This window comes from Streptomyces sp. NPDC047081 (assembly GCF_040643775.1).
In the GTDB taxonomy this organism is placed as follows: Bacteria; Actinomycetota; Actinomycetes; order Streptomycetales; family Streptomycetaceae; genus Streptomyces.
The window spans coordinates 1-55505 of sequence record NZ_JBEYUY010000039.1 but is presented as its reverse complement, the minus strand read 5'-3'; the positions used below and the strand labels follow the sequence as shown (position 1 = coordinate 55505).

57 protein-coding genes and 1 pseudogene are annotated in these 55505 nt (G+C 71.3%); 32 read left to right on the top strand and 26 right to left on the bottom strand.

The window, feature by feature from the left end; genetic code table 11:
- Window positions 1-50: 50 nt before the first annotated feature.
- Window positions 51-854: an enoyl-CoA hydratase/isomerase family protein gene (locus tag ABZ848_RS43990; protein ID WP_360841234.1), complete on the top strand. Its 804-nt coding sequence runs from the start codon at window positions 51-53 to the stop codon at window positions 852-854.
- 4 nt (window positions 855-858) lie between these two features.
- On the opposite strand, the gene ABZ848_RS43985 is transcribed toward ABZ848_RS43990, so the two are convergent.
- Window positions 859-1569, bottom strand: coding sequence for a nucleopolyhedrovirus P10 family protein (locus tag ABZ848_RS43985; RefSeq protein WP_360841232.1), 711 nt, complete (start codon window positions 1567-1569; stop codon window positions 859-861).
- A gap of 88 nt (window positions 1570-1657) precedes the next feature.
- On the opposite strand from ABZ848_RS43985, the gene ABZ848_RS43980 reads away from it, so the two are divergent.
- The 5 genes from ABZ848_RS43980 to amaP are packed head-to-tail and all read left to right on the top strand — an operon-like array spanning window position 1658 to window position 4019.
- Window positions 1658-2155, top strand: a complete 498-nt coding sequence (locus ABZ848_RS43980; RefSeq protein ID WP_360841230.1) for an Asp23/Gls24 family envelope stress response protein — start codon at window positions 1658-1660, stop codon at window positions 2153-2155.
- Window positions 2156-2192: 37 nt separating this feature from the next.
- Window positions 2193-2378: a hypothetical protein gene (locus tag ABZ848_RS43975; protein WP_360841229.1), complete on the top strand. Its 186-nt coding sequence runs from the start codon at window positions 2193-2195 to the stop codon at window positions 2376-2378.
- A complete protein-coding gene (locus ABZ848_RS43970) occupies window positions 2375-2758 on the top strand; it encodes an Asp23/Gls24 family envelope stress response protein (RefSeq protein ID WP_360841227.1) in 384 nt (127 codons plus the stop codon). Before ABZ848_RS43975 ends, ABZ848_RS43970 begins: the two co-directional genes overlap by 4 nt.
- Complete coding sequence (locus ABZ848_RS43965) at window positions 2755-3435, top strand: DUF6286 domain-containing protein (RefSeq protein ID WP_360841226.1); 681 nt, start codon at window positions 2755-2757, stop codon at window positions 3433-3435. The genes ABZ848_RS43970 and ABZ848_RS43965 overlap by 4 nt, the downstream gene beginning before the upstream one ends.
- 5 nt (window positions 3436-3440) lie before the next feature.
- Window positions 3441-4019, top strand: a complete 579-nt coding sequence (gene amaP / locus ABZ848_RS43960; protein WP_360841224.1) for an alkaline shock response membrane anchor protein AmaP — start codon at window positions 3441-3443, stop codon at window positions 4017-4019.
- A 3-nt stretch (window positions 4020-4022) separates the two neighbouring features.
- On the opposite strand, the gene ABZ848_RS43955 is transcribed toward amaP, so the two are convergent.
- From ABZ848_RS43955 to ABZ848_RS43935, 5 genes are all read right to left on the bottom strand, one after another.
- Complete coding sequence (locus ABZ848_RS43955) at window positions 4023-4778, bottom strand: SDR family oxidoreductase (protein ID WP_360841222.1); 756 nt, start codon at window positions 4776-4778, stop codon at window positions 4023-4025.
- A gap of 5 nt (window positions 4779-4783) precedes the next feature.
- The gene (locus ABZ848_RS43950) at window positions 4784-6571 is read right to left on the bottom strand and encodes a glycoside hydrolase family 15 protein (protein WP_360841274.1); all 1788 of its coding nucleotides are present in this window, start codon (window positions 6569-6571) and stop codon (window positions 4784-4786) included.
- A gap of 88 nt (window positions 6572-6659) precedes the next feature.
- Window positions 6660-7457: an SURF1 family protein gene (locus ABZ848_RS43945; protein ID WP_360841220.1), complete on the bottom strand. Its 798-nt coding sequence runs from the start codon at window positions 7455-7457 to the stop codon at window positions 6660-6662.
- A 60-nt stretch (window positions 7458-7517) separates the two neighbouring features.
- Window positions 7518-7751 carry a hypothetical protein gene (locus ABZ848_RS43940; RefSeq protein ID WP_242774322.1) on the bottom strand — a complete coding sequence of 78 codons (234 nt, stop codon included), beginning with the start codon at window positions 7749-7751 and terminating at the stop codon, window positions 7518-7520.
- Between the two features lie 80 nt (window positions 7752-7831).
- On the bottom strand, window positions 7832-8812 hold the full coding sequence (locus tag ABZ848_RS43935) for a DEDDh family exonuclease (RefSeq protein ID WP_360841218.1): 981 nt from the start codon (window positions 8810-8812) through the stop codon (window positions 7832-7834).
- A gap of 153 nt (window positions 8813-8965) precedes the next feature.
- On the opposite strand from ABZ848_RS43935, the gene ABZ848_RS43930 reads away from it, so the two are divergent.
- From ABZ848_RS43930 to ABZ848_RS43905, 6 genes are all read left to right on the top strand, one after another.
- Window positions 8966-9763, top strand: a complete 798-nt coding sequence (locus tag ABZ848_RS43930; protein ID WP_360841216.1) for an acetoacetate decarboxylase family protein — start codon at window positions 8966-8968, stop codon at window positions 9761-9763.
- Window positions 9763-10647 (top strand): SDR family NAD(P)-dependent oxidoreductase, encoded by an 885-nt coding sequence (locus ABZ848_RS43925; protein ID WP_360841215.1) that lies wholly within the window; start codon window positions 9763-9765, stop codon window positions 10645-10647. The genes ABZ848_RS43930 and ABZ848_RS43925 overlap by 1 nt, the downstream gene beginning before the upstream one ends.
- 29 nt (window positions 10648-10676) lie before the next feature.
- Complete coding sequence (locus ABZ848_RS43920; protein ID WP_360841272.1) at window positions 10677-11981, top strand: amidohydrolase family protein; 1305 nt, start codon at window positions 10677-10679, stop codon at window positions 11979-11981.
- Complete coding sequence (locus ABZ848_RS43915) at window positions 11978-13210, top strand: amidohydrolase family protein (RefSeq protein WP_360841213.1); 1233 nt, start codon at window positions 11978-11980, stop codon at window positions 13208-13210. Before ABZ848_RS43920 ends, ABZ848_RS43915 begins: the two co-directional genes overlap by 4 nt.
- A gap of 84 nt (window positions 13211-13294) precedes the next feature.
- Window positions 13295-14008 (top strand): VIT family protein, encoded by a 714-nt coding sequence (locus ABZ848_RS43910; protein ID WP_360841212.1) that lies wholly within the window; start codon window positions 13295-13297, stop codon window positions 14006-14008.
- Window positions 14009-14121: 113 nt separating this feature from the next.
- Entirely contained in the window at window positions 14122-15168 is a 1047-nt protein-coding gene (locus tag ABZ848_RS43905) for a zinc-dependent alcohol dehydrogenase family protein (RefSeq protein ID WP_360841210.1), read from the top strand.
- Between the two features lie 37 nt (window positions 15169-15205).
- Here ABZ848_RS43905 and ABZ848_RS43900 read toward each other — a convergent pair whose 3' ends face one another.
- From ABZ848_RS43900 to ABZ848_RS43885, 4 genes are all read right to left on the bottom strand, one after another.
- Window positions 15206-16216: a CopD family protein gene (locus ABZ848_RS43900; protein ID WP_360841208.1), complete on the bottom strand. Its 1011-nt coding sequence runs from the start codon at window positions 16214-16216 to the stop codon at window positions 15206-15208.
- Between the two features lie 100 nt (window positions 16217-16316).
- On the bottom strand, window positions 16317-17681 hold the full coding sequence (locus ABZ848_RS43895) for a CoA transferase (protein WP_360841207.1): 1365 nt from the start codon (window positions 17679-17681) through the stop codon (window positions 16317-16319).
- A gap of 60 nt (window positions 17682-17741) precedes the next feature.
- Window positions 17742-19271: a S8 family serine peptidase gene (locus ABZ848_RS43890; protein ID WP_360841205.1), complete on the bottom strand. Its 1530-nt coding sequence runs from the start codon at window positions 19269-19271 to the stop codon at window positions 17742-17744.
- A gap of 14 nt (window positions 19272-19285) precedes the next feature.
- Window positions 19286-20815, bottom strand: a complete 1530-nt coding sequence (locus tag ABZ848_RS43885; protein WP_360841203.1) for a S8 family serine peptidase — start codon at window positions 20813-20815, stop codon at window positions 19286-19288.
- A gap of 254 nt (window positions 20816-21069) precedes the next feature.
- Here ABZ848_RS43885 and ABZ848_RS43880 point away from each other — a divergent pair, with 254 nt between their 5' ends.
- The 3 genes from ABZ848_RS43880 to moaA all read left to right on the top strand — a co-directional run bounded on the left by ABZ848_RS43880 (window position 21070) and on the right by moaA (window position 24200).
- On the top strand, window positions 21070-21426 hold the full coding sequence (locus ABZ848_RS43880) for a DUF485 domain-containing protein (protein ID WP_360841201.1): 357 nt from the start codon (window positions 21070-21072) through the stop codon (window positions 21424-21426).
- Complete coding sequence (locus ABZ848_RS43875; protein WP_360841200.1) at window positions 21423-23042, top strand: cation acetate symporter; 1620 nt, start codon at window positions 21423-21425, stop codon at window positions 23040-23042. The genes ABZ848_RS43880 and ABZ848_RS43875 overlap by 4 nt, the downstream gene beginning before the upstream one ends.
- Window positions 23043-23210: 168 nt before the next feature.
- Window positions 23211-24200, top strand: coding sequence for a GTP 3',8-cyclase MoaA (moaA, locus tag ABZ848_RS43870; RefSeq protein WP_360841198.1), 990 nt, complete (start codon window positions 23211-23213; stop codon window positions 24198-24200).
- Here moaA and ABZ848_RS43865 read toward each other — a convergent pair.
- Together ABZ848_RS43865 and ABZ848_RS43860 are read right to left on the bottom strand one after the other, a co-directional pair.
- Entirely contained in the window at window positions 24197-24436 is a 240-nt protein-coding gene (locus tag ABZ848_RS43865) for a hypothetical protein (RefSeq protein WP_360841197.1), read from the bottom strand. The genes moaA and ABZ848_RS43865 overlap by 4 nt on opposite strands.
- Before the next feature lie 214 nt (window positions 24437-24650).
- Window positions 24651-25049, bottom strand: coding sequence for a DUF3099 domain-containing protein (locus tag ABZ848_RS43860; protein ID WP_360841195.1), 399 nt, complete (start codon window positions 25047-25049; stop codon window positions 24651-24653).
- A gap of 245 nt (window positions 25050-25294) precedes the next feature.
- Between ABZ848_RS43860 and ABZ848_RS43855 the strand changes: the two genes are divergently transcribed.
- A complete protein-coding gene (locus ABZ848_RS43855; RefSeq protein WP_242774288.1) occupies window positions 25295-25573 on the top strand; it encodes a GlsB/YeaQ/YmgE family stress response membrane protein in 279 nt (92 codons plus the stop codon).
- Between the two features lie 51 nt (window positions 25574-25624).
- On the opposite strand, the gene tyrS is transcribed toward ABZ848_RS43855, so the two are convergent.
- Genes tyrS through ABZ848_RS43840 form a run of 3 tightly spaced genes read right to left on the bottom strand, consistent with a single transcriptional unit; the run spans window position 25625 to window position 29865 of the window.
- Window positions 25625-26893, bottom strand: coding sequence for a tyrosine--tRNA ligase (gene tyrS / locus ABZ848_RS43850; protein WP_360841193.1), 1269 nt, complete (start codon window positions 26891-26893; stop codon window positions 25625-25627).
- 57 nt (window positions 26894-26950) lie between these two features.
- On the bottom strand, window positions 26951-28345 hold the full coding sequence (locus tag ABZ848_RS43845; RefSeq protein WP_360841190.1) for a metallopeptidase TldD-related protein: 1395 nt from the start codon (window positions 28343-28345) through the stop codon (window positions 26951-26953).
- Entirely contained in the window at window positions 28342-29865 is a 1524-nt protein-coding gene (locus tag ABZ848_RS43840) for a TldD/PmbA family protein (protein ID WP_360841189.1), read from the bottom strand. Before ABZ848_RS43840 ends, ABZ848_RS43845 begins: the two co-directional genes overlap by 4 nt.
- Before the next feature lie 255 nt (window positions 29866-30120).
- Between ABZ848_RS43840 and fabG the strand changes: the two genes are divergently transcribed.
- From fabG to ABZ848_RS43825, 3 genes are all read left to right on the top strand, one after another.
- Window positions 30121-30825: a 3-oxoacyl-[acyl-carrier-protein] reductase gene (gene fabG, locus ABZ848_RS43835; RefSeq protein WP_360841187.1), complete on the top strand. Its 705-nt coding sequence runs from the start codon at window positions 30121-30123 to the stop codon at window positions 30823-30825.
- 5 nt (window positions 30826-30830) lie between these two features.
- Complete coding sequence (fabI, locus tag ABZ848_RS43830; protein WP_360841185.1) at window positions 30831-31598, top strand: enoyl-ACP reductase FabI; 768 nt, start codon at window positions 30831-30833, stop codon at window positions 31596-31598.
- Between the two features lie 153 nt (window positions 31599-31751).
- Entirely contained in the window at window positions 31752-32093 is a 342-nt protein-coding gene (locus ABZ848_RS43825) for a hypothetical protein (RefSeq protein WP_360841183.1), read from the top strand.
- On the opposite strand, the gene ABZ848_RS43820 is transcribed toward ABZ848_RS43825, so the two are convergent.
- Entirely contained in the window at window positions 32074-32763 is a 690-nt protein-coding gene (locus ABZ848_RS43820) for a FadR/GntR family transcriptional regulator (protein WP_360841182.1), read from the bottom strand. The genes ABZ848_RS43825 and ABZ848_RS43820 overlap by 20 nt on opposite strands.
- An 81-nt stretch (window positions 32764-32844) precedes the next feature.
- On the opposite strand from ABZ848_RS43820, the gene ABZ848_RS43815 reads away from it, so the two are divergent.
- From ABZ848_RS43815 to ABZ848_RS43800, 4 genes are all read left to right on the top strand, one after another.
- Entirely contained in the window at window positions 32845-34191 is a 1347-nt protein-coding gene (locus ABZ848_RS43815; protein ID WP_360841180.1) for a CynX/NimT family MFS transporter, read from the top strand.
- A gap of 43 nt (window positions 34192-34234) precedes the next feature.
- A complete protein-coding gene (locus ABZ848_RS43810) occupies window positions 34235-34351 on the top strand; it encodes an SGM_5486 family transporter-associated protein (protein WP_278197078.1) in 117 nt (38 codons plus the stop codon).
- 179 nt (window positions 34352-34530) lie between these two features.
- Window positions 34531-34734: a hypothetical protein gene (locus ABZ848_RS43805; protein ID WP_360841178.1), complete on the top strand. Its 204-nt coding sequence runs from the start codon at window positions 34531-34533 to the stop codon at window positions 34732-34734.
- Window positions 34735-34799: 65 nt separating this feature from the next.
- Complete coding sequence (locus tag ABZ848_RS43800; protein WP_360841176.1) at window positions 34800-35318, top strand: histidine phosphatase family protein; 519 nt, start codon at window positions 34800-34802, stop codon at window positions 35316-35318.
- 70 nt (window positions 35319-35388) lie between these two features.
- On the opposite strand, the gene serB is transcribed toward ABZ848_RS43800, so the two are convergent.
- Window positions 35389-36618: a phosphoserine phosphatase SerB gene (gene serB / locus ABZ848_RS43795; protein ID WP_360841175.1), complete on the bottom strand. Its 1230-nt coding sequence runs from the start codon at window positions 36616-36618 to the stop codon at window positions 35389-35391.
- 1615 nt (window positions 36619-38233) lie between these two features.
- A pseudogene (locus tag ABZ848_RS43790) lies at window positions 38234-40243 on the bottom strand (streptophobe family protein); the annotation flags it as partial.
- A gap of 241 nt (window positions 40244-40484) precedes the next feature.
- On the opposite strand from ABZ848_RS43790, the gene ABZ848_RS43785 reads away from it, so the two are divergent.
- Window positions 40485-43025 carry an FHA domain-containing protein gene (locus ABZ848_RS43785; protein WP_360841173.1) on the top strand — a complete coding sequence of 847 codons (2541 nt, stop codon included), beginning with the start codon at window positions 40485-40487 and terminating at the stop codon, window positions 43023-43025.
- A gap of 84 nt (window positions 43026-43109) precedes the next feature.
- Here ABZ848_RS43785 and ABZ848_RS43780 read toward each other — a convergent pair whose 3' ends face one another.
- From ABZ848_RS43780 to ABZ848_RS43770, 3 genes are all read right to left on the bottom strand, one after another.
- A complete protein-coding gene (locus tag ABZ848_RS43780; protein ID WP_360841171.1) occupies window positions 43110-43865 on the bottom strand; it encodes a transglycosylase SLT domain-containing protein in 756 nt (251 codons plus the stop codon).
- A gap of 300 nt (window positions 43866-44165) precedes the next feature.
- Window positions 44166-45272 (bottom strand): S-adenosylmethionine:tRNA ribosyltransferase-isomerase, encoded by a 1107-nt coding sequence (locus ABZ848_RS43775; RefSeq protein ID WP_360841169.1) that lies wholly within the window; start codon window positions 45270-45272, stop codon window positions 44166-44168.
- The gene (locus ABZ848_RS43770; RefSeq protein WP_360841168.1) at window positions 45269-45967 is read right to left on the bottom strand and encodes an SDR family NAD(P)-dependent oxidoreductase; all 699 of its coding nucleotides are present in this window, start codon (window positions 45965-45967) and stop codon (window positions 45269-45271) included. Before ABZ848_RS43770 ends, ABZ848_RS43775 begins: the two co-directional genes overlap by 4 nt.
- A gap of 227 nt (window positions 45968-46194) precedes the next feature.
- On the opposite strand from ABZ848_RS43770, the gene ABZ848_RS43765 reads away from it, so the two are divergent.
- The 4 genes from ABZ848_RS43765 (at window position 46195) to ABZ848_RS43750 (ending at window position 48851) form a co-directional block, all read left to right on the top strand.
- The gene (locus ABZ848_RS43765) at window positions 46195-47373 is read left to right on the top strand and encodes a GAF domain-containing sensor histidine kinase (RefSeq protein WP_360841166.1); all 1179 of its coding nucleotides are present in this window, start codon (window positions 46195-46197) and stop codon (window positions 47371-47373) included.
- Window positions 47366-48007 carry a response regulator transcription factor gene (locus tag ABZ848_RS43760; RefSeq protein ID WP_360841165.1) on the top strand — a complete coding sequence of 214 codons (642 nt, stop codon included), beginning with the start codon at window positions 47366-47368 and terminating at the stop codon, window positions 48005-48007. Before ABZ848_RS43765 ends, ABZ848_RS43760 begins: the two co-directional genes overlap by 8 nt.
- Before the next feature lie 170 nt (window positions 48008-48177).
- Entirely contained in the window at window positions 48178-48423 is a 246-nt protein-coding gene (gene chpE, locus ABZ848_RS43755) for a chaplin ChpE (protein WP_360841163.1), read from the top strand.
- Between the two features lie 188 nt (window positions 48424-48611).
- A complete protein-coding gene (locus ABZ848_RS43750) occupies window positions 48612-48851 on the top strand; it encodes a chaplin (protein ID WP_360841162.1) in 240 nt (79 codons plus the stop codon).
- A gap of 90 nt (window positions 48852-48941) precedes the next feature.
- Here ABZ848_RS43750 and ABZ848_RS43745 read toward each other — a convergent pair whose 3' ends face one another.
- Window positions 48942-49724, bottom strand: coding sequence for a hypothetical protein (locus ABZ848_RS43745; RefSeq protein WP_360841160.1), 783 nt, complete (start codon window positions 49722-49724; stop codon window positions 48942-48944).
- A 140-nt stretch (window positions 49725-49864) separates the two neighbouring features.
- On the opposite strand from ABZ848_RS43745, the gene ABZ848_RS43740 reads away from it, so the two are divergent.
- The 3 genes from ABZ848_RS43740 to ABZ848_RS43730 all read left to right on the top strand — a co-directional run bounded on the left by ABZ848_RS43740 (window position 49865) and on the right by ABZ848_RS43730 (window position 52269).
- The gene (locus tag ABZ848_RS43740) at window positions 49865-50662 is read left to right on the top strand and encodes an ABC transporter ATP-binding protein (protein WP_360841159.1); all 798 of its coding nucleotides are present in this window, start codon (window positions 49865-49867) and stop codon (window positions 50660-50662) included.
- 100 nt (window positions 50663-50762) lie between these two features.
- Window positions 50763-51194, top strand: coding sequence for an NfeD family protein (locus tag ABZ848_RS43735; protein ID WP_360841158.1), 432 nt, complete (start codon window positions 50763-50765; stop codon window positions 51192-51194).
- A gap of 130 nt (window positions 51195-51324) precedes the next feature.
- The gene (locus ABZ848_RS43730) at window positions 51325-52269 is read left to right on the top strand and encodes an SPFH domain-containing protein (protein ID WP_360841156.1); all 945 of its coding nucleotides are present in this window, start codon (window positions 51325-51327) and stop codon (window positions 52267-52269) included.
- 66 nt (window positions 52270-52335) lie between these two features.
- On the opposite strand, the gene ABZ848_RS43725 is transcribed toward ABZ848_RS43730, so the two are convergent.
- The 3 genes from ABZ848_RS43725 to ABZ848_RS43715 form a co-directional block, all read right to left on the bottom strand.
- Window positions 52336-52842, bottom strand: coding sequence for an HNH endonuclease (locus ABZ848_RS43725; RefSeq protein ID WP_360841154.1), 507 nt, complete (start codon window positions 52840-52842; stop codon window positions 52336-52338).
- Between the two features lie 154 nt (window positions 52843-52996).
- The gene (locus tag ABZ848_RS43720; RefSeq protein ID WP_360841152.1) at window positions 52997-53536 is read right to left on the bottom strand and encodes a YbhB/YbcL family Raf kinase inhibitor-like protein; all 540 of its coding nucleotides are present in this window, start codon (window positions 53534-53536) and stop codon (window positions 52997-52999) included.
- Window positions 53537-53580: 44 nt separating this feature from the next.
- Window positions 53581-54363, bottom strand: a complete 783-nt coding sequence (locus ABZ848_RS43715; RefSeq protein ID WP_242774234.1) for a sporulation protein — start codon at window positions 54361-54363, stop codon at window positions 53581-53583.
- Between the two features lie 153 nt (window positions 54364-54516).
- Here ABZ848_RS43715 and ABZ848_RS43710 point away from each other — a divergent pair, with 153 nt between their 5' ends.
- Complete coding sequence (locus ABZ848_RS43710; RefSeq protein WP_360841151.1) at window positions 54517-55158, top strand: DNA-3-methyladenine glycosylase; 642 nt, start codon at window positions 54517-54519, stop codon at window positions 55156-55158.
- An 83-nt stretch (window positions 55159-55241) separates the two neighbouring features.
- Here ABZ848_RS43710 and ABZ848_RS43705 read toward each other — a convergent pair.
- The coding region (locus tag ABZ848_RS43705; protein WP_360841150.1) for a hypothetical protein at window positions 55242-55505 on the bottom strand (264 nt) is incomplete at its 5' end.

The following is a 55505-nucleotide window of genomic DNA, read 5'->3' as shown; positions in this document are numbered from 1 at the left end:
TCGCTTAGCTAGTAGTTTTGCTCTGCTGACCGCACTCATCGGAGGCTTCCATGGCCACGCCCGCGAAGGACCTCGGTCCGGTACTCGACAAGGACGGCGTACGGCTCACCGTCGACGACGCGATCGCCACGGTGACCCTGACCAACCCGGCCAAGCGCAACGCGCAGAGCCCCGCCCTGTGGCGTGCGCTCGCCGAGGCCGGGCGGGTTCTGCCGGGGTCCGTCCGCGTCGTCGTGCTGCGTGCCGAGGGGCAGTCCTTCTCGGCCGGGCTCGACCGGCAGATGTTCACGCCCGAGGGAATCGAGGGCGAGCCGACCTTCATCGACCTCGCTCGCAGCAGCGACGGTGAACTCGACGCGAGCATCGCCGGATTCCAGGAAGGCTTCACCTGGTGGCGCCGGAGCGACCTCGTGTCCATCGCCGCCGTCCAGGGGCATGCCATCGGCGCCGGCTTCCAGCTGGCGCTCTCCTGTGACCTGCGCGTCGTCGCCGACGACGTGCGGTTCGCCATGCGCGAGACCAGCCTCGGCCTGGTGCCGGACCTGACGGGCACGCACCCGCTCGTCGGGCTGCTCGGCTATGCCCGCGCGCTGGAGATCTGCATCACCGGCCGCTTCGTCCAGGCCGAGGAGGCGGTGAACACCGGCCTCGCCAACATCGCCGTCCCGGCCGACCAGCTCGACGCGGCCGTGAAGGACCTGACCGCGGCGATCCTCGCGGCGCCTCGGGACGCCGTGATCGAGACCAAGGCGCTGATCCGCGGGGCGCAGGGGCGTTCGTACGACGACCAGCGCGCCGCCGAGCGGGCCGCGCAGGCCCGGCGGCTGCGGGACCTCGCCGGTCTCGGCGAGTGACCCTTCAGCCGACGGACGTCACCAGGACCGCCACCGTCGGCTGACCCGGCAGCGCCTCCGCGACCGCGGTACGGACCCGCCGGGCCACCTCCACGGCCCGGTGGTCCGCCTCGACCGCCACCTCGACGCGCGCGTGGCGGTGCGGCAGGGCGCCCTCCTCCTGCCGTTCCTCGATCTGCACCGCGCGGCCGAGGCCACGGGTCAGCTGGGCGACCCCCGGGACCATCAGGGCCGCGGACGCCGCCCGGCGCTCGTCCTCGTCGCCCGGCTCCGCGGCGCGCGGCGGCTCGGGCGGCCGTACCGGAACCGGCTCCGGTTCCTCGTCCAGCAGAGCCGTCGCCCGCAGGTCGATCTCCGTCACCGTCAGGCCGAGCTCTTCCGCCGCGGCCGCCAGCGTCGCGCGCAGCACAGCCGCCGTCTCCGGCAGCGGTTCGGCCGCCGTGGCCGCGAACTCCGCCGCGATCCGCAGCGGCCCCGGCGGCAGAGCGCTCGGCGGTGGTGGTACGACGGGGTCGTGCGCGTCCTCCGGGTCGGCCAGGGAGATGCGGAGCGCGTCGAGGCGCGGCCCGCGCAGCTCCTCGCAGGCGCGCCGGAGCACCGTCTCGGCCGCCTCCTCCGTGATCCACGCGCCGTCGTGCGCGCCGCCCAGCGGCAGCAGTCTGCCGAGCCCCAGCCGATGCCGCACCGCCGCGTAGGTCCATTGCTCAGCCGTCATTCCTCCAGCCTGCCGCATCCCCGGCGCGCCGGAGGGCAACCCCACTTACGGTGGTTCAAGGACGACGAACCGGAAGGGACGTACGGCGATGACCGATATGACGGAACAGAACCGGACGAGGGCCCCCGGAGGCGAGAAGGAGGTTCCCGACGCACCCGCCACCCGCAAGGCACAGGTGACCCGGCGCGGCGGAGGCGACCCCGGCACCCGGGGCCGCACGACCATCGCCGACGGGGTCGTGGAGAAGATCGCCGGGCTGGCCGCACGGGACGTGCTCGGCGTGCACGCCCTCGGCAGCGGACTCAGCCGCACCTTCGGAGCGGTGCGCGACCGCGTGCCCGGCGGATCGAAGTCCGTGACGCGCGGTGTGAAGGCCGAGGTCGGCGAGGTGCAGACGGCGCTCGACCTGGAGGTCGTGGTCGACTACGGCGTCTCGATCGCCGACGTGGCCCGGGCCGTGCGCGAGAACGTGATCGCGGCCGTGGAGCGCATGACCGGCCTCGAGGTCGTCGAGGTCAACATCGCCGTGAGCGATGTGAAGCTGCCGGAGGAAGAGGACGAGGAGCCGGAGCCCCGGATCCAGTGACCGGCCGGCGAGCGGACAACCGTGAGGGGAGCGCACGATGAACATGGCCGTGGTCGGCATGATCGCCGGAATGGCCCTGGGCTTCGCCGGCTACTTCGGCGGCTTCGGGGCCTTCCTGCTGGTGGCCGCCCTGGGCGCCATCGGCTTCGTCGTCGGCCGGTTCCTGGAGGGGGACCTGGACCTCGGCGACTTCTTCCGTACGCGTGACGACCGTCGGCGGTGACATCGGTGAGCGAGGGGGTCGGTGAGCTGCGCAGACCCCTGGCCGGCGTCGCGCCCGGCGAGCGCGGCGCCACCAGGATCGCCGACCGGGTCGTCGCGAAGATCGCCGGCCAGGCGGCCCGCGAGCGGCTCGCCGACCAGTCCGCGGACACCGCACGCCCCCAGGCCACCGTGGTCGTCCACCACGACACCGTGCACGTCCGCCTCCATCTCGAACTCGACTACCCCTGCGACATCGGCGCCCGCTGCGCCGATGTGCGTCGACATGTCGCTTTGCGGGTACGCGCGTTGGTGGGCATGGAGGTGCCGGAGGTCGCCGTCCACGTGGAGCGGCTGCATCTGATCCCGGCGCACGGCGCGGCACACCGGAGGACGCGATGAGCGAGTCCCAGGGCTCCGAGGGCACCACACAGCGGCTGCCGGTCGTCGAACGGCAGGCACCCGCAGAGGAACCACCCGTACGGGAACCCACGTACGAACCGGCCTACGGGCCGCCGCCGGCCGGGCAGGACGGCGACCAGGGCCGCTTCTGGTCCGCGCGCCGCGTCCCCGCGGCCGTCGTGGCGGTCCTGCTGCTCGCCGTCGCGGGCACCTTCCTGTACGACATCGCGGCCGTACGGGCGAACCGGCCCGCGATGAAGTGGCGCCGTGAACTCGCCCACCAGCTCGCCGAACGGCCCCTGGACGACACCTGGGTGCTGGTCGGCGCGGGCGTCGCCGTCGTCCTCGGCGTCTGGCTGATCGTCCTCGCCACGACGCCCGGACTGCGCTCCGTCCTGCCGATGCGCCGCACCCAGATCGACGTACGCGCCGGTCTGTACCGGGAAGCCGCCGCGCTGGTACTGCGCGACCGCGCCATGGAGGTCGCCGGCGTCCAGTCGGTACGGGTCCGGATGCGCCGCTCCCGCGCCGACGTGTACGCCGCCTCGCACTTCCGCGAGGTGGACGACGTACGCGCCGACCTGAACGCCACCCTGACCGACGCGATCAGGGGACTGGGGCTGGCCCGGGAGCCCGCGCTGACGGTCCATGTACGGCGTCCCGGACGGAAGGGGTGACGGCGATGCTGAGGATCGTCAACCGCGTACTGATCGGCTTCGTGGGCCTCGTACTCCTGCTCCTGGGCGGTGCCGTCCTCGCCGTCGGCCTCGGCGCGAACCCGCCGTCCTGGTGGATCCACGACGGCCGTCACGACGTCCTGCTCAGCGACGCCGAGCGCACGCGCTGGCAGGACCACGGCTGGTGGTGGCCGGCGGTCATCGCCGCGCTGGCGGTCCTGGTCCTCGTCGCCCTGTGGTGGCTGACGGCCAACCTGCGCCGGCGCCGGCTGGCCGAGGTGCTGGTCGACACCGGCGACGGCGAGGGCGCGCTGCTGCGCGGCCGGGCCCTGGAGGGCGTACTGGCAAGCGAGGCAGGCGACTTGGACGGCGTGGCCCAGGCGAGCGTCCACCTGACCGGCCGCCGCACGGCCCCCGAGACCCGCGTGCAGCTGCTGCTGGAACCGCACGTGGACCCGGGGACGGCCCTGCAACACCTCACGTCCGAGGCTTTGATGCACGCCAGGAATTCGGCGGGCCTCGCGGCGCTCCCGGCGGAGGTCCGCATGAAGGCCGTCAAACACCGTGCGGAAAGGGTCAGTTGAACTTCAGAATCCGTGCCGCATTCCGCCGTCCACGGGGAGCATGATCCCGGTCAGGTAGGAGGCGGCCGGAGACATGAGAAAGGCCGCCGCACGCCCGAACTCCTCCGGAGTCCCGTAACGCCTCAGCGGAATACGGGACTCGTGCGCGGCACGCGTCGCCTCCGGGTCGGCGGACATTCCGTCCAGCTCCCGCACGCGGTCCGTGTCGATGCGCGAGGGAAGCAGGCCCACGACCCGGATTCCCCGCGGCCCCAGCTCGTCCGCAAGGGACTTGGCGAATCCGGCGAGCCCCGGCCGCAGCCCGTTCGAGATCGTCAGCCCCGGAATCGGCTCGTGCACCGAAGCCGACAGCACGAACCCGATGACACCCCCGGCCTCCAACTCGGCGGCAGCCGCGCGCGCGAGCCGGACGGCCCCCAGGAACACCGAGTCGAACGCGGCCTGCCACTGCTCGTCCGTGTTGTCGGCGACGAACCCCGGCGCGGGCCCGCCCACGCTCACGAGAATCCCGTCGAACCCGCCGAACCGCTCACGCGCCGCCGCGATCAGCCGTGCCGGCGCGTCCGCGTCCGCGTTGTCGACGGCCACCCCCGCCGCGTTCGGCCCCAACTCCGCCGCCGCGTCGGCGACCCGCTTCTCGTCCCGCCCGGTGACGACCACCTTCGCGCCGTCGGCGACCAGCTCACGCGCGGCGGCGTTGCCGAGGCCACGGGTGGCCCCGGTGACGACGTACACCCGGTCCTTCAGTCCAAGATCCATGGTCTCTATCCTGCCCCCTCGTCCCCGAACAGGGCGAGAGCGGTGTTCACCAGTCCGATGTGGCTGAACGCCTGCGGGAAGTTGCCGAGCTGGCGGCCCTGCACGGGGTCGTACTCCTCGGAGAGCAGCCCCACGTCGTTGGCTAGCCCCAGCAGCCGTTCGAACAGCTCCCGGGCCTCCTTGCGCCGGCCCGTCATGTGCAGGGCGTCCGCGAGCCAGAACGAGCAGACCAGGAAGGTGCCCTCCTCGCCGGGCAGTCCGTCGACCGTGGTGCCGTCGGTGCTGTAGCGGCGCAGGAAGCCGCCGTGGTCCAGCTCCGCGCGGATCGCGTCGACCGTGCCGACGACCCGCGGATCGTCCGGCGGCAGGAAGCCGACGCGCGGGATGAGCAGCAGCGCGGCGTCGAGTTCCCGGGAGCCGTAGGACTGCACGAAGGTGTTCCGCCCGGCGTCGAAGCCCTTGTCGCACACCTCGCGGTGCACCTCGTCCCGCAGCTCCCGCCAGCCGTCGAGGTCGCCCGGCAGCTTCGGGTGCTGCTCCAGCGTGCGCACGGCCCGGTCGGCGGCCACCCACACCATCACCTTCGAGTGCACGAAGTGCCGCCGCCCGCCCCGCACCTCCCACAGCCCCTCGTCCGGCTGCCGCCACTGCGACCGCAGCCACTCGACCAGCGAGCACTGGATCGCCCACATGTGCGGCTTCGTGGACAGGCCAGAACTGCGGGCCAGGAACAGCGAGTCCATCACCTCGCCGTACACGTCCAGCTGCAGCTGGTCCACGGCCCCGTTCCCGATCCGTACGGGCGCCGACTCGGCGAACCCCCTCAGCCACGGCAGCTCCACCTCGGGCAGCCGCCGCTCGCCCGCGAGGCCGTACATGATCTGCAGGTCGGCCGGGTCGCCCGCGACCGCGCGCAGCAGCCAGTTCCGCCAGGCCTCGGCCTCCTCCCGGTAGCCCGCCGAGAGGCCCGCGTTCAGGGTGAGGGTGGAGTCGCGCAGCCAGCAGTAGCGGTAGTCCCAGTTGCGGACGCCGCCCAGCTCCTCGGGGAGCGAGGTGGTGGGAGCGGCGACGATGCCGCCGGTGGGCCGGTAGGTGAGGGCCTTGAGGGTGATCAGGGAGCGCACGACGGCGTCGCGGTACGGGCCGTCGTAGCGGCAGCGCTTCGACCACTTCTCCCAGTCGCGGACGCTGGTGCGCAGCGCCTTGTACGGGTCCAGGAGCTTCGGGCGCGGCTCGTGCGAGGGGTGCCAGGTGAGGACGAACGCGACCTTCTCGCCCTCCTCGACCGTGAACTCCGAGTGCGTGCCGAAGTCCTTGCCCCAGGTGTGCACCTCGGGCTCGCTGCGCAGCCAGACCGAGTCGGGCCCGGCGACGGCCACCCGGTGCCCGCCGGACCTGCGCACCCAGGGCACGATCGAGCCGTAGTCGAAGCGCAGCCGCAGCGTGCTGCGGACGGTCACCCGGCCCGCCAGGCACTCGACGATGCGCACGACGTCGGGGGCGCGCTCACGCTGCGGCATCAGGTCGGTGACCCGCACGGTGCCCTCGGCGGTCTCCCACTCGGTGTCCAGGACCAGGGTGCCGGGGCGGTAGGCGCGGCGCGTGCAGGGGCCGTCGGCGTCCTTGGGGGCGATCCGCCAGTGGCCGTTCTCCTCGTCGCCGAGCAGCCGCGCGAAGCAGGCCGCCGAGTCGAACCGGGGCAGGCACAGCCAGTCGACGGACCCGTCCCTGCCGACCAGGGCGGCCGTCTGCTCGTCGCCGATGAGCGCGTAGTCCTCGATACGGGGGTGCACGGAGTTGCGGGTTCCCGGCGGGGCCACGGGGCAATCCGGCGGTGGGCCGGGTGAGTGAGGCGCCGGGGCGGCCGCGGTGGGCGGGGGCTCAGACCGCCGCGGGTTCCCCGGTCTCGGCCGCCTGCTCCTCGGCCGCCTTCTCCGCCCGGTCCCGGCGCTCGCGCCGCACCAGCACCCACCAGCCGTACGGGACGCCCGCGGCGAACAGCCACCACTGGATCATGTAGGCGTAGTTGAGCGGCGCGTCCTCCTTGCCCGGGTCGGAGATCTGCTCCGGGGTGTCGCCCTTGGGCTCGGGTGCCGTCTGCTGGAGGTAGCCGCCGAGCACCTCGGCGTGCAGCCGCCGGGCCTGCTCCTCGCTGTTGATCAGCATGATCTGCCGGTCGGGCAGGCCCTTGAGGTCCTTGATGCCGCTCGCCGCGGTCGTCTCGTCCGGCATCAGCCGGCCCTGGATGGTGACCTGGCCGCTCGGCGGCGCGGGGACCTTCGGGAACGTGGTCTGGCTCGGGCCGTCGGACGGGATCCAGCCGCGGTTGACCAGCACCACCTTGCCGTCCGTCAGCACGAACGGGGTCAGGACGTGGTAGCCGACCTCGTCGTCGGAGTTGGTGCGGCGGCGGACGACGACCTCGTCGTCGGTGTCGAAGTGACCTTTCGCCGTCACCGTGCGGTACCGGTCGTGGGTGGTCACCGTGTGGCCCGCCGAGGTCAGCTCCTCCACGGGCACCGGCTTGGCGTGCAGCGCGTCGGAGACCAGCTGGTTGCGGGCGCTGCGCTCCTCGTAGCGGTGCATCTGCCAGATGCCCAGCCTGATCATCGTGGGGATGAGGAGGAGGGCGACCAGCGTGAGGATCACCCACTGCCGGGTCAACAGGAAGCGGTACACCCCACGACCGTACAACTCGGGTCGCGGGGTGCTCTCGCCAGGGGTGCTCCGGGAGGGTGCTCAGACCTTGTCGACGATGCCGGCCTTCCCGGCCGCGCGGGCGCAGTGGGCACCGCAGTACCACTGGCCCTCGGCCTCGACGCCCTGTCCGATGATCTGCACCCGGCAGTGCTCGCAGATGGGTGCCATGCGATGGATCGCACAGGAGAAGCAGTCGAAGACATGAATCGCGCCCTGCGCGTGCACCTCGAAGGTCATTCCGTAGTCATTGCCGCAAACTTCGCATCTCGCCATGCGCCACAGGGTGAGCCGTCGGCGCCGCGCGGGCGAGCGGGCGGCGGGCGAGTCGCGTCGCAATCACCCGTCCGTACGGGTCACTCGTCCGCCGGCGCGACGTCCCTCAGCAGCTGTCCGAACGCCGCCTCGTCCACCACCGGCGTCCCGAACTGGCGCGCCTTGACCACCTTCGACGTGCCCGAGTCCGGGTCGTTCGTGACGAGCAGACTGGTCAGCCGGGAGATGCTGGTGGCGACATGCAGCCCCGCCTCCACCGCGCGGTCCTCCAGCAGGTCCCGCTCGACGGAGGTGTCGCCGGAGAACGCGACCCGCATGCCCTGCTTGAGCGGCCTGCCGTCCTCGTAACGCCCGGGGTTGGGGTGCGGACAGGCGGGCCGCTTGCGGGCCGGGCGCCAACTGGTCGGCCGATAGCTCCCGTAGCCGCCGGACTGGCGCGGCACCGCCCGGTCGGTCCACTCCGTCAGCGGCCGGCACTCCAGCAGCGGCAGCCGTACGTCCCTTGCCGCCGCGGCCATGAGGCTCGGCCGGAACGCCTCCGCGAGCACGCGCGCGTCGTCCAGCGCGTGGTGCGCGCGCTGCTGCACGACGCCGAAGTGGGCGGCCAGCGACTCCAGCTTGTGGTTGGGCAGCGGCAGGCCCAGCTCCTTGGAGAGCGCGATGGTGCACAGTCGCTGCCGCACCGGCGCCTCGCTCTCCGCGCGCGCGTACTCCCGCGCGATCATCTGCCAGTCGAAGACCGCGTTGTGCGCGACCAGCACCCGGCCCTCGAGCCGGGTGGCGAACTCCTCGGCGATGTCCGTGAAGAGGGGCGCGCCCTCCAGCATCTCGCTCGTCAGACCGTGGATCCACACCGGCCCCGGGTCCCGCTCCGGGTTGACCATCGTGTACCAGTGGTCCTCGACCTCGCCGCGCGCGTCCAGGCGGTAGACGGCCGCGGAGATTATCCGGTCGTCCCGGGCCAGGCCCGTGGTCTCCACGTCAACGACCGCGTACCCCTGGGGATACGCGGCCGGCCACACCATGGGGGAGGACGCTGCGGTCGTACGGTCTTCGAGCATGGTTCCTGAGGATACGGGCCGGGACTGACAGTCCCGGCCAACAGGGGCCGCGCGCACGGAATGTCCGGGCTCGCGGCTATGGACCTTTCGCGCACCTGGTGCAAGCGTGCTCCCCGCCCGACGGTTGACGGTCTGTGAGGGGCGGGACGACGGATGACACGCGTACGGTACGGCCCACGCACCGAGGCGGAGATCGGCGCCGCCCGCACGGCGAGCGCACAGCTCCCGGACATCTGGTCCACCGGGGTCGTGGCCGTGTGGGAGACCGACCCGGACGCGCTCGCCGCGGTCCTGCCGCCCCCGCTGAAACCGGCCGACCGGCCGCTCGCCCGCGTCAACATCAGCAAGGTCGACCTGCCCGGATACCCGCTGGGCGCGGGCTCGTTCGCGGTCGCCGCCCGGCACGACGACATCGACGGCTGGTATCCGCTCGTCATGCCGATGACCCATGAGCGGGCCCTCACGGGCGGCCGTGAGGTCTTCGGGGAGCCGAAGAAGCTGGGCGAGGTGACGGTGGAGCGGGACGGGCTCCTGGTCCGTGCCTCGCTGGCCCGGCACGGCATCGCCTTCGTCGAGGTGCGCGGCGCGGTGAGCGGTCAGCTGCCGCTGCCGGAGCCCGGCCGGAAGACCGACTTCTACTTCAAGTTCCTTCCCGCGGTGGACGGTTCGGGCTTCGACGCCGACCCGGTCCTCGTGCACTGCGTGCGCAACGAGAAGGTGCGCCGGCTGGAGCGCGTCACCGGGGACGTCGTCCTGCGCGAGTCCATGTACGACCCGGTGGCCGACCTCCCGGTCCTCCGGCTCCTCGACATCACCATCGGTGAGAAGACCAGCGACCAGCGCGGCAGGGTCGTCGAACGGGTCAGCGCGGAGGCCCTGCTGCCGTACATCCACCAGCGTTACGACGATCCCCTGCACGTCCACGACGGCCCTCCCGAGGGGAGCGCCTGATGGAGCTTCAGGCGGGGCAGGTCGCCGTCGTCACCGGGGCGGCGAGCGGGGTCGGGCTCGCGATGGCCCGGCGGTTCGCGGCCGAGGGGCTGAAGGTGGTCCTCGCCGACGTCGAGGAGACCGCGCTCGACAAGGCCGCCGCGGATCTGCGGGCCGAGGGCGCCGAGGTGCACGCGCGCGTGGTCGACGTCGGGGAGCGCCGGCAGGTGCTCGAACTCGCCGAGTCGGCGTACGAGACGTACGGCGCCGTCAATGTGCTCTGCAACAACGCCGGGGTCGGCTCGGGCGCCGAGGGCCGGATGTGGGAGCACGAACCGAACGACTGGAAGTGGGCCTTCTCCGTCAATGTGTGGGGCGTCTTCCACGGCATACAGGCGTTCCTTCCACACATGATCAAGTCGGGTCAACCCGGTCATGTGGTCAATACATCCTCCGGCGACGGTGGCATCGCCCCCCTGCCCACCGCCTCCGTGTACGCCGTCACCAAGGCGGCCGTCGTCACCATGACCGAGTCCCTGTACGCCCACCTCAGGGCGGAGCACGCGCGCGTGGGCGCGTCGGTGCTCTTCCCGGGCCCGCACATGCTCCGCACCGGCCTGTGGGAGTCGCACCGCAACCGGCCCGAGCGGTACGCGAAGGAGCGGCCGCGGAAGACGCCGTACCGCACCCTCGACCAGTGGGAGAGAGCGATGCGCGCGGCCGGCAAGGAGGTCGACTTCACGCCCGTCGAGGAGGTCGCGGAGCTGGTGGTGGAGGGCATCCGCGCCGACCGCTTCTGGCTGCTGCCGCCCAGTGAGCGCAGCGACGCCCAGATCCGCGCGCGGGCCCAGTCGATGCTGGACCGCACGAACCCGTCGTACCTGGAGAGTTTCATCCTCGACTGACCGCATCCTGGACCGACTTGGGGGTCGATGTGACCGACCGGGAGCCGTACCTGATCATCTCCTCCGACTGCCACGCCGGACTGCCCACCGAGGAGTACCGGCCCTATCTGGACGCGCGGTTCCACCGGGACTTCGACGAGTTCCTCGCCGGACGCGAACGGCGTCGCGAGGACATGACCCGGCTCGGCATCCGCAACGAGGCGTTCGCGACCAAGTGGTTCCACGACAACGAGGAAGGCCTGCGCGGGGGTTGGGAGACCGCGCAGCGGCTGAAGGAGCTCGACGGCGACGGGGTCGCGGCCGAGGTGGTCTTCCCGGACGCCGACGCCGTGGACAGCCAGACGGCGGCGCCCTTCGGCGTGGGCCTCGGCCTGTCCGGCGACCACGACCCGGAACTCGGCATGGCGGGCGCGCAGGCGCACAACCGCTGGCTCGCCGAGTTCGTGTCGGAGAACCCCGAACGGCACTGCGGAGTCGCCCTGCTGCCGATCACGGCCGAGGTGCCGAAGGTGGTCGCCGAGATCCACAGGGCCCGGGAATCCGGGCTCCGCGCGATCATGATCCCGTCTCTCTGGGGTGCCAAGGAGCCCTACCACGACCGGCGTTACGACCCCGTGTGGGCCGCCGCGGCCGACTGCGGGATGCCGGTGATCACGCACTCCGGATCGGCGCCGCGCCACGAGTACGGTGACCATCTGGGCATCTTCGTCAGCGAGGTGACCTGGTGGCCGGCCCGCCCGCTCTGGTTCCTCCTCTGGTCCGGCGTCTTCGAACGCCACCCCGGTCTCCGGTTCGGGGTGGCGGAGTCGGGCTGCTGGTGGCTGCCGAACCTGTTGTGGTTCATGGACCGCCTCTACCTGGGCGCGCACGGCGGCAAGAAGCTGTCGCCCTTCGCGGAGCTGAAGCGTCCGCCCAGCGAGTACCTCGACCGCCAGGTCTTCATCTGCGCGACCAACACCAAGCGCCGCGAACTCGCCCAGCGTTACGAGATCGGCGTCGACAACATCCTCTGGGGCAGCGACTTCCCGCACCCCGAGGGCACCTGGCCCGACACGCGCGCGTGGCTGCGCCGCACCTTCCACGACATCCCGGTCGCGGAGACGCGCCGCATGCTGGGCCTGGCGGCGGCCGAGGTCTTCGGCTTCGACGTCGAGAAGCTGACCCCGCTGGCCCGCCGCATCGGCCCCACCCCGGCCGACCTCGGCCAGGACGACGACCAGGAGGCGGTGGAGGCGTCCTGGGCGCGCTCGCGCGAGGTGGGCCGGCACTGGCTGACGGACCATGACTTCCCTGTGCTGGGCAACGACTCTCCTGTGTCGGGGGTGGACCGATGAGTGCTCAGGACCGCTACACGGTGATCTCGGCCGACTGCCACGCGGGAGCCGATCTCCTCGACTACAAGCCGTACTTGGAGAAGCGCTACCACGACGAGTTCGACGACTGGGCCGCCACGTACGTCAACCCGTACGAGGACCTGCTTGCCGACACGGCCGACAAGAACTGGAACTCCGAGCGCCGCCTTGCGGAGCTGGAGCAGGACGGCATCGTCGCGGAGGTCGTGTTCCCGAACACCATCCCGCCGTTCTTCCCGTCCGGCTCCCTGATGGCGCACGCCCCGGCGCCGGAGGAGTTCGAGCGGCGCTGGGCCGGGCTGCGCGCCCACAACCGCTGGCTCGCGGACTTCTGCGCCGCCGCGCCGGGCCGGCGCGCGGGCGTCTTCCAGATCCTCCTGAACGACGTCGAGGAGGCCGTCAAGGAGATCCGCCGGGCCGCCTCCGCGGGCCTCAAAGGCGGCCTGATGCTGCCCGGCACCCCGCCGGGCTCGGGCCTGCCGGAGCTCTACTCGCAGGCGTACGACCCCATCTGGGCGGTCTGCGAGGAACTCGGCGTCCCCGTCAACCACCACGCGGGCTCCGCGTCCCCGCCGCTCGGCGACGAACCGGCGGCCCGCGCGGTCTTCATGGTCGAGACGACCTGGTTCTCCCACCGCGCCCTGTGGCACCTGGTGTTCGGCGGCGCCTTCCGCCGCCACCCCGGCCTGAAGCTGGTCCTGACCGAGCAGGGCTCGGGCTGGATACCCGGGGTGCTCGACATGCTGGACTACTACCACGGCCGCCTGGTCGCCGCCGCGACGAAGGCGAGCACCGCCGAGTCCAAGTTCGGCGCGGGCCTCGCCGCGCGCATGGGCAAGCCCCCGTCCGAGGTGTGGCAGGACAACTGCTTCGTCGGCGCGAGCTTCATGCGGCCCCACGAGGTGCCGCTGCGCGACCGCATCGGCGTCGACAAGATCATGTGGGGCAGCGACTACCCGCACGACGAGGGCACGTACCCGTACACCCGCGAGGGCCTGCGCTTCGCCTACGCGGGCGTCCCGCGCGAGGAACTCACGGCGATGCTGGGCGGCAACGCGGCCCGCGTCTACGGCTTCGACCTCGACCTCCTGGACCCGATCGCGGCGAAGGTGGGCCCGACGGTGGCGGAACTCGCGGAGCCCCTGGAGGAGCCGCCGGCGGACGCGACGAGTCCGTTGTTCGCGCGGGGGGCGAGGGTGCGGGTGTGGTGACGGCGGGGGCGTCCGTGCGCGGCCGAGGTCGTCGGGGGAGCGTCGGTGCCCCTGCGGCCGCGGCCGGGGTGGCATTCTCCCCGTGTGACGGAACCAACGCACAGCGGTGAGGCCCACGGCGGTGCCTTGGCCGAGCGGCTGAACTGGCTGCGTGCCGGGGTGCTCGGCGCGAACGACGGCATCGTCTCCACCGCCGGCCTCGTCGTCGGCGTGGCCGGTGCGACGGACGACCGCTCGGCCCTGCTCACCGCCGGCCTCGCGGGGCTGCTCGCCGGGTCGATGTCCATGGCCGCCGGCGAGTACGTGTCCGTCTCCACCCAGCGCGACTCGGAGATGGCCGCCCTCGCCCTGGAGCGCCGGGAACTGCGCGAGCAGCCGGAGGCCGAACTGGAGGAGCTGACCCAGCTGCTGCAGGAGCGGGGCATGTCCCGCGAGGTGGCCCGGGAGGCGGCCGAGCAGCTGACCGAACGGGACGCGCTCAGGGCACACGCGCGCGTGGAGCTCGGAATCGACCCCGACTCGCTGACGAACCCCTGGCACGCGGCGTGGGCGAGCTTCCTGGCGTTCACCGTGGGCGCGCTGCTGCCCCTGCTCGCGATCGTCCTCCCACCCGCGGGCTGGCGCCTGTGGGTCACCGTGGTGTCGGTGCTGGCCGCCCTGGTCCTCACCGGATGGGTGAGCGCCCGCCTGGGCGCGGCGGACCCCGCCCGGGCGGTGCTCCGCAACGTCGTGGGCGGCGCCCTGGCGATGGGCGTCACCTATGCGGCCGGAACGCTGCTGGGAGTGGCCGGCGTGTAGCCATGGGCCCCGAGCCCCTCGATGCGCGCCCCGCGCAGCTCACGGCGTACGGTGAAGTGCGCCCGACCACCCCCGGGGCGCGCTCTACACCCCGCACGAGAAGGACCCTCGACATGCGCGCCACCACCATCCACGCCCCGTACGACATGCGCGTGGAGGACGTGCCCGAGCCCGTGGTGCAGCTGCCCACCGACGCTGTCGTGCGGGTGCTGCGCGCCTGCATCTGCGGCAGCGACCTGTGGGCCTACCGCGGCGAGGCGGCCCGGCAGCCCGGCCAGCGGATCGGCCACGAGTTCCTCGGTTTCGTCGAGGAGACCGGCTCCGAGGTGAGCACCGTCAGGCGCGGTGACCTCGTGGTCGCCCCCTTCATGTGGTCCGACGGCGTCTGCGACTACTGCCGAGAGGGCCTTACGACGTCCTGCGAGCACGGCGGCTTCTGGGGCTCCGTCGGCCACGACGGCGGCCAGGGCGAGGCCGTGCGCGTCCCCTTCGCCGACGGCACGCTCGTACAGCTCCCCAAGGACGCCGCGTCCGACGACCACCTCCTGACCGCCCTGCTGACCCTCTCCGACGTGCTCGGCACCGGCCACCACGCGGCCCTCGGTGCCGGAGCCCGCCCCGGCGCCACGGTCGCCGTCGTCGGCGACGGAGCCGTCGGCCTGTGCGCGGTGCTCGCCGCCAAGCGGCTCGGCGCGGAGCGGATCATCGCCCTCGGCCGCCATCAGGTCCGCACGGACATCGCTCGCCGCTTCGGCGCCACCGACGTCGTCGCCGAGCGAGGCGACGCGGCCGTCGAGGCCGTCCGCGAACTCACCCGCGGCCAGGGCGCCCACGCCGTCGTCGAGGCTGTCGGTACCGAACAGTCAATGCGTACGGCCGTCAACATCACCCGCGACGGCGGCGCGATCGGTTTCGTCGGTGTCCCGCACGGCAGCGGCACCGGCCTCGACCTCGGCGTCATGTTCGACCGCAACATCGCGCTGCGCGGCGGAGTCGCCCCGGTCCGCGCGTACATCCCGGACCTGCTGCCCGACGTGCTCGCCGGCACGATCGACCCCTCGCCGGTCTTCGACATGACGGTCGACGTCGAGGGCGTGCCCGACGGCTACAAGGCGATGGACGAGCGGGTCGCGCTGAAGGTGCTGGTCACCAACGGTTGAGTCTGCCGGTCAACACTTGATCGGTACTTGATCGGTGTCATGACCAACGGATCGGCAGCGGCAAGGCCGTCAACAGCCCCGACACCACGACCACCACACCCAGCGCGACGACTTCCGCACGCGCGGGCGAGCAGGCGGTCAGCGGGTCGGCGGCGCGGCGCAGCCGGAACCGCGCCCACAGGGCGAGCACGGCGACGGCGGCCACGAGGAACACCTTGGCGAGCAGGGTGCGCCCGTACGCCGTCGTCGTCAGCTGGTCCAGGATCGTCCCCGACGGCATGCGGCGCAGCGAACTCCACACCCCGGTCGCGGTGATGAGGGCGAGGAGCACGGCGGCCACGCGCGCGTAGAGCCCCAGCAGGGCCGCACCCGCCGTACTGCCGTGCCACCGCCGCAGGGTCCGCAGCGCGTGCAGCAGACCGCCCGCCCACAGGGTCGCGCACGTCAGGTGCACCAGTGTCAGTCCGGACCCGAGCAGCGGGTTGTGCTCGGTGGTGGGATGCGCGCGCAGGGCCTCCGCGACGATCACCGCGCCCACCGGCCACAGTTGGGTGGCGGGGCGGCGCGAACGGGCGCACACCGCGGCCACCAGGAAGGCGTTGACCTCGATCAGCGCGAGCTTGCCGTCCCGTGAGGCGTAGAGGCCGCCGACGTCGATCTGGGCGAGGCTGTGCGGCACCAGGTTGCCCGTCGACACCACCGAGGCCAGCCCCAGCGCGGCGACGAGACCGGCGACGGCCGTGTACGGAGCCCAACTGCGGGGCACCTCCTCGGAGGCGCCGGGCAGCGAACGGGCCAGACGGTTGACGAAGAACTCGCCCACCGGGACGCACAGCGCGGCGATCAGCACCGCCCGCAGCAGCGCGATGCCACCGACGCCGGGGGCCGAGGCCTCCCCGGTGCCGTGCAGCGCGGCGGAGGGCCCGAGCAGCGGTATCAGCGCGCCCACCGCCACCAGGACGAGGACGGCGACGGCCCGGCCCACACCGGGACGCCGTACGGGCCCGCTCGCGTCGGCCACCCCGGCCGTGGGTCTTATCAAGGTCACCTCAAGATCTTCACCAGCCGTCGCAGAACCGGGCAACTGCAGTAAAACAACTGGCGGTACGGCAATCCGGCCGTAGGTACGTTTTTGGGCACCCCATGACTCACATCCACCGGGCCGGCTGGGATCCCCAGGGCACCGGCGGGCATGCCCAGTCCGCCGGACCGCCCTCGAAGGAAACCGGTGGCAGCGCGTACCGCAGCCGCCCCAGCGCGCTGTCCGTCTCGCCGAGCCAGGCTTCCGGCCCGTCGTACGAGAGCTCCCCGACGTCGCCCGTCCCCGTGCCGTCCACGAGCCAGTGGGCCGTACGGGCCAGCGCCAGCCGCACGAACCGGCTGCCGCCCTCGTACGACTGCTCGGTCAGCGCCCGCAGGACGGCCGCCGCCAGCAGGTATCCCGTGCCGTGGTCGAGGGCCTGCGCGGGCAGCGCACCGGGCTGCGCCGCGGAACCCTCGATCGCCGCGATCCCGGTGGCGACCTGCACCAGACTGTCGAAGCCCCGCCGCTCGCCCCACGGCCCGTACGCGCCCCACGCCGACACCTGCGCCACGACGAGCCCCGGCCGCCGCTCGGCCAGCGCCCGCGGGGACAGCCCGAACCGGTCCAGTGCCCCCGGCCGGTACCCGGTGACGACCACGTCCGCCGCGGCCAGCAGCTCCTCGAAGGCGCGCCGGTCCCGTGCCAGGTCGAGCACCGCCGAACGCTTCCCGAAGCCGGTGTCGGCGTGCTGGTCGGGGAGTTCGGGCAGCTGAGGGGAGTCCACGCGCAGGACGTCGGCGCCGAGGAGCGCGAGCGTGCGGGTGGCTACCGGACCCGCGAGGACCCGGGTCAGGTCCAGGACGCGCAGCCCGGCGGCGGGCAGCAGCGGAGTCCCGTCGACCTGCGCGAGCACGCGCGCGGGTGCGGAGTCGAGCCGGTCACGCTCGACGAGCGGCCGGGCCGCCACCGCGACGGCCTGCTCGTGCGCGGCCCACTCCTCGGGCGTCCGGAGCGCCACGGCCAGTCCACCGGCCGCGTAGACGGCCTCCTCGACCTCTGCCGCGGACCGCTCGGCCAGGGCCGCCTCGACGGCTCCCACGTCCTCCGGCACCCCCAACACGCCCAGCAGCCGCGCCCGGTGATGCGGATAGTTGGCGTGGGTCCGGATCCAGCCGTCGGCCGTCCGCCAGAACCGTGACATCGGCGCGAAGGCGACCGGTGCCCGCCCGTCGATCCGCAGCCGACGCTCGCTGTGGAACGCCGTCGCGACCGCCCCGTCGTCCACCCGCACACCGGGCACCTCGGCGAGCCCGGCCCGCCGCGCCCCGAGCTCGGCTGCAGCCAGCGCGCAGGCCCCGACACAGGCCCGCGCCAGCTCCCGTACGGGAAGGCGCCCTTCGAGAGCGCCCTCCCGCACGATGGTCGAAACCCGCGGGAGAAGGGCGGGATCGCCGCCCACCGCGGACCATGCCAACTTGATTCCAGTCATTACTTCACTATGCAGTATTGACTGAATCAATATATGGACGAGCCAGTGCTGGAATCAGCCCTACTTCGTCACCGCGTCCAGTGCGTCCACAGTGCCCCAGCCGTAGAAGCCGTTGCGGTTCTTGGAGCCCTCGCACACCGCGTCGACCTTGCCGTCGCCGTTGATGTCGTAGGGGTCCGTGCACGGCGTGGCGTCGGCCTCCGCGTACAGCAGCGCCTTGACGAGGGCCGCGGAGGCATGCGGATGGGTTGACTTGATCAATGCGGCGACCGCCGCGACATGCGGGGAGGCCATCGACGTACCGGCCATGTAGCCCCACTTGCCGCCGGGCAGCGTGCCCAGGATCAGGCCGCTGGTGGCCGGCGGAGCGGGGGTCTGGTAGGCGGTCGCGTCGCCGCCCGGCGCGGCCACGTCGATGACGCCCAGGCCGTAGTTGGAGAAGGACGACTTGAGGCCCTTCGCGCCGGTCGCCGCGACCGTCACCACACCCGGCAGCTGGGTCGGTATGTCGAAGCACTCGGACGGGTCGATCACCCGGTCCGAGGGCGTGCCGTCGTTCGGCGAGACCGGGTCGGTGATCTCGTCGGCGTTCAGGTCGTAGTTCTCGTTCCCGGCCGCCGCGACGTTGACCGTGCCCTTCTTCTCCGCGTACTGCGAGGCCCGGGTGATGGCGTCGACGAGCGCCTTCTGGTTCGGGTCGTCGGTGCAGTTGAAGTACCAGGGGTCGGTGTAATAGCTGTTGTTCGTCACGTCGACGCCGTGCTCGGCCGCCCACACGAAGCCGCACACCACGGCCTCCGTGTAGAAGTAGCCGGCGGTCGTGGCCACCTTGATGCCGGCCACCTTCACCCCGGGCGCCACGCCGGTCATGCCGACGCCGTTCTTCGCGGCGGCGATCTCGCCCGCCACGTGCGTGCCGTGCGGGCTCTCCGCGGCGGTCGGCCGCCAGGCGCCGTCCGTCGTGTCCGGCTTGCCCGAGACGCAGTTGACCGACGCCTGGCGGTCGAAGTTCGGGGCGATGTCGGGGTGGGTGTCGTCGACGCCGGTGTCGATCACGCCGACGGTGACCTTCGGGCTGCCCAGCGCCACCTCGTGCGCCTTGTCCGCCTTGATGGCCGGCAGGTCCCACTGCAGGGGCTCCAACGGGTCCTGGCCGTCGGCGGCCTGAACGTCCGTCAGCTCGTCCGCGGTGAGCGCCTTCGGCGTGCCCACGTCGGTCGTCGACTGCGCGGGCAGCGGCGCGTTGCGCGTGTTGCCGGCCGACTGCACGCCCGGCACCTTGCGGATGATCAGCCCGAAGTCGGGGTTGGCCGAGTGGACGACGATCACGCCGATCTGGTCGTACGACGTCAGGATCGTGCCGCCGGCCTCGGCGATCGCCTTCTTGATGTGCGCCGAAGGGCCGTGCCCGGGGCGGACGTTGACGACATAGCTGAGCGAGGTCGCGTCCGCCGAGGCCGCGGTCGTAGCCGTGGTCGCGGTTTCGGCGGCCGAGGCCGTGACGTTCGGCAGGAACGTGAGGGCCGTCGCCATGGCCATCCCCAGCGGGAGGGCGAGGACGCGACGGTGGCGCTGGTGAGGCGCGGTCATGTGTCTGTGTCTCCCTACTTCACCGCGCGCAGCGCGTTGACGATGCCGAAGCCGTAGAAGCCGTTGACGCGCTTGCCGCCCACGCAGGTGGCGTCCACGACGCCGTCGCCGTCCCCGTCGTACGGGTCGGTCGGGCAGCCCGGGTTGTCCGCCTCGGCCTTCAGCAGCCCCTGCAGCTGGGCCGGAGTCGCCCACGGGTGCGTGGACTTCAGCAGCGCGGCGACGGCCGCGACGTGCGGCGAGGCCATCGAGGTGCCCTGCAGGAAGCCGTACTCGTTGTTCGGCAGGGTGGACAGGATGCGGCCGTTCTTCGACGGCGTGTCCGGGATCTTGTACTTGTCGCCGCCCGGCGCCGCGACGTCGATGACGCCGTCGCCGTAGCTGGAGTAGTACGACTTGGCGCCCGTCACGCCGACCGCGCTGACCGTGACGACGCCCGGCAGCTGGGTCGGCACGTCGAAGCACTCGTGCGGGTCGACCGTCCGCGTCACCGGCGTCGAGTCGTCCGGGCTGGAGTCGTCGACCAGGGCGTCGGAGTCGAGGTCGTCGTTGGAGTTGCCGGCCGCGGCGACATTGAGCGTGCCCTTGCGCTGGGCGTACAGCTGGGCCCTGTTGACCGAATCAACGATGGCACGTTGATCGGGGTCGTCCATGCAGTTGTACAGCCACGGATCAACGTAGTAGCTGTTGTTGGTCACCTCGACGCCGTGGTCGGCGGCGAACACGAAGGCGCACACCACGCTCTCCGGGAAGAACAGCACGCTCTCGTCCGGCTGTGCCACGGTGATGCTCGCGACCTTCACGCCGGGCGCGACACCGGCGACGCCGATGCCGTTGCGGGCCGCGGCGATCTCGCCCGCCACATGCGTGCCGTGGTAGTGCTCGCCGTCGTCCACCGGCCGCCACGAGCCGTACGTGGTGTCCGCCTTGCCGCTCACACAGTTCGCGGACTGCGAGGCGGAGAAGTTGGGCGCGATGTCCGGGTGGGTGTCGTCGACGCCGGTGTCGATCACGGCGACGGTCACCTTCTTGCTGCCCGGGTCGATCCGCGCGGCCTTGTCGGCGCCGATCGCCCTGAGGTCCCACTGGTCGGCCTCCAGCGGCTCCTCCCCGGCCGCCGAACTGTTCGCGAGCTGCGCGGCCTGAGCCTTCGAGAGGTACTGCACCCCGCCCTCGTCGGTCGTCCCCGCGGCCGTCACGGGCGCGGTCCGCGAGGCACCCGCAGACTGAACCCCGCGCACCTTCCGTATCTTCGCGGCGAATCCGAGGTCCGTGGAGTGGACGACGATCACGCCGATCTGGTCGTACGACACCACGACGGAACCACCGGCCGCGTTGATCGCCTTCTTGACCGACTCGATCGTGCGGTGGTCCGTCTTCGTGTTGACGAGATACGCGAAGGTGTCCGCGTCGGCCGCCAGGGTGGCGGACTCCGCGCGGGGAGCGGCCTGCGCCGCCGCCGGCAGGAAGCCGAGCGAGGCCGTCAGGGAGAGAACGACCGGCACGGCGAGGGCGAGCCGGCGTCTGGAACGCAGATGAGCCATGGGGTCTCCACATCATCCGGAAACGAGAACCGCCCGAGACACAGGTGGTGCTCGGGCAGGTACATGACGGGTGGTGCAGGCCCGAAGCTATCCCCCGAAGTCGCTGGTCAGCAATGAGTTCCCCATGGCGAGTTCGGAAAAGGGTCAAGGGCGTTGAACCTGCCCTCGCGTGGCGCCGTGACCTTGGACAGGGAGCACGAGGACACTCGCCCCCGATCCCCGTCACAACCGCACCCGCAACGCGAGGAGACTCCGTGGCCACCGAGACACCGCCACCCTCGAAATCCCCAGTCCAACTCCCCTCCACCGAGGAGTTCGAAGCGGTGCAGGAGAGCGCGGAGTTCGGTGAACTGCGCCGCTCCTACCGCTCCTTCGCCTTCCCGCTCACGGTCGGCTTCATCGCCTGGTACCTGCTGTACGTCCTGCTCTCCAACTACGCGGACGACTTCATGGGCACCAAGCTCTTCGGCAACATCAACGTCGCCCTGGTCCTGGGCCTCGCCCAGTTCCTGACCACCTTCCTCATCGCCTGGTGGTACTCGCGGCACGCCGCCGCGCAGCTCGACCCCAAGGCCGAGGCCATCAAGTCCCGGATGGAGGGCGGCGAATGAGCCCCGCGATCACCCTGGCGGCCGGCGAGGCCAGCGAGCACCGGACGCTGATCATCACCCTGTTCGCGGTGTTCGTCGCCGCGACCCTGGTCATCACCGTCTGGGCGGGCCGCCAGACCAAGGACGCCGCCGACTTCTACGCGGGCGGCCGTCAGTTCACCGCCTTCCAGAACGGCCTCGCCGTCTCCGGCGACTACATGTCCGCCGCGTCCTTCCTCGGCATCGCGGGAGCCATCGCCCTCTTCGGCTACGACGGCTTCCTGTACTCCATCGGCTTCCTGGTCGCCTGGCTGGTCGCCCTGCTCCTGGTCGCCGAGCCGCTGCGCAACTCCGGCCGCTACACCATGGGCGATGTGCTCGCCTACCGGATGCGCCAGCGCCCGGTCCGCACGGCGGCCGGCACCTCGACCATCGTCGTCTCGATCTTCTATCTGCTGGCCCAGATGGCGGGCGCGGGCGTGCTGGTCTCGCTGCTGCTCGGCATCACCAGCGACGCGGGCAAGATCGGCATCGTCGCCCTGGTCGGCGTACTGATGATCGTGTACGTCACCATCGGCGGCATGAAGGGCACCACCTGGGTCCAGATGGTCAAGGCGGTCCTGCTGATCGCCGGCGCCCTGCTGCTGACCTTCATGGTCCTGCTGAAGTTCGACTTCAACGTCTCCGACCTGCTCGGCTCGGCCGCCGACAACAGCGGCAAGGGCTCGGCCTTCCTGGAGCCCGGCCTGAAGTACGGCGCCACCGGCACCACCAAGCTGGACTTCATCTCCCTCGGCATCGCCCTGGTCCTGGGCACCGCGGGCCTGCCGCACATCCTGATCCGCTTCTACACGGTGCCGACCGCCAAGGCCGCCCGTAAGTCGGTCATCTGGGCCATCGGCCTGATCGGCGCCTTCTACCTGATGACCCTCGCCCTCGGCTTCGGCGCCGCCGCGCTGATCAAGCCGGACGAGATCATCGCCTCCAACAAGGCGGGCAACACGGCCGCGCCACTCCTCGCCCTCCATCTGGGCGGCGTGGACTCCAACTGGGGCGCGATCCTGCTGGCCACCATCTCGGCGGTCGCCTTCGCCACGATCCTCGCGGTCGTCGCGGGCCTCACCCTGGCCTCGTCCTCGTCCTTCGCGCACGACATCTACGCGAACGTCATCAAGCGCGGCCAGGCCACCGAGAAGCAGGAACTCGGCGCGGCCCGCTGGGCCACCGTCGGCATCGGCGCGGTCTCCATCGTGCTCGGCGCCCTCGCCCGCGACCTGAACGTCGCCGGCCTGGTCGCCCTCGCCTTCGCGGTCGCCGCCTCCGCCAACCTCCCGACCATCCTCTACAGCCTCTTCTGGAAGCGGTTCACCACCGGCGGGGCCCTGTGGTCGATCTACGGCGGCCTGGTCACCGCGGTCGGCCTGGTGCTGTTCTCGCCGGTGGTCTCCGGCAAGGAGACGTCGATGTTCCCGGACGTCGACTTCCACTGGTTCCCGCTGGAGAACCCGGGCATCATCTCGATCCCGGTCGGCTTCCTGCTGGGCGTCCTCGGCACCTACCTGTCCAAGGAAGAGCCCGACAAGGGCAAGTACGCGGAGCTGGAGGTCCGGTCCCTGACCGGCACCGGCGCCCACTGACGACCCCCCCGGTACGCCCCCTGAGCGGCCGCGTCGTAGATCCCTACGACGCGGCCGCGCCGTACCTCGTGGGATCGGGCCGCTGTCGATGTCAGTCGGGTCACGTAGGCTCGCAAGTGACGGAAGACGATGGATCCACGCTGATTCGCTACGAGGGAGGGGGCCCACGTGCTCATCGACACATACGGCCGAGTGGCCACCGACCTGAGGGTCTCGCTGACCGACCGGTGCAACCTCCGGTGTACGTACTGCATGCCCGAGGAGGGCCTGCAGTGGCTGGCCAAGCCGGACCTGCTCACGGACGACGAGATCGTCCGCCTGATCGACATCGCGGTCACCTCCCTGGGCATCGAGGAGGTCCGCTTCACGGGCGGCGAGCCGCTGCTGCGCCCGGGCCTGGTCGGCATCGTCGAGCGGGTCGCGGCCCTGGACCCCCGCCCCCAGATGTCCCTCACCACCAACGGCATCGGCCTCAAGCGCACGGCGACGGCCCTGAAGGCCGCGGGCCTGGACCGGGTGAACGTCTCCCTCGACACCCTCCGCCCGGACGTCTTCAAGACCCTCACCCGCCGCGACCGCCACCACGACGTCCTCGACGGCCTCCGGGCCGCCCGCGACGCGGGCCTGACCCCCGTCAAGGTCAACTCGGTCCTGATGCCGGGCCTGAACGACGACGAGGCCCCGGACCTCCTGGCCTGGGCGCTGGAGCACGAGTACGAACTGCGCTTCATCGAGCAGATGCCCCTGGACGCCCAGCACGGCTGGAAGCGCGAGGGCATGGTGACGGCGGGCGACATCCTCGCGTCCCTGCGCACCCGCTTCGACCTCACCCCCGAGGGCGCGGCGGAGCGCGGCTCGGCGCCGGCGGAGCGCTGGCTGGTGGACGGCGGCCCGCAGCGCGTGGGTGTCATCGCCTCGGTGACCCGCCCGTTCTGCGCGGCCTGCGACCGCACCCGCCTCACCGCGGACGGCCAGATACGCACCTGCCTGTTCGCCCAGGAGGAGACGGACCTGCGAGCCGCCCTCCGCTCGGACGCCCCGGACGAGGAGATCGCCCGCATCTGGCGCCTGGCGATGTGGGGCAAGAAGGCGGGCGCGGGCCTGGACGACCCGTCCTTCGTGCAGCCGGACCGCCCGATGTCCGCGATCGGCGGCTAGGACCCCTCCGGCGCTTCCCAGTCCTCGAACCTCACGACGTCCTTGAGGAAGCCCCGTACGCCGAGGAACTGCGACAGATGCTCCCGGTGCTCCTCACAGGCGAGCCACGTCTTGCGCCGCTCCGGCGTGTGCAGTTTGGGATTGTTCCAAGCCAGAACCCACACGGCACCGGCACGACAGCCCTTGGCCGAACAGATCGGGGCGACAGGCTCGGAGCCGGAGAGATCGAGATTCACGCTCCTGACCCTACAAGCCCCACAAAAGGCGACGCCGAGCAGCCACGGGGGGAGCTGCCCGGCGTCGGTCTGTCGCTCCGACGGGGGATGCGGAGCGCTTAGGAAGTATGTCACGGGTAGCACGCCCCATGGCACTGGATCGGCATGATCAGTTCTGAGCTTTTCTTGAGCTTGGTGCGTAGCGCGAATTCCGTTTGTCGCCCGTCCGCGCCGGTCACACCTGGTCGCGAGGCTCGCTTCGTACGCCCTGCGCGGACTCGCCCGGGACATCTTCCGGGACCGGTTCCGTGAAACCGTCGTTCGTCCGCGGCGGCGCGATCATCGGACGCATCGGGACCGTCACGAAGGTCGACGGAAGCGACGGAGCGTTCTCCCGCCCCGCGTTCGCGATCACGACCGCGATGTACGGCAGGACCAGTCCGAGAACCAACGCCACGATCGCGACGTGCCGTTCGACGTTCCACAGCGACGCCGCGAGGATCACCGACACCGTACGGATCGACATCGAGATGACGTACCGCCGCTGCCGCCCGCGCACGTCCTCGTCGAGACCCGTGCGCGCACCGGTGATCCGGAACACCTGGCCGTTGCCGCCGCCGTGCTGCTTCCGCATCACATTCCACCATCCGCCCGCATCGGCCCCGTCCCGCCCCGTGCACGGTCCGTACCCGGTCGGGGAACGAGGTCCGGACACCTCCAACGTTACGCCGCGCCTGCGTCGCCTACGAGACCGGGTCGCCTCCTGCCTGGGCGGACGCTCTCAGCCGTAACACGTACGGCGGCACCCGACATGCGCCGTACGGCGTACGGCCCAACACTGGGCGTAATGCTCACGTCGAGCCGTACAAGGAGGCAGCCATGGGCTGGTTGTGGGCGATCATCGTCGGATTCGTGCTGGGCCTGATCGCCAAGGCGATCATCCCGGGCAAGCAGCACAGTCCCCTCTGGCTGACCACCATCTGCGGCATCCTCGGTGCCATCGCCGGCAACGCCATCGCGCGGGCGTTCGGCGTGGACGCGACCCGCGGCATCGACTGGAGCCGCCACGCCTTCCAGCTCGTCGCCGCGGTCGTCATCGTGTTCGTGGTCGACATGCTGTACATGGCGACGCTCGGCAAGCGGAAACAGACGACCTGAAAGCAGAAGGGTGGGCCTCCCGCAGAGGAGACCCACCCTTTTCCGCTTCATTCAGGCGGACGTGACCTCGACCGCCGCCAGGTTCTTCTTGCCTCGCCGCAGCACCAGCCACCGCCCGTGCAGCAGGTCCTCCTTCGCGGGGACCGCGTCCTCGGTCGCGACCTTCACGTTGTTCACGTAGGCCCCGCCCTCCTTCACGGTCCGCCGCGCGGCCGACTTGCTGGCCACGAGACCCACCTCGGCGAACAGGTCCACGACCTGACCGAGCTCGGCGACCTGGATGTGCGGCAGCTCGGAGAGCGACGCGGCGAGGGTCTTCTCGTCCAGCTCCGCCAGCTCACCCTGCCCGAACAGCGCCTTGGACGCGGCGATCACGGCGGCCGTCTGATCGGCCCCGTGCACCAGCGTCGTCAGCTCCTCCGCCAGCGCCCGCTGGGCGGCCCGCGCCTGCGGCCGCTCCTCGGTCTGCCGCTCCAGCTCCTCGATCTCCGCGCGGGACTTGAAGCTGAAGATCCGCAGGAACTTGGAGACGTCCCGGTCGTCCGCGTTCAGCCAGAACTGGTAGAAGGCGTACGGCGTGGTCATCTCGGGGTCCAGCCACACCGTGCCGGACTCGGTCTTGCCGAACTTCGTGCCGTCGGCCTTGGTGATCAGCGGCGTGCCCAGCGCGTGCACCACCGCGTCGGGCTCGACCTTGTGGATCAGGTCGGTGCCCGAGGTGAGGTTGCCCCACTGGTCGCTGCCACCGGTCTGCAACGTGCAGCCGTACCGCCGGTACAGCTCCAGGAAGTCCATGCCCTGCAGGATCTGGTAGCTGAACTCGGTGTAGCTGATGCCCTCCTGGGACTCCAGCCGCCGGGCGACCGCCTCCTTGGCGATCATCTTGTTCACGCGGAAGTGCTTGCCGACGTCCCGCAGGAACTCGATGGCCGACAGGCCCGAGGTCCAGTCCAGGTTGTTCACCATGACCGCGGCGTGCGGCCCCTCGAAGTCCAGCAGCGGAGCGATCTGCGCGCGCAGCCGCTCGACCCACTGGGCGACGATCTCGGGCGCGTTGAGCGTGCGCTCGGAGTTCGGCTTCGGGTCACCGATGAGACCGGTGGCACCCCCGACCAGGCCCAGCGGACGGTTGCCCGCGTCCTGGATCCGGCGCATCGTCAGGATCTGCACGAGGTTGCCGAGGTGCAGGCTGGGCGCGGTCGGGTCGAAGCCGCAATAGAACGTGACGGGACCGTCCGCGAACGCCTTGCGCAATGCGTCCTCGTCAGTGGAGAGGGCGATCAGCCCGCGCCACTTCAGCTCCTCGACGATGTCCGTCACGGTTCTCGTATCTCCTAGAAAGTGCCTCGGGCAGTCGAGTGACTACCGGCTACGAGGTTATACGCCCTGACTGACAGAACTCATATTGAAATCCGGCACCCGCAGCGGCGGCATCGCGGCCCTGGTGAAGTAGTCGCTCCACTCCCTCGGCAGCGTCTTCTCCGTGCGCCCCGCCTCCGTCGCCCGCCCCAGCAGGTCGACCGGCGACTCGTTGAACCGGAAGTTGTTGACCTCGCCGGTCACCTCGCCGTTCTCGACGAGGTACACGCCGTCCCTGGTCAGACCGGTGAGCAGCAGCGTGGCCGGGTCGACCTCGCGGATGTACCAGAGGCAGGTCAGCAGCAGCCCGCGCCCGGTGCCGGCGACCATCTCCTCCAGCGACCGGTCCTCACCCCCCGAAAGGATCAGGTTGTCGACCGCGGGGGCCACCGGCAGCCCGGTCAGACCCGCGCTGTGCCGGCTGGTGATCAGGCGCTTCAGCTCGCCCTCGCGGACCCAGTCCGTCGCCGTGAGCGGCAGGCCGTTGTCGAACACCGACTGGTCGCCGCCCGAGGAGTGCGCGATCACGAAGGGCGCCGACTCCAGACCCGGCTCGTTCGGGTCGCTGCGCAGGGTGAGCGGCAGCTCGGCGAGCCGGTCGCCCACGCGCGTGCCGCCGCCCGGCTTCGAGAACACCGTGCGCCCCTCGACCGCGTCCCGGCCCGACGCCGACCACAGCTGGTAGATCAGCAGATCCGCGACGGCGGTCGGCGGCAGCAGCGTCTCGTACCGCCCGGCGGGCAGCTCGATCCGCCGCTGTGCCCACCCCAGACGTACGGCGAGCTCGGCGTCCAGCGCGCCCGGGTCGACGTCCTTGAAGTCCCGCGTCGACCGCCCCGCCCACGCCGAGCGCGTACGGTCGGGCGACTTGGCGTTCAGCTCCAGCGTGCCGTTGGGCTGGTCGTGACGCAGGCGCACCCCCGTCGACGTACCCACATAGCTCGACACCAGCTCGTGGTTGGCGAAGCCGTACAGCTCACGTCCGCCCGCACGCGCGCGTGCGAAGGCCTCGCCGAGCGCGGGCGCGAAGTCGGCGAACACGGCGGAGGAGGTCTCCGCGGGCGCGTCCGTGAAGTCCGGAGACGCCGGTACGTCCGTCACGAGCGGCTGCGCGTCCTCGGCGGGCCCGGCACCGCGCGCGGCGGCCTCGGCGGCCCGCACCAGGGACTCCAGCTCGTCCACGGTCACGGCGGAGCGCGAGACGACACCGGAGGCCGTGCCCTCCTTGCCGTCGACGGTCGCGACGACCGTGAGGGTACGACCCCTGGTCACGCCGTTGGTGGTGAGCGCGTTGCCCGCCCACCGCAGGTTGGCGGTCGAGTGCTCGTCGGCGATGACGACACAGCCGTCGGCGGTGGACAGCTCCAGCGCCCGCTCGACGATCTCGTGCGGCTTGTTGCTGCGGGCGCTCATCGACCGGCCTCCTGCGTGGTGTTGAGGATGTTGACGCCCTTGAACAGCGCCGAAGGACAACCGTGCGACACGGCCGCGACCTGCCCCGGCTGGGCCTTCCCACAGTTGAAGGCACCCCCGAGCACATACGTCTGCGGCCCGCCGACGGCCGCCATGGACCCCCAGAAGTCGGTCGTCGTCGCCTGATAGGCCACGTCCCGCAGCTGCCCGGTGATCCGCCCGTTCTCGACCCTGAAGAACCGCTGACCCGTGAACTGGAAGTTGTACCGCTGCATGTCGATCGACCACGACCGGTCCCCGACCACATAGATCCCGCGGTCCACGCTGCCGATCAGGTCCTCGGTCGACATCCCCGCCGGGTCCGGCTGCAGGGACACGTTGGCCATGCGCTGCACCGGCACATGCCCGGGGGAGTCGGCGAAGGCGCAGCCGTTCGACCGTTCGAAGCCGGTCAGCTTCGCGATGCGGCGGTCCAGCTGGTAGCCGACGAGTGTGCCGTCCTTGACCAGGTTCCAGGACTGGCCGGCGACGCCCTCGTCGTCGTAACCGATGGTCGCGAGGCCGTGTTCGGCGGTGCGGTCGCCGGTGACGTTCATCAGTTCCGAGCCGTACTTCAGCTTGCCGAGCTGGTCGAAGGTGGCGAAGGAGGTGCCGGCGTAGGCGGCCTCGTAGCCGAGGGCGCGGTCCAGCTCGGTGGCGTGGCCGATGGACTCGTGGATGGTCAGCCAGAGGTTGGACGGGTCGACGACCAGGTCGTACAGGCCCGCCTCCACGCTCGGGGCGCGCATCTTCTCGGCGAGCAGCTCCGGGATCTGTTCGAGCTCGGAGTCCCAGTCCCAGCCGGTGCCCGTGAGGTACTCCCAGCCGCGCCCGACCGGCGGCGCGATCGTCCGCATCGAGTCGAACTCGCCGCTCGACTCGTCGACCGACACGGCCGTCAGCTGCGGGTGCAGCCGGACGCGCTGCTGTGTCGTCACGGTCCCGGCCGTGTCGGCGTAGAACTTGTTCTCGTGGACGGTGAGGAGGGAGGCGTCGACGTGGTTGACGCCGTTCGCGGCCAGCAGGCGTGCGCTCCAGTCCGCCAGCAGCGCGGTCTTCTCCTCGTCGGGCACCGAGAAGGGATCGATCTCGTACGACGAGATCCACGTCCGGTCCGCGTGTACGGGCTCGTCGGCGAGCTCGACGCGCTCGTCGGAGCCGGCCGCCTTGATGACCTGGGCGGACAGCTTCGCCATGGCGACCGCCTGGGAGGCGACCTTGGCCGCCGCGTCCAGGCTCAGGTCCACGCCGGACGCGAAGCCCCACGTCCCGCCGTGCACGACCCGCACCGCGTACCCGAGGTCGGTGGTGTCCGACGACCCGGCGAGCTTGGCGTCCCTGAGGCGCCAGGACGCGCTGCGCACCCGCTCGAACCGGAAGTCCGCGTGCTCGGCGCCCAGGGCACGCGCGCGTGCGAGTGCCGCGTCGGCGAGGGCGCGCAGAGGTAGAGCCGTGAAGGCTTCGTCGATGGTATGAGGCACCGAGGTCTCTCCTTGTTGTCGTGACCTGTGGTCGGACCGGCGGTACCCCGATCATTTCGCGCGGGCGGGCCCGCGGGCCACAGGTTTCGGGCCGGTGCCGGGAACTTTCTGTAGGGACCCGACAGTGAGTCCCGTAAGCCACTGTCGGTGCCCGAATGTCCGTGAGCGCGAGCGGCCCGATAGGTTTTCGGGGAAGCCGCCTGTCATCCAGCTGTTCGGGCGGGTGTGTCAGACACCTATCGAAAGGGTGATCCGTTGAGCCGCTCGGTTCTCGTCACCGGAGGCAACCGGGGCATCGGCCTCGCCATCGCCCGCGCTTTCGCCGACGCCGGCGACAAGGTCGCGATCACGTACCGCTCGGGTGAGCCGCCGGCCGGCTTCCTGGCCGTCAAGTGCGACATCACCGACACCGAGCAGGTGGAGCAGGCCTACAAGGAGATCGAGGCCGAGCACGGCCCGGTCGAGGTCCTGATCGCCAACGCCGGCATCACCAAGGACCAGCTCCTGATGCGCATGTCCGAGGAGGACTTCACGTCCGTCCTCGACACCAACCTCACCGGCACCTTCCGCGTGGTCAAGCGCGCCAACCGCGGCATGCTGCGCGCCAAGAAGGGCCGCGTCGTCCTCATCTCGTCGGTCGTCGGCCTGTACGGCGGTCCCGGCCAGGCCAACTACGCCGCCTCCAAGGCCGCGCTGGTCGGCTTCGCGCGCTCCCTCGCCCGCGAGCTGGGCTCGCGCAACATCACCTTCAACGTCGTCGCGCCCGGCTTCGTGGACACCGACATGACCAAGGTGCTCACCGACGAGCAGCGCGCGGGCATCGTGGCCCAGGTGCCGCTCGGCCGCTACGCGCAGCCCGAGGAGGTCGCCGCGACGGTGCGGTTCCTCGCCTCGGACGACGCCTCGTACATCACTGGAGCCGTCATCCCCGTTGACGGCGGACTGGGAATGGGTCACTGATCACCATGAGCGGAATTCTCGAGGGCAAGCGCATCCTGATCACGGGTGTGCTGACGGAGTCCTCCATCGCCTTCCACACCGCCCGGCTGGCCCAGGAGCAGGGTGCCGAGATCATCCTGACCGCGTTCCCGCGGCCCACGCTGACCGAGCGCATCGCCAAGAAGCTGCCGAAGCCCACCAAGGTCATCGAGCTCGACGTCACCAACGACGAGCACCTGGGCCGGCTGGCCGACGTCGTCGGCGAGGAGCTCGGCGGCCTGGACGGCGTCGTGCACTCCATCGGCTTCGCGCCGCAGGACGCGCTCGGCGGCAACTTCCTCAACACGCCGTTCGAGTCGGTCGCCACCGCCATGCACGTCTCGGCGTACTCCCTGAAGTCGCTGACCATGGCCTGCCTGCCGCTGATGCAGAACGGCGGCTCGGTCGTCGGCCTCACCTTCGACGCGCAGTACGCCTGGCCGCAGTACGACTGGATGGGCCCCGCCAAGGCCGCCCTGGAGGCCACCAGCCGCTACATGGCGCGTGACCTGGGCAAGCAGAACATCCGCTGCAACCTCGTCTCCGCGGGCCCGCTCGGCTCCATGGCCGCCAAGTCCATCCCGGGCTTCAGCGACCTCGCCGCGGTGTGGGACGAGCGCTCCCCGCTGGAGTGGGACCTCAAGGACCCGGAGCCGGCCGGCAAGGGCGTCGTCGCCCTGCTGAGCGACTGGTTCCCGAAGACCACGGGCGAGATCATCCACGTGGACGGCGGCCTGCACGCCATCGGCGCCTGATCTCCGCTACGTCGTCGACGCCCCGTTCCCGCGAGGAGCGGGGCGTCCCCCGTTCGGCCTAGCCGACCAGGCGCCGACGGCCCACAACTGCGCACTCTGGATTACGCGTTCACCACACGCTCCCCTCCCCAGCACGGCCGAGGAGGTCCCCTTGTGCGCCTGTCCCGCAGCCTGGCCTCAGTGACCGTCGCCGTCGCTCTCGTGATGTCCCTGCCGTACGAGGCGGTCCCGCACGCGCGCGTGAAGAGACCCCTCGCGGCGCAGCCCTTCGGCGCCGAGTGCCGCACCAGGGTCACCGGATCCCATGTGACCGCGTACTGCCACAACCCCTATCCGCAGACCGACGGCGTCAGCCTGCACGTCGAGTGCGCCAAGTGGTGGGACCTCGACACCGACGGCGCCCCGGTCGACACCGGTCCGGCGATGACCGTACGGCTGACCGGGCGCTGCTGGGAGGACGTGCGCTCGGTGTGGGTCAGCCACCAGCGGCGGTGAACCGGCCCGGGCGGCACAGGAAGGGATAGCTCGCCGCCTCCCGGCCCGCCGCCTCCGTGTCACCCGCGCGGATCGCGTCCACCAGCCGTGTGTGGTCCATGTACGTCTCCGGGGTCAGCTCCCGGCCGACGTCCTCGCGCAGCCAGTCCCGCAGCACCTCGCCGAGGTCGGCGTACATCTCGCTCATCACGTCGTTGTGGGACGCGGCCACCACAGCCAGGTGGAAGGTGGCGTCCGCCGTCACGAAAGCCTCCGCGTCGCCCGACTCCCATGCCTCCTCGCGCCGCACCAGCAGCGCGTCGAGCTGCTTGAGGTCCTTCTCCGTGCGCCGCTCGGCGGCCAGCCTGGCCGCGGCCGACTCCAGGGTGGAACGCAGCTCTGCGACGTGTTTCGGGTCCGCGTCGGCGAAGCGGCGGTGCATCACGCCCGCCAGCTCGCTCGTTGCCACGACATAGGTGCCCGAGCCCTGGCGGATGTCCAGCAGACCGTTGTGCGCGAGCGCGCGGACGGCCTCGCGGACCGTGTTGCGCGCGACCCCGAGCTGCTCGACGAGCTCCGGCTCCGTGGGGATGCGTGAGCCGACCGGCCACTCGCCCGAGGTGATCTGGTTGCGCAGCGCGGCGATGACCTGCTCGGAGAGCGCAGAACGACGGGGATGACTCAGGGGCATGGCACACCTTCGCACGAGGTGGCCGGGTACGGCCGACCAAGGGGTGGACAACCAATCATCCCATGATTCTATGATGGACGCATGGCAAGCCAGGAAACCAGGACGACGACGTCCACGGCAGTACGGAGTTCGGCCGCGGACGAGCCCCAGCGACCCGCCACGCGCGCGTGGACGACGCGCCTCCTGGTCGTCGGCATCGTGCTGTCGGCCCTCAACCTCCGTCCCGCCATCACCAGCCTCGGCGCGCTCCTCGAAGAGGTCCGCGACGGGCTCGGCATGAGCGGCAGCGTCGCCGGACTGCTCACCTCCGTGCCGCCGCTCTGCTTCGCCGTCTTCGGCGTCACGGCCCCGCGCCTCGCCCGCCGCTTCGGCGCGGGCGCGGTGGTCTGCGCGGGCATGGTGGCCATCACCGCGGGCCTGCTCATACGGCCGTACGCGGGTGGTACGGCCGGATTCCTGGCCGCCAGCGCACTCGCCCTCATGGGCATCGCCGTCAGCAACGTCCTGATGCCGGTCATCGTCAAGCGCTGGTTCCCGGACCGGGTGGGCTCCATGACCGGCCTCTACTCCATGGCGCTGGCCCTGGGCACCGCGGCCGCGGCGGCGATCACGGTGCCCATGACCGACGCGCTGGGCGGCAGCTGGCAGACCGGGCTCGCGGTGTGGGCGGGGCTCGCGGCGGCGGCCGTACTGCCGTGGATTCCGTTCGTACGACGCCCGGGCGGGGCCGGGAGGCGGGAGCACGCGCGCGTGGCGGGCCCCGAGGCCTCCGCCGACGCGCACGCACGCGTGGAGGGCGCCGAGGGCTCCACTGATGCCCACGCGCGCGTGGAGGGGCCTGCGCTGCGGATCACCAGGAGCCGTACCGCCTGGGCGCTCGCCGTCTTCTTCGGACTCCAGGCCACCGCCGCCTACATCACCATGGGCTGGATGGCGCAGATCTTCCGGGACGCGGGCGTGGCCGCGAGCACGGCCGGACTGCTGCTCGCCGTCACGATGGTGATGGGCGTGCCGCTCGCCTTCGTCATCCCGCGCGTCGCCGCCAGGCTGCCCCACCAGGGTCCGATCGTGCTCGCGCTCGGTGCCTGCGGCCTCGCCGGTTACGCCGGCCTGTACTTCGCGCCGGCCGGCGGCGCCTGGGCCTGGGCGCTGCTGCTCGGCGTCGCCAACTGCGCCTTCCCGCTGGCCCTCACCATGGTCGGCATGCGGGCCCGCAGCGGCGCGGGCGTGGCCCAGCTGTCCGCCTTCGCGCAGAGCACCGGCTATCTGATCTCCATCCCCGGACCGCTCCTGGTGGGCGTGCTCTACCAGCACAGCGGCGGCTGGGGCCTGCCGATCGCGCTCATGGCCGCGCTGATGGTGCCGCAGATGGTGGTCGGCGTGCTGGCCGGGCGCGACCGCACGGTGGAGGACGAGGCGGCCCGCTGACCCCGGGGGAACCGCCCCGCGCGCGGGGTGCGAGACTTGCCGTATGCCAGTGCTCGACCCGAACCCCAAGAACGGCCAGAAGAAGATGCTGCTCGTCTTCGGCTCCTTCTTCGCCATCTTCGTGATCATCGCCGTCATCGCGACGATCGCCTCGCCCTGACGCCCGCACCGCCCCGGTCGGCGGTCGATGGTGGGGCTAGCCCCACCATCCCCTAGGGGGTGAGTGTCAGGGTCAACTGGGTGGACCTCCGGATGGGTTGGGGGCCGAGGAATCCGTAACTTCGAATCGTGACCGCGAGGCGCGGACCACGGACCACTCGAAGACCAGCGGAGGCACCCATGTCGGCCCCTACGTACACCCGGCCCCGCCCGGCGACCACGGGCGGCGTCGACATACGGCTCCCCTGGTGGGCCCTCGCCCTGCCGGCGCTCGCCTTCATCGTGCTCCTGGCCCTGATGCTGAACCCCACGGACGCGCACGCGGCGAGCGACCCCGCGATCACCCACCTCTTCGAGCGCGCCCAGCAGCTCCTGGCCCGCTGAGCACCGGCCGAGCCGCCGGTCAACTCCCTGCGCCCCATGGCCTGTTTCATGCGAAGCTGGGACCCATGAGCGTCGCAGAACCCCGCAGGATCGTCCTCTTCCGCCATGCGAAAGCCGACTGGCCACAGGTGACCGACCACGAGCGCCCCCTCGCCGAGCGGGGCCGTATGGACGCCGCAGTCGCCGGACGCAAGCTGACCGACACCGCCATCCCCTTCGACCTGGCCCTGTGCTCCACCGCGATCCGGACCCGCGAGACCTGGAAGCTCGCGGTCCACGAGTTCCCGCAGCGGCCGAAAACCGTCTACGAGGAGCGGATCTACGAGGCCTCGCCCGGCGAGCTGATCGCTCTGCTGAACGAGACGCCCGACGACGCGCAGAACGTCATCCTGATCGGCCACAACCCGGGCGTTCAGGGACTCGCCGACATCCTGGCCGGCGCCACCGAGGGCGACGCCCGCGAGCGGATGAACCGCCGCGGCTTCCCGGCCGCCGCCTTCGCCGTCCTCTCCTTCGACGGCTCCTGGAAGAGCCTGGAGCCGGGCGTGGCCACGCTGCGCGACTACTGGGCGCCGGAGGACTGAACCCGAGAGATGTGGAAGGGCCCGGCACCATCGCGGTGCCGGGCCCTTCACTGTCTGCGCCGTGGCCGGGTCACTGTTCGTCGTGCGTGTCCGCGGCTTCGACCTCTTCGCGGGTGACGCCGAGCAGGTACAGGACGGTGTCGAGGAAGGGCACGTTCACCGCGGTGTGCGCGGCCTCCCGGACGACCGGCTTGGCGTTGAAGGCGACTCCGAGGCCGGCCGCGTTCAGCATGTCCAGGTCGTTGGCACCGTCGCCGATCGCCACGGTCTGGGCGAGCGGTACGCCCGCCTCGGCGGCGAACCTGCGCAGCAGCCGTGCCTTGCCCGCGCGGTCGACGATCTCGCCGGTGACCCTGCCCGTCAGCTTGCCGTCGACGATCTCCAGGGTGTTGGCCTGGGCGAAGTCCAGCCCGAGCCGCTCCTTCAGATCGTCGGTGACCTGGGTGAACCCGCCGGAGACCACGCCGACCTGGTAGCCGAGCCGCTTCAGCGTCCGGATCAGGGTCCGGGCACCCGGTGTCAGCCGCACCTCGCTGCGCACCTTGTCCACGACCGAGGCGTCGAGCCCCTCCAGCAGCGCCACGCGCGCGTGCAGCGACTGCTCGAAGTCCAGTTCCCCGCGCATCGCGGCGGCGGTGACCTCGGCGACCTTGTCCTCGCAGCCGGCGTGCGCGGCGAAGAGCTCGATGACCTCGTCCTGGATGAGCGTGGAGTCGACGTCCATGACGACGAGTCGCTGGGCCCGCCGGTGCAGCCCCGCGGCGACGACGGCGACGTCGACACCCAGTGCCGCGGCGTCGGTCACCAGGGCGGTGCGCAGGGGTTCGGTCTCGACGCCGGACACCGCGAACTCGACCGCCGTCACCGGGTACTTGGCGAGGCGGAAGATACGGTCGATGTTGCCGCCGGCCTTGGTGATCCGCGCGGCGATCTGGGCGGTGGCCTCCGAGGTGAGGGGGTGGCCGAGGACGGTGACCAGTGAGCGCCCGAGTCCGCGTGGCCGGTTGTCGCCGCGGCCGGAGATGATCTCCGCCTGCATCTTCATGGACTCCGCCCAGCTGTGGACGGTGGCGCGCAGGTCGCCCTCCAGGCCGGCGGGCGGCTGGGTCACGAGCGCGCACAGCACGATCCGGCCACGGGTGACGACCTGCTCGATGTCGACCACGTCGACGGAGTAGGCGGCGAGGGTGTCGAAGAGGCCCGCCGTGATGCCCGGCCTGTCCTTGCCGAAGATCTTGACGAGGAGGGTGGGAACGTCAACGGGCACGTCGGGAACGTCGGGGGTCTGCGAAGCGCTCATGGTGCACCCACCGTATCCGGCACGCAGTGCCGACCGCCGCCGTGGTCCGCCTAGCGGACACGGAACAGTGGATGTCGACAGGGTGGCGAACACTTTACGCGCCGACCACTAGGGCAGTGGGGGAGTCGTTGGATGACGGCTGTCTCTTTGGCCGCGGGGTGGGTGAAGGGGCTGCGGTGCGGTGCGGGTCGCGTCACGGGCGGCGGACGGGTGGCGGGTGGATTGATCCCCCGGGCGCGGGTGGCGGGCGCGCGGAATGTTGGCCGAGCAGGGTGGACGAAGGGGAGCCGTGGGCGCGGGGGAGTGGCGGCACGAGGACGGCGAGCGGGGCGGGGGGCGGAGTAGGTGGGCGGGCGTGTGCTGGGTGGGTACGGGCAGTGCGCCGCCGCCGGTCAAGCGCATCGCTGAGGGTCGCCTCTGCGTGAAACGGTGACCGGCGGGCGTCTCCGGGGCGCCCGGGCCCGCCGGATCCGTGCCTCCAGGGGGCTTACTGATCCTCCTCGGGCCTCTTCGGGGGCGGAGGAGGCTTCGGTGGGGGTGGTGCCTCGTTGCGTGGGCGGTATCCGCGGCGGGGGCGGGGTGGCTGGCGCGGTGACCGGGGCGGGGGGCCGTCGTAGGGCCGGGCCTGGGTCGGGGCGCCGTACACGTCGGTGTTCCCGGCGTCGGGCGCCGACGTGTCGTCGGACTCCCGGGCCTCGTCGGACTGCCGCGCCCTGTCGTCCCGAGACCGCGCCCAACGCCCGAACCGCCCGGTCGCCTCGGGCCGACTTGTCGGATCGGGCCGCCCTCCCGGATCGGGCTGACGTCCTGCACCGGACTGGCCTGCCGCATCGGGCCGACCTACTGCACCGGGTCCACCGGTTGCGCCAGACCGCCCTGCCGGGCCGAAGCGAGCGGTTGCATCGGCCGGTCCGCTTCCACCGGGCTGCCCGCTTTCACCGGGCTGCCCGCTTTCACCGGGCTGCCCGCTTTCACCGGGCTGTCCGGTTCGGCCAGGGTGGCCGGTCCAACCTGACTGCTGGGCCCCGCCGGGCTGCTGGGCGCCACCCGGCTGCTGGACCCCGCCTGGTTGCTGGGCCCCGCCAGGCTGCTGAGGCCCGTCGGCCTGCCCGGCCCCAGCAGACCCGGCCCCACCGAACAGCCGCCCGCGCCGGTGCGGCGGCGAGCCCTCACCCGGTCGCGGGGCACCTGGAGACGGCCCTTCACCCGCCCATGGCGCCCCCGGAGGCGAACCCTCACTCGCCCATGGCGGGTCCGACGGCGTGCCCTGGCTTCCTCGGCCCGTGCCGGGCGGCGCGGCCGCGCCCGTCCAGCCCCCGCTCGGCGGTGCTCCATGGCCCGCGTGGCCTGGAGGCGTCCCCGGCCCCGTCCAGTGGCCGCTTGGCGGTGCTCCTTCGCCCGCCCCGCCCGCGCCCGGGGGCGTGCCCGCACCTGTCCAGCGCCCGCTTGGCGCTGCTCCCCCGCCCGCCCCGCCCGCACCCGGCGGAGCCCCCGCACCCGCCCGCCCCGAGCCCGGCGGCGATCCTCCACCCCCCTGCCCCCCGCCCGGCGGCGTCCCCCCACCAGCCCAGCCCCCCTCCGACGGCCGCGCATCCTCCGGTTCCCGAATCCCGTCCGGCAGTTGGAGATACGGGTTGGTGGCAGGGTTGGGCGGTCGATACGAGCTGCTCGGCGTGTACGGCCCCGAGGCCTCACCCCCACGCACCCCCGCCCCACCCGCAGGCGCTCCTGGTCCACTCGCAGGTGTTCCCGCCCCACCCCCAGGCATCCCCGCTCCCCCCGCAGGCATCCCGGCCCCACCCCCAGGCGCCCCCGACTCCCGCACATACTGCGGCTGCCCAGCACCCACACCCGTCGGCGCCCCGGCAGTCCCGGCCACCCCGCCCCCGAGTGCCAGCGGCGCCGCCCGCCTCCCCGCCGCCCCCGTCGCCCAAGCCAGCAACGCCCCGACGCCCCCCGCCCCCGCACCCCACAGCGCACCCAGGAGCAACGCCATCCCGAGGTTGCCGTGCAGTTGGATCCCGGCGCCGAACGCGTCGAACCCGAACACCGACAGCGAGGCATCCACCGACACCTCCGTCAGCCAGGCGAGCAGGGGCAAGGTCAACGCCGTAACAACCCCCAACCGCAAGGCACAACGCCCCGCAAACCCAAGAGCCCCCACCCTCGACGCACCGCCTGCAGACCCTGCAACTGCACCGCCACCGCTCTCCCACGCTCCGCCGCCCCGGGGGGCCCCAGCCCCCGCCGCACCACTGGCCCAGGCCCCGCCACCCTCAGCCCCCCAAGACCCGCCGTCCTTAGAGTCCCGCGCCCCCGGCCCCCAAGCCCCCGCAGCCCCCCAAGACCCGCCGTCCCCAGAGCCCCGCGCCCCCGGACCCCAGCCCACCGAGCCCCCGCGTTCCCCCGGTCCCGCCACCGCCCCGCTCCCGGCGCCCGTCCCTCCGGCCGAGGAACCCCCGGCCACCGCGCCGCTGCCTGCCGCAGCCCCGAGCCCCCAGCCCCCACCGGCCCCCACCGGCGTCCGTACAGCCGTAAGCACCCCCGCCAGCAGCATCATCAGTCCCGCCGCCACCGCCAGCAGCCACACCCTGCCGTCCAGGTCCGCCAGGCGGCCGATCGTCACCGACTGGTCCGTCTTCGCCGTGAGGAGGTCGTCCAGGGGGTCGGGGAGGAGTTTCGTCAGGGCTCCCGTCGCCTTGCCGTCGTACGGGACGAACAGGCCGATCGGGATGCCCAGCCACGTGCCGTTGGGGGCGCCGAGCAGTGCCGCTCCGAAGATCCGCTTGGGATGGTCGTCGCCGATCGCCGCGTACGCCGCCGCCGCGAGCCCCGCCGCGACCGCCACCAGGAGGACCGTGACCAGGGCCGAGGCCGCCGGGCGTACCACGCGGTGGACCGGCTCCCAGCCGGGCGGCAGTGGCGTACGGCGTGACGCCAGCAGGGCGATCAGGAGGATGCCGGCCGACCAGCCGAGGCCCCCGAGGAGCGTCGGCGCCGTGTCGACCGTGAAGCCGACCGCCGCCTTCGCGTTGATCAGGTTGCCGATGTTGTCCGGAAGCAGGCCACCGATGTCGCCCAGGTCGCCCAGCCCCGGGATGTCGACCCCACCCCCGCCGCCGCCCGCGCCGGGCAGCTTGTCCAGGCCCAGTGACGCGCCGTCGATCGTGATGACGTCGTGCCCGGCCCAGGCCAGCCCGCCCAGAGTCGCCACGAACAGGGCGACCACCGCGCCCGCGCGCGCGAGGAGTTCGGCCGGCGCGATCACAACTCCCGCCGCGCGCAGGGATCGTAGGAAGAACCAGGAGAGGAGCAGCGCGCCCACCAGGCTGACTCCCAGTGGCGTGATCGTGACCGCCGTGTGCGCCTCCGCGCCTTTCAGGCCGAATGCCGACACATCCCCGGACGGCGTCACCGAACCACCCGCCGCAAGAGCCACCGCAGCCGCGGTCATCGGGCCCAACGAGCCCGCCGAATCCGCCTCCAGCAGATGCAGCGCGAGCGCCGCCGTGCCCGCCATCCCGATCAACGCCCAGCTCACGGAGGCGATCGCGGACAGCAGGACATCTCCCCACGGCACCCTCGAGCCCCTGCTCACGGACCCGACACCCGACGACGCGCTCATGGCAGACCCCCCGATCCGCGGCGCGGCACGCTGGCCGCGCATGTCCCCCTCGCGTGGATTACCCACTCTCCGGGTCGGTTTCAACCCCGTCAACGGAACCGGACGACGCGTCCTTGCGTGGTCTTCAAAAGGTCCGACTTTCGGTCAGGGGGGCGAGCCTGAAATAGTTCCCGACGATGTTCGACATCCCTAGACTCCCTGTGTTGGGGGTAACTCGGGGGACTACTCAGTGGGGCATGGAGTGCCGGAACTCGTACTGGAATTGAATGGACGCACCTGGACGCTGGATCCGTCCAGGACGTACACCCTCGGACGCGATCCGCAGGGCGACATCGTGCTCGACGACGCCAGGGTCTCCTGGCGGCACGCCACGATCAGCTGGGTCGGCCGCAGTTGGGTCATCGAGGACCACGGCTCCACCAACGGCACCTTCGTGCAGGGCCAGCGGATCCATCAGATGGAGATCGGCCCCGGCTCGGCGGTCCACCTCGGCAACGCGAGCGACGGCCCGCGCGTCACCGTCTCCGGCACCGCCGCGGCCGTGTCGACGCCGCAGGCCCAGCCGCAGCAACAGCCGTACGCCGCCCAGGGCGCGGCCCCCGGCTGGGCGCAGCAGGCACCGCCGCAGCAGCAGGCGCCGCAGCAGCACGCGGCCCCGCAGGCCGGCTGGCAGCAGCCGCAGCCCCAGCAGGCCGCCGCGCCGATCCCGCAGCAGCAGGGCCCCGGTGGTGGCGCGGGGGCGCCGCCGGTCTACGGCGACCGCAGCCCGACCACGTTCCACCAGTTCTCCATCGGCCGCGTGATGCGCATCGGCCGTGCCCTGGAGAACGAGCTGGTCGTCTCCGACCTGCAGGTCTCCCGGCACCACGCCGAGTTCCACTCGACGCCCGACGGCCGCATGGAGATCCGCGACCTCGGCTCGCACAACGGCACGTACGTCAACGGCCAGCCGATCCCCAAGGGCGGGTCGCAGCTGCTCGGCCCCGCCGACATCGTCGGCGTCGGTCACTCGACGTTCCGTATCGTCGGCGACCGCCTGGAAGAGTTCGTCGACACCGGTGAGGTCTCCTTCTCGGCCCGCCATCTGACGGTCACCGTCGACGGCGGCAAGCAGATCCTCAAGGACGTCTCCTTCGGCGTACCGGAGAAGTCGCTGATCGCGGTCATCGGACCGTCCGGCTCCGGCAAGTCGACCCTGCTCAAGGCGCTCACCGGCTACCGGCCCGCCAACCAGGGCGACGTCCTCTACGACAACCGGAACCTCTACAAGCAGTTCGCCGAGCTGCGTCAGCGCATCGGTCTGGTCCCGCAGGACGACATCCTGCACAAGGAACTGACGGTCAACAAGGCGCTCAAGTACGCGGCCAAGCTGCGCTTCCCGGCCGACACCACGGCGCAGGAGCGCGAGAACCGCATAGACGAGGTGCTGCGCGAGCTGAAGCTCGACGTGCACAAGGAGAAGAAGGTCACCTCTCTCTCCGGCGGCCAGCGCAAGCGCGTCTCCGTGGCCCTGGAGCTGCTCACCAAGCCGTCCCTGATCTTCCTGGACGAGCCCACCTCCGGTCTCGACCCGGGCATGGACCGCGACGTCATGCAGCTGCTGCGCGGCCTCGCCGACGACGGCCGCACGGTCCTCGTCGTCACCCACTCGGTGGCCGAGCTCGCGCTGTGCGACAAGCTGCTGGTGATGGCCCCGGGCGGCTCCGTCGCCTACTTCGGCCCGCCGGAGGAGGCGCTGAACTTCTTCGGCTACGACACCTGGGCCGATGTCTTCTCCGCCTTCGAGAACTACCGCGACTACGACTGGGCCGGACGCTGGAAGGGCTCGCAGCACTACCAGATGTACGCCGCGGACATCGACGCGGTCGCACCACAGTCCGTACAGATGCCTCCGATGCAGGCGATGAAGCCGCCGAAGCCGCAGGGCTGGATGAGCCAGCTGGGCACCCTGGTGCGCCGGTACGTCTCCGTCATCGCCTCCGACAAGGGCTTCCTGGCGCTGACGGTGATCCTGCCGCTCGTCCTCGGCTCGGTCAGCCTGCTGATCGAGTCGGGCAAGGACCTGCTGGTCAACACGGAGATCAATCCGCAGACCCAGCAGCCTGTCCCGAACAGCACCGCCCAGACGGTCCTGCTGATCCTCGCGGTCGGCGCCTGCTTCGCCGGCGCCGCGAACTCCGTCCGTGAGCTGATCAAGGAACGGGTGATCTACGAGCGGGAGCGCGCGACCGGCCTGTCCCGGTCCGCGTACCTGATGTCCAAGGTCCTGGTGCTCGGCTTCATCACGGTGCTGCAGGGCCTGATGGTCGGCATGATCGGCTTCGCCAGCCGGGGGATCCCGAAGGAGGGTCTGGTCCTCGGCAATCTGACGCTCCTGGAACTCTGCATTCCGATCATGGCGCTGGGCTTCACCTCGATGATGTTCGGCCTGATCATCTCCGCCCTGGTGAAGACCTCCGAGAAGACCATGCCGCTGCTGGTCATGTTCGCGATCGTCCAGGTCGTCTTCACCGGCTGCCTGTTCGCGCTGAACGGCGCGATCGGCGTCAACCAGGTCTCGTATCTCATGCCCTCGCGCTGGGCGGTCGCCGCCGCGGGCGCCACGCTGGACTTCAACCGCATCAGCCCGCCCGGCAAGGGCAAGGCCAACGACCCGCTGTGGGAGCACACCGTCGGCGCCTGGACCATGGACATGCTCGCCCTGGTCGCCCTGGGCGTGATCTGCGCCTTCTTCGTGGCCCGCTTCCTGCGCCGCCACGAGCCGGAGGTCATGCGCAAGTAGGCACGCGCGTACGACGCCGAAGGGCGGCACCCGTCAGGGGGTGCCGCCCTTCGGCGTTCACGTACGAAGAGGTCCGCGCCGACCTCAGTACGCGCTGTTGACGTTGTCGATCGAGCCGTACTTGTCGGCCGCGTAGTTGGCCGCGGCGGTGATGTTGGCGACCGGGTCGTAGATGTTCCAGGACGTGCCGGAGACGTGGTACGCGTTGAAGGTCGGCTGGATGACCTGCAGCAGGCCCTTCGACGGGACGCCGTTGATCGCGTTGATGTCCCAGCCGTTGATGGCGTTCGGGTTGCCCGAGGACTCCCGGATGATGTTGCGGTACAGGCCGCTGTAGCTGCCCGGGATGCCCTTCGCCTTCATGATGTCGAGGCTGTGCTTGATCCAGCCGTCGAGGTTGTTGGCGTAGGTCTTGGTGGCGGCGGCCTTCTTCAGCGCGGCGCGCTTGGCGGACCGGCTCGCGGCCTCCTTGGCCTTGCGGGCGGCCTCGGCCTTCTTCTTGGCGGCGGCAGCGGCGGCCGCCCTCTTCTTCGCGGCGGCTGCCTTCTTCGCGGCGGCCTCGGCGGCGGCCTTCGCCTGCGCGCGGGCCTTGGCGGCCTCGGTCTTCAGGCTGTCGGCGGCGAGCTGGTCGGTGACGTTGGCCTTGACGTCCTTGAGCTGCTCGGAGCTGTAGGCCACGTGGGCCGGCGCAGCCGCCTCGCTCGTGGTGGTCTCGGCGTTGCTGGGCACCGCGGAGAAGGCGAGGGCGGCGGCACCGAGGGTGGCGACACCGGCGATCGCGATCTTGTGCTGGCGGGTCAGCTTGCGACTGTGACCGCGAGTACTGGAGTTCTTGGGCATGGCAGACGGACCTCTTCGAATAGCGCGGAGGTCGCTCGACGTCCGGCGGGGGGACACGGGTCCGTCCCGCACGAACGCCGCGGGGGAGACCCGCGGCGCTGAGCGACGGCAGCCATTCTTAGCGGCCGCAAAAAGCGGAGGCAAAGGTGTGACGTACGATCCCAGGTAGTTGATCCATGAAGGGCAAAACCGGACAGATTGGACCGTCTATCCCGCTCATGAGGTCAGTCCGTATCTCCTACCGACCTTCGTACGTGACGTGCGCCCTATGCGCGGGCTCACATCGAGGGCGTAACAGTCTCACCAGCAGTTGCTGGAGCAATGCTCTGCGTGAGGATCCTCCTCCGGGAGGAGGAGATGGACGTCCCCGAACTCGTGCCACAGGTAGAGCCCGCGCAGCGCCTCGTCGTAGCCGCGGTCGATCGCGGCCCGCCCGGCGATCGCCTCCAGCATCAGCAGATGCGAGGCCTCCGGCTCGTGCAGCCCGGTCAGCAGCCCGTCCACCACCCGCACCCCGCGCTCCGGGGTCACCACGAGGTCCGTCCACCCGGCACGCGCGCGTACGACGCCGTCCGGCCCCGCCGCCGACTCCACGGCCCGCACGGCGGTCGTCCCCACGGCCACCACACGGCCGTCCCCCGCCTTGACGGCATTGATCAGCCGGGCCGACGCCTCCGGCACCGAGAACCGCTCCGGATACGGCGGCTCGTGCGCCTCCTGCGAGGCCACGCCCGTGTGCAGCGTGATCGGCGCGAACTGCACGCCCCGGCTCACCAGCTCCGCCACCAGCCGCGCGGTGAAGGGCCGCGCGGCACTCGGCATCTCGGCGCTGCCGGCCCCGTCGGCGGAGGGCAGCGCGAACACCGTCTGATAGACGGACAGCGGCTGGTCCCGCTCCGTATAGGAGTACCGAATGGGCCGCCCGTGCTCCCGCAGCATCCCGAGCACCCCCGCCCCGGCGGTCCGCGCCCACCACAACCGCTCCCCGCACGCGCTCAGCGGCTCCTCCAGCACCAGCCGCACACCTCCGGGCAGCCGCACCTCCAACCCGGCGAGCCCGCCGACGCCCGGGCGGGCCGCGCCCGTCCACGCGCGCGTGGTCCCCTTCCCGTCGGGTTCCCGCAGCTCCACCGCCCACCGGCCGTCGTCCCCGCGCGTCGAGAAGTGCACCACTACGCGCGCGTGCCCGACCCGCCCGTCCACCGCGGCGGCCAGCGTCGGCGAGGTGTTGACGACGAGCAGGTCCCCGGCCCGCAGCAGCCGTGGCAGCTCCGTGAACGCGTGATGCGACACCTCCGTCCCACGCGACACCAGCAGCCGTACGGCGTCCCGGTCGAGCCCCGGACCGCGCTGCTCGGCCGGGATCCGCGCCGAGAGCTCCTCCGGCACCCTCACCGCCAGCGTCATCGCCCCTCCACCAGCAGCGACGGCGCCGAGTACCGCCCGCTCGCCGGCCGCTCGTCCAGCAGCCGCAGGAACCCGGGCACCACACTCGCCGGCGCCGGCCGCGGATCCCCGTCCTCCGGTACGGCCGCCGCGTACAGGTCCGTCGCCATGTCCCCGGGGTCCACCGCCCACACCCGCAGCCCGGGCTCCTCCGCGCCGAGCACCGCCGCGAGATGGTCCAGGGCCGCCTTGGACGCGCCGTACCCGCCCCAGGTCTCGTAGGCCTCGGCGGCCGCGTCCGAGCTGACCGCGATCACCGCACCCGCCCCGGACGCGCGCAGCAGCGGCAGCGCCTCCTGGACCAGGCCCAGCGCGGCCACCACATTCACCTCCAGCGCCGTCCGCAGCCCCTCCAGGGGCAGCCCGTCCAGCCGTACGAGCGGCTCGGCGCCCAGCGCGCTCGCGTTGTTCACCAGCAGATCGACACCGCCGAGCTTCCAGGCCGCCGCCACCAGCTCGGACCGGTGGGCGGCGTCCGTGACATCCCCGGGCAGCGCCGTCACGCGCGTGCCGTACGCGTCCAGCCCCGCCGCCGTCTCCCGGAGCACCTCCGCCGTCCTGGCGTCCAGCACCAGATCCCAGCCGCGCGCGGCCAGCGCCTCGGAGAGCGCCCGCCCCAGCCCCTTCGACGCTCCCGTGATGATCGCTACCGGCATGACCCACGTCCCCTCGTCTCGCCCGCCCCTCGATCGGCGGTGACTTCAACCTAGGAACCGGTCCGCCCGCGCCGCCTCGGACGCGGGCCGCAAAGCGCCGGGGCCCTTCGGCCTACGCCGCCGGTCCCGGGCCCGCGGACTAGGTCACCGGCCCTAGGCCCACCGGCCCGGTCACCGCCCCCACAGGTCCGATCCGCGCTGTCACACCCCGCCGGTACCGTGAGGTCATGAGTCAAGGCCCCCGGTCCGGCCTCGCCGCGGTCAGTGCCGCGCTGCTGGCCATGAGCAGGCATCTGGAGGTGCGCGACGTCCTCAAGACGATCGTCGCCTCGGCCCGCGAGCTGCTCGGCGCGCAGTACGCGGCGCTCGGCGTCCCCGACGACCACGGCGGCTTCGCCCAGTTCGTCGTGGACGGCGTCAGCGACGCGCAGTGGAAGGCCATCGGCCCGCTCCCGCGCCAGCACGGCATCCTCGCCGCCATGCTCCAACAGGCCAAGGCCGAGCGGCTGGCCGACGTGCGCAAGGACCCCCGCTTCGAGGGCTGGCCGTCCGCCCACCCCGACATGTCCGACTTCCTGGGCCTGCCGATCCGGGACGGCGACGAGGTCATCGGCGCCCTGTTCCTGGCCAACAAGCTGCGTCCTGTGGGGGGAAACCCCCCACACCACCCGAGCCCGAAACCGGAAGGCGGCTGCGGCTTCACCGAGGAGGACGAGGAACTGCTCGCCATCCTCGCCCAGCACGCCGCGATCGCCCTCACCAACGCCCGCCTGTACGAGCGCAGCCGCGAGCTGACCATCGCCGAGGAGCGCTCCCGCCTCGCGCACGAACTGCATGACGCGGTCAGCCAGAAGCTCTTCTCCCTGCGCCTGACCGCCCAGGCCGCCGCCGCCCTCGTCGACCGCGACCCGTCCCGCGCCAGGGGAGAGATGCAGCAGGTGGCCGCGCTCGCCGCCGAGGCGGTCGACGAACTGCGCGCCGCCGTCGTCGAGTTGCGCCCCGCGGCCCTCGACGAGGACGGCCTCGTCGCCACCCTGCGCACCCAGATCCAGGTCCTCGACCGCGCCCACACCGCGCGCGTGACCTTCGACAGCCACGGCGTGCGCGCCCTGCCCGCCGCCCAGGAGGAGGCCCTCCTGCGGGTCGCCCAGGAGGCCCTGCACAACGCCCTGCGGCACTCCGGTGCGGAGCACGTGGACGTGACCCTGGCCCGGCGCGGCATGGCCGCCGTCCTGCGGGTCACGGACGACGGCGGCGGCTTCGACCCGCACATGACACGGCGGGCGGGGCGCCACCTGGGCCTGGTGTCCATGCGTGACCGCGCGAGCGGGGTCGGCGGTGTGCTGACCGTGGAATCGGCGCCCGGGAAGGGCACCACGATCGAGATGGAGGTCCCCGGTGGCTGACGCAATCAGGGTGCTGCTGGTCGACGACCACCAGGTGGTCCGCCGCGGCCTGCGCACGTTCCTCGAAGTGCAGGACGACATCGAGGTCGTGGGCGAGGCCGCCGACGGCGCCGAGGGAGTCGCCCGCGCCGAGGAACTGCGCCCAGACGTCGTCCTCATGGACGTCAAGATGCCGGGCATGGACGGCGTCGACGCCCTCCGCAAGCTCCGCGAACTCGCCAACCCCGCGCGCGTGCTGATCGTCACCAGCTTCACCGAACAGCGCACGGTCGTCCCGGCCCTGCGCGCGGGCGCCGCCGGATACGTCTACAAGGACGTGGACCCGGACGCCCTCGCCGGCGCCATCCGCTCGGTGCACGCCGGGCACATCCTGCTCCAACCCGAGGTCGCGGGCGCCCTGTTGTCGCAGGAGGAGGCCAACTCGGGGCAGGGCAGAGGCGGTTCGCTCACCGAGCGGGAGCGCGAGGTGCTCGGGCTGATAGCGGACGGCCGCTCCAACCGCGAGATCGCCCGCGCCCTCGTGCTGTCCGAGAAGACCGTCAAGACCCACGTCTCGAACATCCTGATGAAGCTCGACCTCGCGGACCGCACCCAGGCCGCCCTCTGGGCCGTACGACACGGCGTGACCGGCTGAAACACGCCGTGCGCGACGGAGCGGCGGCGGCAATACGGAGGGTTCCGCTCCGGACTGAGATTCATACCGTCGTGGGAATGTCCCCCGGATGGCGCATCCTCTGTGGATCTCCGCCGTTCTCCAGTGCGTGCTGCGGCGACTGCCGCGGCAATCGCTAGGAGGGGTCAGAAGTGAAGAACCTGAAGAAGGCAGCGGCCGTGACGATGGTGGCCGGCGGGCTGATCGCCGCCGGGGCCGGGATGGCCTCCGCCACCGACGGCTCGCACGCCGACGGCCAGGCCGTGGGCTCCCCGGGCGTGGTCTCGGGCAACCTCGTCCAGGCCCCGGTGCACATCCCGGTGAACGCCGTGGGCAACAGCGTGAACGTCATCGGCGTGCTCAACCCCGCCTTCGGCAACCTCGGCCTCAACCACTGAGGTCCGCCGCCGGGCGGACAGCGACCTCCGGCCTCCCGGGCGCTCCCGGGAGGCCGGTCAGCTAGTCGTTCGAATGATCCGAACGGGCAGTTGGCGTCAGTTCTCCGTGCCATCGCCCCACCCTCCCGCGTTGAACAGCGCACGACCCGCGGCCGGGTCGTCACGTGATCGCAGGAGGAAGGCTTCTCATGAACATCGCCAAGAAGGCCGCCGTGGCCCTCACCGTCGCCGGTATCGCCACGGGTGCCGCTGCCGGTGCCGCTGTCGCGGACTCGAGTGCCGACGGCGCGGCCGTGAAGTCGCCGGGCGTCGGCTCGGGCAACCTCGTCCAGGTCCCGGTCCACGTCCCCGTCAACGTGGTCGGCAACACCGCCAACCTGATCGCCCTGCTCAACCCGGCCTTCGGCAACCAGGGCGCGAACGACTGACGTCGGCAGACGCGCACAGGGCCCCATTGGTCAACGGCGACCGGCGGGGCCCTTTCGCGTACGCGGCCGCAGGCACCGCGCCCGGCGCGGTCAGCCCCGCTCCCGCTCCTCCACATACGCGTTGTACGCCGCCACCTGCGCCCGCCGAGCCGTCCGCTCCACCGGCCGCAGCGCAGCACCCCGCGCCGCCATCTCCCCGGCGCTCACCGCACCCCCGTGCCCGTTCCGCGAAGCGAGCGACACCAGCAGCCCCACCCGCTCCGCCAGCTCGAGCACCCGCACCGCCCGCGGCGGATACCCCGGCGCCAGCGCCTCGCGCCCCCGCTCGGCCCGCGCCCGGTACGCGTCGATCGCCGCCTCCGCCACCGGCCCCGACCCGGCCACGTCCAGCCGCGACAACACCTCGGTCGCCTCCCGCAGCGCCTCCGCCAGCTCCCGCTCCGCCTCACCGAGCGAGGGCACATCGGCCGGCGGCGCCTCCCGCACCGGCAGGCAGTGCCACACGACCTCGACATGCACATCGCCGTCGGGCCCGGCCTCGTACACCTCGGGCACCAGCCCGAGCGCGGCGCCGTAACAGACGACCGCCTCCTCGGCCTCCATCGCCCGCGCGTTGAACTCCGGCGGTCCGCTCAGCCCCAGCGGATGGCCCGGCGCCGGCAGCGCGACCCGGAGCCCGGTCACCCCGAGTGCCCGCAGCCGGCCCAGCGCGAGTGTCAGCCCGACCTGCCCCGACTCGCCGGGCAACCCCTCCATCCGGTGCACGGCATCGTCCCCGACGATCGCCAGCACGGCGTCGTCCGGTGACACAAGTCCGGCCAAAAGGGCGTTTCCCCAAGCCGCGAGGCGTCCTGAACGTGGTTCCGAAAGCATGCCCCCACCCTAAGGACCGGACCGATGGAATGGACCGGCCGACCGGTGGCGTAGATTTCATCGAGGGCTGCGCCCGAAAGCGCGCGCACGACTGCCGAGACGCCGAGACCGGTCACACTGCAAGGGGAGACAACGCGCTCATGAGCGATGTTCTGGAGCTTGAGGACGTATCCGTGGTCCGCGAGGGCCGGGCTCTGGTGGAGGAGGTCTCCTGGTCGGTCAAGGAGGGCGAGCGCTGGGTCATCCTCGGCCCCAACGGCGCCGGCAAGACCACACTCCTCAACGTCGCGTCGAGCTACCTCTACCCCAGCAAGGGCACCGCGACCATCCTCGGCGAGACCCTCGGCAAGCCCGGCACCGACGTCTTCGAACTCCGCCCCCGCATCGGCGTGGCCGGCATCGCCATGGCCGACAAGCTCCCCAAGCGCCAGACCGTCCTGCAGACCGTCCTCACCGCCGCGTACGGCATGACCGCCGGCTGGCAGGAGGAGTACGACCAGATCGACGAGCAGCGTGCCCGCGCCTTCCTCGACCGCCTCGGCATGAGCGACTACCTCGACCGGAAGTTCGGCACCCTCTCCGAGGGCGAGCGCAAGCGCACCCTCATCGCCCGCGCCCTGATGACCGACCCCGAACTGCTCCTGCTCGACGAGCCCGCCGCCGGCCTCGACCTCGGCGGCCGCGAGGACCTGGTCCGCCGCCTCGGCCGGCTCGCCCGCGACCCCATCGCCCCCTCGATGCTCATGGTCACCCACCACGTCGAGGAGATCGCCCCCGGCTTCACCCACGTCCTCATGATCCGCCAGGGCAGGGTCCTCGCCGCCGGCCCGCTGGAACTCGAACTCACCTCCCGCAACCTCTCCCTCTGCTTCGGCCTCCCCCTCGTCGTCGAGCAGGTCGGCGAGCGCTGGACCGCCCAGGGCCTCCCGCTGTCCTGACTCCCCCCGAAAAGAAGCCGGTTGCGGGCATTCTGCGAAGAAGTCGGCAACGGGCTTTGCGCCCTGTCGGTGACGTGACCGGCGGTCATACCATGACCATGTGAACGACATCGACGCATGGGTGTGGTGGCTGGTCGGCGCGGCCGCGCTCGGAATCCCGCTCGTGGTGACGGCGATGCCGGAGTTCGGCATGCTCGCGGTGGGCGCCGTCGCCGCAGCGGGCTTCGCCGGCCTCGGCTTCGGCGCCGTGGCCCAGGTACTCGCCTTCGTCGTCGTGTCGGTCGCCCTCATCGCCGTCGTCCGGCCCATCGCGGTCAGGCACGGCACCCAACGCCCCCGACTCGCCACCGGCGTCGACGCGTTGAAGGGGAAGCAGGCCGTCGTACTGGAGCGCGTGGACGGCTCCGGTGGCCGGATCAAGCTGGCCGGGGAGGTCTGGTCGGCCCGCGCCCTCGACACCGGACGCGCCTACGAAGTAGGTCAGGAAGTGGACGTCGTGGAGATCGAGGGGGCCACCGCGATCGTCATCTGACCTCGTACGACTCAACTGAACCGAACAGCCCACGAGTTGTACTACGGTCTGTCAGACTCGACCAGCAAGATCTTCAACAACATAAGATCTTCCGAGAGCGCCGAGGCGGAGAAGGGTACGGGGAACGACGATGGAACCGGTCATCATCGTCCTGATCATTCTGGTGGTGTTGGTCTTCATCGCCCTGATCAGGACAATCCAAGTCATTCCACAGGCCAGCGCCGCGATCGTCGAGCGCTTCGGCCGCTACACGCGGACGCTGAACGCGGGCCTCAACATCGTCGTCCCGTTCATCGACACCATCCGCAACCGCATCGACCTGCGTGAACAGGTCGTACCGTTCCCGCCGCAGCCGGTGATCACCCAGGACAACCTGGTCGTGAACATCGACACCGTCATCTACTACCAGGTGACGGACGCCCGCGCGGCCACCTACGAGGTCGCCAGCTACATCCAGGCCATCGAGCAGCTCACCGTCACCACGCTCCGCAACATCATCGGCGGCATGGACCTCGAGCGCACCCTGACCTCCCGCGAGGAGATCAACGCGGCCCTGCGCGGAGTCCTCGACGAGGCCACCGGCAAGTGGGGCATCCGCGTCAACCGCGTCGAGCTCAAGGCGATCGAACCGCCCACCTCCATCCAGGACTCGATGGAGAAGCAGATGCGCGCCGACCGTGACAAGCGCGCCGCGATCCTCACCGCCGAAGGTACGCGCCAGGCCGCGATCCTCACCGCCGAAGGTGAGAAGCAGTCCCAGATCCTGCGCGCCGAAGGTGAGGCGAAGGCCGCCGCCCTGCGCGCGGAGGGCGAAGCCCAGGCCGTCCGCACGGTCTTCGAGGCCATCCACGCCGGCGACCCGGACCAGAAGCTCCTCTCCTACCAGTACCTCCAGATGCTCCCGAAGATCGCCGAGGGCGACGCCAACAAGCTCTGGATCGTCCCCAGCGAAATCGGCGACGCCCTCAAGGGCCTCTCCGGCGCGATGGGCAACTTCGGCCCCATGGCGGGCGGTTCGGGCGGCGGAGGCACGGACAAGACCCCGGAACGCCGAGAGAAGCCGTCGATCGACTGACCCGGACTTCTCCTGTACGAGACTGGGGCCCACCTCTCAGGAGGTGGGCCCCAGTTCACGTACCCTCTATGCGGCGTCGAGCGCCAGCCAGTCCGGCAGGGCCTCGAAGTCCTCGGTCCCCAGCGCCAGCAGCATCGCGTCCTGCGGTGTCGGCTCGAACGGCTGCCTAAGCAGCGGCATCCCCGCCTGCTCCGGAGTCCGGTCCGCCTTGCGGTGGTTGTCCTCCGCGCAGGAGGCCACCGTGTTGAGCCACGCGTCCTGACCACCCTGCGCCCGCGGCACCACATGGTCCACGGTCGTCGCCCTGCGCCCGCAGTACGCGCACCGGTGCCGGTCCCGGATCAGCACACCCCGCCTCGACCACGGAGCTTGTCTTCGGAACGGCACCCGCACATACCTGCACAGTCTGATCACCCGCGGCGCCGGTATGTCGACCGCGGCTCCGCGCATACGCAGTTCGGGGTGGGCCTGCTCGACGACGGCCTTGTCCTGGAGCACCAGAACGACGGCTCGATTCAACGTCACCGTAGACAGCGGCTCGAAGCTCGCGTTCAGCACCAGCGTGTCCCGCATCCAGCCCACCTCCCATGCTCACCGGCCCACCCCCTGGCGGGCTTGGATCAACTCTGGCCGGGCACGCCGAGATGGACAACGCAATAAAAACTGCCCGCCTCTGATCACTTCCATGACCAGAGGCGGGCAAACGTTCAATGAACGCTCGGCTTATTCAGCCCTCCGCGGGATTCTCGTACTCGCCGATGAGCTGGGCGCGCGCGATCGCGTGGAACCGCAGGTTGAAGCCGACATAGGCGGGAGAGGCGTCCGCATCCGGACCGAGCTTCTCCTGGTCCACGGCGTACACCGTGAACACGTACCGGTGCGGCCCGTCCCCGGGCGGCGGCGCGGCCCCGCCGAAGTCCTTGCTCCCATAGTCGTTACGAGCCTGCACCGCACCCTCGGGCAGCCCCTCGAACTTCCCGCTGCCCGCACCCGCCGGCAGCTCGGTCACCGAGGCCGGGATGTCGAACACGACCCAGTGCCAGAACCCGCTGCCCGTGGGCGCGTCGGGGTCGTAGCAGGTCACGGCGAAGCTCTTGGTCTCGGCCGGGAAACCCTCCCACCGCAGCTGCGGCGAGGTGTTGCCGGCCGCGTAGACCTGAGCGTCCTTGAGCGTGGCGCCCTCCTGGACGTCCTCGCTCGTCACCGTGAACGCCGGCACGGGCGGGTGGAAGTCATGGGGGAGCGGCCGCCGCTTGAGCTCGGTCACCTCGGTACCTCCTGAACGATTACTGGAACCAGTGCTTCCCGAGCCTAGAACCAGTTGCGCTTGCTGCCGACCTCGGACAGCCACTGGTTGAGGTACGCCGCCCAGTCGGTCCCGTGGAAGTCGTGCAGACCCACCTGGAAGGACCGGAACGTGTCACTGCCCTCACTGAACAGCCCCGGCTTCTTGTCCATCTCCAGCACGACGTCCATCGCGTGCTCGTCGGCCACGAAGCTCAGCTCGACCTGGTTCAGCCCGCGGTACTGCGACGGCGGGTAGAACTCGATCTCCTGGTAGAACGGCAGCCGCTGGCGCGTGTTGCGGATGTGACCGCGCTCCATGTCCGCGTTCTTGAAGCGGAAACCCAGCTGGATGAAGGCGTCCAGGATCGCCTTCTGCGCCGGCAGCGGGTGCACGTTGATCGGGTCCAGGTCGCCGGAGTCGATGGCACGCGCGATCGCCAGCTCCGTCGTCACCCCGATGTTCATCCCACGCAGCGCCTGCCCGTCGATCATCGTGATCGGCGTCTCCCACGGGATCTCGAGCCCGAACGGCACGGCGTGCACGGCGCCCGCCTGCAGCTCGAAGGCGCCACCGAGCCGCACCTTCGTGAACTCGATGTTCTGCTTGTACTCCTCGTCGCCGCTCTCCACCTCGACCTTGGCCTGCAGGCCCACGGACAGGCCCTCGATGTCCTGGTTCACGGACCCGCCCTGGATCCGCACCTCACCCTGGACGACGCCGCCCGGCACGACGTTGACCTCGGTCAGCACGGTCTCGACCGAAGCCCCACCGGCCCCCAGGCTCGCGAGCAGCTTCTTGAACGCCATGTCTCTCCCTAAACGAGTGGACCCTTTACGAGTGGACCCTTGATCCCTACAAACGCGATCCGGGTACGACCGGTTCCGCGCCCTCACCCTGGCAAGCAGACCGAAGCTTGACCACCCCTTGGCCCACACCCGCCTGGACTAGGCTCGGGCGCCATGATCGCGCCTGTGGACCGTACGCCACTCCCCAGGGAGTTCTTCGACCGCCCCGTCCTGGAAGTCGCCCCCGACCTCCTGGGCCGCATCCTCGTGCGTACGACACCGGACGGTCCGATCGCGGTGCGCCTCACGGAGGTCGAGGCGTACGACGGTGAGAACGACCCCGGCTCCCACGCCTATCGGGGCCGCACGGCCCGCAACGGAGTGATGTTCGGTCCGCCTGGGTACGTCTACGTCTACTTCACCTACGGCATGTGGTTCTGCATGAACCTGGTGTGCGGTCCCGAGGGCCGTGCGAGCGCGGTCCTGCTGCGGGCCGGGGAGATCGTCGAGGGCGCCGAGCTCGCGCGTAAACGTCGACTCTCGGCCCGAAATGACAAGGAACTGGCCAAAGGCCCGGCACGCCTGGCCACGGCCCTGGACGTGGCCCGCGACCTCGACGGCACGGACGCGTGCGCGCCGGGGGACACCCCCTTGCGCATCCTGACGGGCACTCCGATCACCTCCGACCAGGTACGCAACGGTCCGCGCACCGGAGTGGCCGGCGACGGGGGCGTTCACCCCTGGCGCTTCTGGGTCGCCAACGACCCCACGGTGAGCCCTTATCGGGCCCACGTTCCGAGGCGTCGCCGAAGTTGACGCGTCCTTGGAAGGTGCGTAATGTAGCCCGAGCCGCTTGAACCGGGTACGGCAATCGCCAGCAGCCGGAAGCGGCCAAACCACTACCAACGATCACCCCTCAGCGGGGGCGAATTCGGCATGTCCGCATGCCCGAATTCGAACTCGCGGAACTCGATTATGAGTTGCCGGGGGAATCGGCTAACGTAGTGAATGTCGAAAGGCCCCGCCGACAGGGAATCAGGCCCGAAAGGATCTGATAGAGTCGGAAACACCGAAGGGAAGCCCGGAGGAAAGCCCGAGAGGGTGAGTACAAAGGAAGCGACCGTTCCTTGAGAACTCAACAGCGTGCCAAAAATCAACGCCAG

Bases quoted from the DNA above. Each gene is read 5' to 3' on its own strand.
- ABZ848_RS43990 (WP_360841234.1), top strand. From the start codon at position 51: ATGGCCACGCCCGCGAAGGACCTCGGTCCGGTACTCGACAAGGACGGC.
- ABZ848_RS43985 (WP_360841232.1), bottom strand. From the start codon at position 1,569: ATGACGGCTGAGCAATGGACCTACGCGGCGGTGCGGCATCGGCTGGGG.
- ABZ848_RS43980 (WP_360841230.1), top strand. From the start codon at position 1,658: ATGACCGATATGACGGAACAGAACCGGACGAGGGCCCCCGGAGGCGAG.
- ABZ848_RS43975 (WP_360841229.1), top strand. From the start codon at position 2,193: ATGAACATGGCCGTGGTCGGCATGATCGCCGGAATGGCCCTGGGCTTC.
- ABZ848_RS43965 (WP_360841226.1), top strand. From the start codon at position 2,755: ATGAGCGAGTCCCAGGGCTCCGAGGGCACCACACAGCGGCTGCCGGTC.
- amaP (WP_360841224.1), top strand. From the start codon at position 3,441: ATGCTGAGGATCGTCAACCGCGTACTGATCGGCTTCGTGGGCCTCGTA.
- ABZ848_RS43955 (WP_360841222.1), bottom strand. From the start codon at position 4,778: ATGGATCTTGGACTGAAGGACCGGGTGTACGTCGTCACCGGGGCCACC.
- ABZ848_RS43940 (WP_242774322.1), bottom strand. From the start codon at position 7,751: ATGGCGAGATGCGAAGTTTGCGGCAATGACTACGGAATGACCTTCGAG.
- ABZ848_RS43935 (WP_360841218.1), bottom strand. From the start codon at position 8,812: ATGCTCGAAGACCGTACGACCGCAGCGTCCTCCCCCATGGTGTGGCCG.
- ABZ848_RS43930 (WP_360841216.1), top strand. From the start codon at position 8,966: ATGACACGCGTACGGTACGGCCCACGCACCGAGGCGGAGATCGGCGCC.
- ABZ848_RS43925 (WP_360841215.1), top strand. From the start codon at position 9,763: ATGGAGCTTCAGGCGGGGCAGGTCGCCGTCGTCACCGGGGCGGCGAGC.
- ABZ848_RS43915 (WP_360841213.1), top strand. From the start codon at position 11,978: ATGAGTGCTCAGGACCGCTACACGGTGATCTCGGCCGACTGCCACGCG.
- ABZ848_RS43905 (WP_360841210.1), top strand. From the start codon at position 14,122: ATGCGCGCCACCACCATCCACGCCCCGTACGACATGCGCGTGGAGGAC.
- ABZ848_RS43895 (WP_360841207.1), bottom strand. From the start codon at position 17,681: ATGACTGGAATCAAGTTGGCATGGTCCGCGGTGGGCGGCGATCCCGCC.
- ABZ848_RS43890 (WP_360841205.1), bottom strand. From the start codon at position 19,271: ATGACCGCGCCTCACCAGCGCCACCGTCGCGTCCTCGCCCTCCCGCTG.
- ABZ848_RS43885 (WP_360841203.1), bottom strand. From the start codon at position 20,815: ATGGCTCATCTGCGTTCCAGACGCCGGCTCGCCCTCGCCGTGCCGGTC.
- ABZ848_RS43875 (WP_360841200.1), top strand. From the start codon at position 21,423: ATGAGCCCCGCGATCACCCTGGCGGCCGGCGAGGCCAGCGAGCACCGG.
- ABZ848_RS43860 (WP_360841195.1), bottom strand. From the start codon at position 25,049: ATGCGGAAGCAGCACGGCGGCGGCAACGGCCAGGTGTTCCGGATCACC.
- ABZ848_RS43855 (WP_242774288.1), top strand. From the start codon at position 25,295: ATGGGCTGGTTGTGGGCGATCATCGTCGGATTCGTGCTGGGCCTGATC.
- ABZ848_RS43845 (WP_360841190.1), bottom strand. From the start codon at position 28,345: ATGAGCGCCCGCAGCAACAAGCCGCACGAGATCGTCGAGCGGGCGCTG.
- fabI (WP_360841185.1), top strand. From the start codon at position 30,831: ATGAGCGGAATTCTCGAGGGCAAGCGCATCCTGATCACGGGTGTGCTG.
- ABZ848_RS43820 (WP_360841182.1), bottom strand. From the start codon at position 32,763: ATGCCCCTGAGTCATCCCCGTCGTTCTGCGCTCTCCGAGCAGGTCATC.
- ABZ848_RS43815 (WP_360841180.1), top strand. From the start codon at position 32,845: ATGGCAAGCCAGGAAACCAGGACGACGACGTCCACGGCAGTACGGAGT.
- ABZ848_RS43810 (WP_278197078.1), top strand. From the start codon at position 34,235: ATGCCAGTGCTCGACCCGAACCCCAAGAACGGCCAGAAGAAGATGCTG.
- ABZ848_RS43805 (WP_360841178.1), top strand. From the start codon at position 34,531: ATGTCGGCCCCTACGTACACCCGGCCCCGCCCGGCGACCACGGGCGGC.
- ABZ848_RS43800 (WP_360841176.1), top strand. From the start codon at position 34,800: ATGAGCGTCGCAGAACCCCGCAGGATCGTCCTCTTCCGCCATGCGAAA.
- serB (WP_360841175.1), bottom strand. From the start codon at position 36,618: ATGAGCGCTTCGCAGACCCCCGACGTTCCCGACGTGCCCGTTGACGTT.
- ABZ848_RS43780 (WP_360841171.1), bottom strand. From the start codon at position 43,865: ATGCCCAAGAACTCCAGTACTCGCGGTCACAGTCGCAAGCTGACCCGC.
- ABZ848_RS43775 (WP_360841169.1), bottom strand. From the start codon at position 45,272: ATGACGCTGGCGGTGAGGGTGCCGGAGGAGCTCTCGGCGCGGATCCCG.
- ABZ848_RS43770 (WP_360841168.1), bottom strand. From the start codon at position 45,967: ATGCCGGTAGCGATCATCACGGGAGCGTCGAAGGGGCTGGGGCGGGCG.
- ABZ848_RS43765 (WP_360841166.1), top strand. From the start codon at position 46,195: ATGAGTCAAGGCCCCCGGTCCGGCCTCGCCGCGGTCAGTGCCGCGCTG.
- ABZ848_RS43750 (WP_360841162.1), top strand. From the start codon at position 48,612: ATGAACATCGCCAAGAAGGCCGCCGTGGCCCTCACCGTCGCCGGTATC.
- ABZ848_RS43745 (WP_360841160.1), bottom strand. From the start codon at position 49,724: ATGCTTTCGGAACCACGTTCAGGACGCCTCGCGGCTTGGGGAAACGCC.
- ABZ848_RS43740 (WP_360841159.1), top strand. From the start codon at position 49,865: ATGAGCGATGTTCTGGAGCTTGAGGACGTATCCGTGGTCCGCGAGGGC.
- ABZ848_RS43730 (WP_360841156.1), top strand. From the start codon at position 51,325: ATGGAACCGGTCATCATCGTCCTGATCATTCTGGTGGTGTTGGTCTTC.
- ABZ848_RS43725 (WP_360841154.1), bottom strand. From the start codon at position 52,842: ATGCGGGACACGCTGGTGCTGAACGCGAGCTTCGAGCCGCTGTCTACG.
- ABZ848_RS43715 (WP_242774234.1), bottom strand. From the start codon at position 54,363: ATGGCGTTCAAGAAGCTGCTCGCGAGCCTGGGGGCCGGTGGGGCTTCG.
- ABZ848_RS43710 (WP_360841151.1), top strand. From the start codon at position 54,517: ATGATCGCGCCTGTGGACCGTACGCCACTCCCCAGGGAGTTCTTCGAC.